Genomic DNA, 56,522 nt, shown 5'->3' with positions numbered 1-56,522 from the left:
GACGTCGCCGTCGCGCGGGTCCGCGCCGTCCTGCCCGACGGCGTCGTCCGCACGGTCGTCAAGCGCGGGTACGCGCTCCGGACGGGCTGAGCGGCAGGGCGTCCCGGGCGCCCGACGTCGGTGCTCAAGCACTGGAACACCGACGGCCCGTGCGTGGTTGGTCTCGACGCAGCGGGCGCCCGACGGCGCCCCGACCGACGTCGGAAGGTGCACCACCGTGAGCCAGACCACCCAGGACCGCCCCGTCGAGCGCGAGGCCGGCACGCCCGACGGCGGACCGTCGCTCTTCGACCCCGTGGTCCTCGGCGACCTCTCCCTGCGCAACCGCGTCGTCATGGCGCCGCTGACGCGCACGCGCGCCGGCGCCTCGGGCGTGCCGAACGACCTCCTCGTCGAGCACTACGGCCAGCGCGCCGGCCTCGGCCTCATCATCACCGAGGGCACGTACCCGACCGCGGAGAGCCGCTCGTACCCGGGCCAGCCCGGCATCGTCACCGACGAGCAGGCCGCCGGCTGGCGCCGCGTCGCCGACGCCGTCCACGCGCGGGGCGGCCTCCTCGTCATGCAGGTCATGCACGGTGGCCGGGTGTCCCACACCGACATCACGGGGACCGACCGGATCGTGGCGCCGAGCGCCGTCCGGCTCGAGGGCGAGGCGCACACGGCCGACGGCAAGAAGCCGTACCCGACCCCGCACGCCCTCACCACCGAGGAGGTGCAGCAGGTCGTCGCCGACCACGTCGCCGCGGCCCGCCGCGCCGTCGACGCCGGGCTCGACGGCGTCGAGCTGCACAGCGCCAACGGCTACCTGCTCCACGAGTTCCTCGCGCCGACGACGAACCAGCGCACCGACGCCTACGGCGGCAGCCCGCAGGCGCGTGCGCGCCTCGGGGTCGAGGTCGCCACCGCGGTGGCCGCGGAGATCGGCGCCGGCCGCGTCGGCATCCGCATCTCCCCGGCGCACGGCGTGCAGGGCGTCGCCGAGGACGACCCCGAGGACGTCGCGGCGACCTACCGCGCCCTCGTCGAGGGCCTCGCGCCGCTCGGTCTCGCCTACCTCAGCGTCCTGCGCGCGGACCTCGCCGACCCGCTCGTGGCCGAGCTGCGCGAGCGCTTCGGCGGGCCGCTCGTCGCCAACAGCGGCTTCGCCGCGCCGACGACGCGCGAGGACGCCGAGCAGCTGGTGGCCTCCGGCGCGGCCGACGCCGTCGCCGTCGGGCGCGCCGCCATCGCCAACCCCGACCTCGTCGAGCGCTGGCGCCTCGGCGCCCCGGAGAACGAGCCCGACGGCTCGACCTTCTACGGGACGGACGCGCGCGGCTACACGGACTACCCGGCGCTCTCCGCCTGACGTCGTGGCGCCCGACGACGGCCCCCGCACCGAGCCCGGTGCGGGGGCCGTCGTCGTGGGGGAGGCCTCGCGGTGCTCGACCCTCGTCGTCGGCCCGGTCAGGAGCCGGGCTGGAAGAGGCAGAAGAGGTGCCCGTGGGGGTCCCGCATGACCCGGACGCCCGGGGCCGGCTGGTGTGCCTCGACCACCGCGCCGAGCGCCGTCGCGCGGGCCTCCTCGGCGTCGAGGTCGTCCACGAGGACGTCGAGGTGCGCCTGCATCTGCACCCCGCCCTCGTGCGCCGGCCAGGTCGGGGCGACGTCATCGGGCTCGCGCTGGAAGCTCAGCCCCGGCCGCTCCCGCTCCGGGTCGGCCAGCCGGACCCAGTCCGGGTCGGCGCTGACGACCCGCCAGCCGAGGAGCCCGGCGTAGAAGGCGGCCAGCCCTCGCGGGTCGGGGGTGCCGAGGACGACGGCGCCGAGCGAAGCGGTCACGGGGCATGGTCGCCCGCCGGTACGGCTGACGACCAGCGGTCGCGGCCGGTGACGGACGTCCGTGCACGGTAGGCGCGGGACCACGAGGATGCGGGCATGACGGCTCCGTCCCCCCACCGCCACCGGTGAAGCGCCGCCGGCAGCGCGAGCTCGACGAGCTGCGCGCGGTGGTCGACCGTTACGGGCACGCGGTGCGCTGCGTCATGGACGACGACGAGGGCGAGGACCGGGTCGTCGCGTACACCGTCGGGCTCTCCGCCCGCGACCACCCGGAGCTGATGCTCACGGGACTGCCGTCCTCGTCGGCGATCTGGCTGCTCAACCAGCTGGGCGGCCGGGTGCACGCCGGCGAGGTCCTCCGGGCGGGCAGCGTCCTCGACGCCGGCGAGGCCGACGACGAGCCGCACCCGGTCGTGCTCGTCGAGGCCGAGGACGACCACGAGCTCGGCGTCGTGGAGATGCTCTACGGCGACCGGCCGACGCTCCAGGTGATCTGGACCGACTCGACCGGCCGCTTCCCCTGGCACCCCGGGTACGCCAACCCGCCCGACGTGCAGGGCCTGCGCGGCGAGGTCCCGGTCGCCCTGCTCGCCCTGCCGTGCCCCGAGGTGCCGCCCTCCCCGCTCGCGGCCGACCGTGAGCACGACCTCGTGCTCACGACGCGGTCGGTCCTCGACGGCGCGGCCGTCACGAAGGTGTGGCACGAGGCCGACGGGGGCTGGCAGCTCCTCGACGGCGACGTGACGGACGACTCGGTCCCGGTCCTGGCCCACCGCGAGCACCTGGTGGAGGCCGACCACACGCTCCGCGGGGTCCTCGACATCCCCGCCGGCAGCTGTGTCACGCGTGAGGCCCACACGTCTCCCTGGGTGCGGTGGCCGCTCGGCTCGGCCTAGGGCGCTGCCGGTCGGGCGCCCGACCGGCGCCCGACCGGCGCCCGACCGGCGCCGTGCACCGTGCGGCCCGACCGCTCAGGCGACGGGCACGACGCCCAGCGCGCGGCCGGCCTCGCGCGCGGCCGACAGGGCCTCGGCGTGCATGACGCCGGCCTGCTCCGTGAAGGCGTCGAGTGCCGGGTTGACGCCGACGAGGGTGAGCTCGCGCTCCACGACGGTGAGGTCCGCCCCCCACACGTCGGCGAGGACCCGCCGCAGGTAGGCGGTGGAGTGGTCCCACCCCTCGCGCGGGGTGCCGGCGCCGTAGCTGCCGCCGCGGACCGTGGCCAGGACGGCGGGCGTCCCCTCGAGAAGACGCGCGCCAGGGCTGCTGCCGGCGACGACCAGGTCCACCCAGGCCTTGAGGTGCTGGGAGACGCCGTAGTTGTACAGCGGCACGGCGAGCAGAACGGCGTCGGCGGCGCGCAGCTCGTCCACCAGGTCGGCGGCCAGCGCGAGCGCCCCGCGCTGCTCGGGCGTGCGCGCGTCCTCCGGCGTCATGGTGCCGGCGACGGCCTCGCCCCACGCCGTGGCCGGGAGGGGCTCGGTCCCCACGTGACGGCGCACGACGGCGTCCCCGGGGTGGGTCGTCACCCACTCGGACTCGACGGCGTCGGCCAGCTCGCGGCTGGCGGAGCCGTCGACACGGATGCTGGCGTCCAGGCGGAACAGGCTCACGGGAGGTCTCCTCGCTCGATGACTTCAGGGTTGTAGTGATAGTAACACTCACTACACGCGTGAAGTCATCGTCGGCCGACCGCGGACTACCGTCGGGCCGTGGACCACGACACCGGCAGGCAGGGCGGGGACGTCGGCACCCCGGCCCCCGCGACGCCGCAGCGAGCCGGGAGCGCGGCCGGCGCGGCGGCTCCGACGGGGGGCTGGCTCACCGAGGAGCAGCAGGAGGCGTGGAAGGCCGTCTTCGGCCTGGCCTCCCTGCTCCCGGGACCGCTGGACGCCCAGCTGCAGCGCGACTCCGGCCTGAGCCTCTTCGAGTACTCCGTCCTCAGCTCCCTGTCGATGACGCCCGGCCGGAGCGCCCGGATGAGCGCGCTGGCGCGCCGGTCCAGCGGCTCGCTGACGCGGCTGTCCAACGTCGTGCGGAAGCTCGAGGGCCGCGGCCTGGTCCGCCGCTCGCCCGACCCCTCCGACGGACGCTTCACCGTGGCGGAGCTGACGCAGGACGGCTGGGACGTCGTCGAGTCCGCGGCCCCCGGGCACGTCGACGCGGTCCGCACCCACGTCCTCGCGCCGTTGCCCCCCGAGCACCTCGCCGCGCTGGTCGACGTCGCCGAGCGGCTCGGCGTGATGCCGCAGCAGGTCGACGACTGCTAGGGCCTCGAGCGCTCGTCGGGCCGGACGACGGCGCCGCCTCAGCGCGGCGTCGTCCCGTGCCCGCCCGAGCAGCCGGCGCCGGCGCGCGCGACGTGGAACCACACCGTCTTCCCCTCGGGGTGCCCGGCGCCCGTCCCGGCGACGACGCCCCAGGCGCTGGCGAGGTCGTCGACGAGGGCCATGCCGCGGCCGTGGGCGCGGGCCTCGTCGGGCGCGCGGACCACCGGGACGCCGGGCGCGGCGTCGGCGACCTCGACGTGGACGTGGCGGTGGGTCGCGCGGACGGCCATGCGGGCCGGCGGGCCGCCGTGCACGACGGCGTTGGTCACCACCTCGCTGGTGAGGAGGACGACGACGTCGCGCGCCTCCTCGTCGAGCCCCGCGAGCACCGCGCACCCGTCGACGATGCGCCGCAGGGACCGCACGTCCTCGCGGCGGCAGTCCTCGACGACCTGCGCGTCGACGTCCTCGGAGACCTCCGTCGCCCGGCAGGGGCGGCCGCTGATCGCCATGGGTCCTCCTCGCACGCCCGCCGCACCCCCGCGGAGAGCCACCGTGTGGACCGCTTCGCAGCCGCCGCGCCGGTGGATGGGGCGGGACCCGCACGAGGCCGCGGCCGGCTCAGCCGAGCCGCAGCAGGCACCACGCCCGGCCGAGCTCGCCACGGCGGATGTCCGAGGCGCGCGCCCACACCTCGACGACGCCCCCGTCGCCGAACCAGCCGGCCAGGGCCGTCCACCCCTCGACCTCGAGGACGAGGACGTGGGCGTCGCCGGGCTCCTCCAGCGGGAGCACCCGCGGGAGGACGCGGTCGGCGGCGCCGCGCCCCTCCTGCGGGTGCCCGTACAGCCGGCTCACGGGGACGTCGGTGCCCTCGAGCGAGCCGGTCCGGTGGTAGGCCCACACCTCGCGGTACTGACGCTCCGCCTCCTCCGCGCCCTCGAAGGGGCCGAGCCGGCCGAGGCCGTCGACGGCCGCGGGGAGCGAGAAGGTCGGCAGCGGGTGGACGACGGCGAGGACGTCCGTCGGGGTGCCCACGTCCTCGGGCGGCTCGACGAGGCCGGGCACCGGCTCCGGCACCCACCGGACGAGCCACGCGCCCGCCGGGCCCTCGGCCGCGTCGTCGCCGCGGCTCTCGAGGTCGTGGAAGACCTCCAGGACGCCGGTCGTGGGCAGCCGGACGGGGTCGTCGCCGTCGCCGGGGAAGCGCCAGCCGTCCTCGCGCCACCCCTCGACGTCCTCCAGGTCCACGGTGACGAGGTGGGCGAGCGGCCGTCCGTCGGCCCGGCGCGGCCAGCGGTCGAGCGGCGAGCGCGCGGGCCCGCCGAGCCACGACAGGCCGGTCAGCCCCGCGGCGTCGTGCTCCCGCAGGACCGCGGGCCAGTCCTGGCCGAACCGGTCCTGCGACGACAGCGCGAGGGCCCACCGCACCTCGTCGATCGCCGGTGCTCCCGGTGGCAGGTCCGCGAGCCACCGCCGCACCAGCTCGGGCGCGCCCTGCACGGGGATCGGGGGGTCGAAGCGCGCCTCCTCGCCGCGGCCGTCGCGGTACCAGGACGCCATGGCCCGCCACGTGCGCTCGCCGTGCCCGCCGAGCTGGGCGAGGTGCAGCTCGACCGCCGCGCCGGGGACGAGGCGGCCCGCCGTCTGCTCCGCCTCGACGAGGCCGGCGAGGCGGCGCAGGAAGTCCGGCAGGTCCTCCCCGCCGTCCCCGTCCACCTCGAGGCCGAGCTGGTCGTCCGGTCGCTCGTCAGGGTCGGGGGCCACGGCGGGCATCCTCCCGGACGTCGTCCCGCCGGGTCAGACGCCCTGACGGGCGGACGCGACGTGCCGCAGCCCCCGCGCCCACGCCGGCTGGACGAGGACGCCGAGCACCACGGCGGCGTAGACGGCCACGGCCCCGGCGCCCAGCGCGAGGGGCGGGCCGCCGACGTCGACGAGCAGCCCGGCCACGGCGGTGCCGCCGGCGCCGCCCGCGGTCGTCGCCGTCGACAGCCACGCCTGGCTCTCGCCGCGGCGGCCCTCCGGCGCCAGCCCGTCGACGAGCCCCTGCTGGAGGATGAGCCCGGGCGCGATGAAGAGCCCGGTGACGAAGAGCACCACGAGGACGAGGGGGAGCGGCACGCCGCCGTCCCGTCCGAGCAGCAGCGCGAGCACGAGCAGGCCGGTGCCGAAGCCCGTCAGCAGGACGGGCACCCGCCGCCGCTCCGTCGGCGAGCCGGGCAGCGCCCCGTAGGTGAGGCCGCCGACGACGCTGCCGCCGGCGATGGCGGCGAAGAGGACGGCGAGGCGCCCCTCGTCGCCGAGGAGCTCCCGGGCCGTGGCGACGAGCGAGGTGTCGACGAAGCCGAACGACAGCGCCATGACGAGACCGACGAGCAGGACGGCGACCACCGGGCCGGTGAGGACGCGGCCGGCCGTCGCGACCGCCGGCCGGGCCTCGACGGCCTCGGCGCGGTCGTCGTCGGCCAGCGCGTCGGCGAGGACGGCCTCCGGGCCGTCGAGCGGCGGGGCGTCCTGCGGCCGCAGGCGGGCGGGCCCCGACGCCGCGTAGGCCAGCCCGCCGGTGAGGTGCAGCGCGGCCGTCAGCAGGAGCGGGCCGCCGAGCGGCATCCGGGTCTCGGCGAGCGCGAGGACGACGGGCCCGCCGACGAAGACGAACTCGACCGCGGACGCGTCGAGCGCGTAGCCCGTGCGCCACCGGTGCCGGGGCAGGACCGCACGCCACGACATGCGCATCGCCGAGCTGATGGGCGGCGCGGTCGCGCCGGCGAGGAGGGCCAGCACGACGACGAGGGGGAAGGGGGCGTCCCGGGCGGCGGACAGGGCGAGCACCACGAGCGTCGTCGCGCTGACGACGACGGTCGGGGCGATGACCCGGCTCTGGCCGAGCCGGTCGTACCCGCGCCCCCACACCGGCGAGCCGACGCCGACGCCGACGGCGTACGCGCCGGCGACGAGACCGGCGAGCGCGTAGCGGCCGTAGACCTCCTCGACGAGCAGGATCATCCCCAGCGGCGCCATGGCGATCGGCAGCCGCGCGACGACCGCGGCGAGGAAGGGGCGGGACGCCGCCCCGGTGCCGAGGACCTCGGCGTACGCGCGCAGCCCTCCGGTCCCCGACGTGCTCACCGCGCGACCCTACGGTCCGCCGGCGACCACCCGTGCCCCTGGCGCGGCGGCCCCCGCGCGGGGCACGATCACCGGGTGAGCCGCGACGACGCGCCTCCCGCCGCGGCGGGCGGCCCCTCGGTCCCGCCCCCCGCCGACCGAGGCCCCGGACGGCTGCGCGTGGCCGTCGTCGGCAGCGGCCCGGCGGGCGTCCACACGGCAGGTGCGCTCGTGGCGGCGGGCGAGGACGTCCGCGTCGACGTCCTCGAGCGCCTGCCGGTGCCCTTCGGCCTCGTCCGCTACGGGGTCTCGCCCGACCACGCCGACATGAAGGCCGTGACGTCGACCCTCGTCGAGGTCCTCGACCACCCCCGCGTGCGCCTCGTCGCGGGCGTCGAGGTGGGCCGCGACGTCTCGCTCGACGAGCTGCGCGCCGCCTACGACGCCGTCGTGCTCGCCACCGGCGCCAGCACGGACGCGCCGCTCGACCTGCCGGGGGCGGACCTGCCCGGCTCGTGGGGCGCGAGCGAGGTCGTCGCCTGGTACCAGGGGCACCCCGACGCCCCGCGCACGTGGGACCTGTCGGCCCGCGAGGTCGCGGTGCTCGGCGTCGGCAACGTGGCCCTCGACGTCGCCCGGGTCCTCGCGCGGCCCGCCGAGGACCTCCTCGCCACCGAGGTGCCCGTCGCCGTCCACGCGGGGCTCGCGGCGTCGGCGCTGACCGACGTCCACGTCGTCGGCCGCCGCGGCCCCGAGCACGCGCGCTTCTCGCCGCTCGAGCTGCGCGAGCTCGGCTCCGTGCCGGGCGTGGACGTCGTCGTCGACCCGGCGGACCTCGTGCTGACGCCGGACGGCGTGGAGCACCTCGAGCACGACCGGCGGGCCCGCCAGGTCGTCGCCACCCTCGAGGAGCTGGCCGCCCGCGGCGTCACCGGGGCGCCCCGGCGGGTGCACCTGCACTTCTCGCGCGTGCCCGTGGAGGTGCTCGGCCGCGACGTCGGCCGCGTCACCGGCCTGCGGACGCGCCGCGCGCACGTCGGGGCGGCGGGCGTCACCGAGGACCTCCCCGTCCAGGCCGTCTACCGCGCCGTCGGGTACCGCAGCCGGCCCGTGCCGGGCGCGCCGTTCGACGAGGCGCGCGGCGTCGTCCCCGACGACGGCGGGCGCGTCCTCACCGCCGACGGCGAGCGGGTGCCGGGCCTCTACGTCACCGGGTGGCTGCGCACGGGACCCGTCGGCCTCATCGGGCACACCCGGAAGGAGGCGCGCGCGACGGTCGCGAGCCTCCTCGCCGACCTGGCGGCCGAGCCGGCCGCGGCCGCCCCGTCCGGCGACCCGCTCGACCTCGTCGCACGGCTGCGCGAGGGCGGGCTGCACGTCGTCGACCTCGACGGCTGGCGCGCGGTCGACGCCGCCGAGCTCGCGGCCGGGGCGGCGGCGGGGCGGCCCCGGGTGAAGATCGTCGAGGTGGCCGAGATGCTCGCCGCCGCCGGCGGTCCCGGCCGGGGCGCGCCGGCGGGAAGCAGCGGGGGCCCCGGGGCGCTCACGCAGGGGTGACCGTCTACGCGCTGCACGAGAACCCGGAGTGGTGGCCCCCCTTCGAGGCCGCGTTCGCGGCGGAGGGCGTCCCCGTCGAGCAGTGGCTGCTCACGGGCGACACCGGCGACGCGGGCCTCGACCTCGACGCCGAGCCGCCCGAGGGCGTCTTCTGGTCGCGGATGAGCGCGTCGGCGCACACCCGGGGCCACGTCCTCGCGAAGGAGCAGACCCGCGCCGTGCTGTCGTGGCTCGAGGGGCACGGGCGCACCGTCGTCAACGGCCGCTCCGTGCTGGAGCTGGAGATGAGCAAGGTCGCCCAGCACGCCGCGCTGCGGGCCGCCGGGGTCGACGTCCCCCGCACCACCGCCGTCGTCGGCGAGCACCGCCTCGTCGCGGCCGCCGAGCGCTTCGTCGCCGCGGCGGGCGGCGGGCCCTTCATCACCAAGCACGACCAGGGCGGCAAGGGCCTCGGCGTCCGCCGCTTCGACGACGTCGAGGAGCTGCGCGCGGCGGTCGACGGCGGCGAGCTCGACGCGCCGGCCAACGGCATCTGGCTGCTGCAGGAGCTGCTCGTGGCCGCCGAGCCCGTCGTGACGCGCACGGAGCTCGTCGACGGCGAGCACGTCTACTCGGTCCGCGTCTCGACGGCGCAGGGCTTCGAGCTCTGCCCGGCGGACGCCTGCGCGCTGCCCGGCCAGGCGCCCCTGTTCAGCCTCCGCGAGGGCTACGAGCCGCCCCAGCTCGACGCCTACCGCCGCTTCCTCGCCGCGACGGGCACGACCGTCGCGGGCATCGAGTCGATCGAGACCGTCGACGGGCGCGTCGTCACCTACGACGTCAACACGAACACGAACTACAACCCCGACGTCGAGGCCGTCGCCCCGCGCTCGGGGCCCCGTGCCATCGCGGCCTACCTCGGCCGGCTGGCCGCCGCGGAGGCGGGACGGGGGAGCGCCGCGGCCTGACGGCGGCCCGGTGGCCCCGGCTCACCCCGCCGGGGGCCGGGCGTACGGCCGACCGGGTCACGGGCGGCGGCGGGGGCTCAGTCCCTCGCCGCGACGGCCGACCCGAGGGAGGTCTGCGGCGCGGTGCCGCAGCCGACCGGAGGAGCGCGATCCCGTGACGCAGCCCAGCCCCCAGACCACCCCGACGCGGGAGGGCGGGGCCACCGGCGGCCTCCGCCTCGTCACCCGCAGCGACTTCGACGGCCTCGTGTGCGCGGTGCTCCTGCGTCATCTGGACCTCGTCGAGGAGATCACCTTCGTCCACCCCAAGGACGTCCAGGACGGCACGGTGGAGATCACCGACCGCGACGTCCTCACGAACCTCCCGTACGACCCCCGCGCGCGCCTCGTCTTCGACCACCACGCGTCGGAGCTGGTCCGCGGCGGCGGCGAGGAGCGGGCCAACCACGTCATCGACGCCTCGGCGCCCTCGGCCGCCCGCGTCGTCTTCGACCACTTCGGCGGGGCCGAGCGCTTCCCGCTCGTGTCCGCGGACCTCATGGACGCCGTCGACCGCGCCGACTCGGCCGCGTACGACGTCGAGGAGGTCCTCGACCCGCAGGGCTGGACGCTGCTCAACGTCCTCATGGACAGCCGCACCGGCCTCGGCCGCTTCCGCGAGTTCCGCGTCTCGAACTACCGGCTGATGATGCAGCTCGTCGACGCCTGCGCCGTGCACGCCGACGTCGAGGAGATCCTCCGCCTCCCGGACGTCGCCGAGCGGGTCGAGCTCTACCGCGCCCAGTCCGCCCTCTTCGTCGAGCAGCTCCGCCGCTGCTCCACCGTCGTCGGCGACGTCGTCGTCGTCGACCTGCGCGACGAGGAGGTCATCCACGCCGGCAACCGCTTCGTCGTCTACGCGCTCTTCCCGCAGGCGCGGGTCTCGGTCCACGTCATCTGGGGCCGTGCGCGCCTCAACACCGTGCTCGCGGTGGGCAAGTCGATCGTCGACCGCACGTCGCCGGCCGACGTCGGCGCCGTCTGCCTCGCCCACGGCGGCGGGGGCCACCGCGCCGCCGGCACCTGCCAGGTCCCGCACGAGGACAGCGAGCGCGTCCTCGCCGAGGTCGTCGACGCCGTCCGCGGCGACCGCGTCCCCGCGGGCGTCTGACCCGTCCCCGGGCACGTCTCCGGGCCCGCTCCCGCGCGGGCGGGCCCGGAGACGTGCGCCGGGCCCGCGCGCTCGCCAGGATCGGCCCATGACGTCCGCCGAGACCGAGCAGACCCCGCCGCCCACCGGCCCCGCGCCCCGCGTCGTCACCCCGCCGGACGGCGCCGGGCCCGGCGGCCCCGGCGAGCCGGTGCCGTGGTGGGCCGACGCCGTCGTCTACCAGGTGTACCCGCGCTCCTTCGCCGACTCCGACGGCGACGGGATCGGCGACATCCCCGGGATCACCGCACGCCTGGACCACCTCGCCGACCTCGGCGTCGACGTCGTCTGGCTGTCGCCCGTCTACGCCTCCCCGCAGGACGACAACGGCTACGACATCAGCGACTACCAGGCCGTCCACCCGGCCTTCGGCACGCTCGAGGACCTCGACGCCCTCACCGATGGCCTCCACGCCCGCGGCATGCGGCTCGTCATGGACCTCGTCGTCAACCACACGAGCGACGAGCACGCGTGGTTCGTCGACGCGAAGAGCTCGCCGACGAGCGACAGGCGCGACTGGTACTGGTGGCGCGGTCCGCGCGAGGGCATGGCCGCCGGGGCACCGGGCGCCGAGCCGACCAACTGGCGCTCGCACTTCTCCGGGCCGGCCTGGACGCTCGACGAGGCGAGCGGCGAGTACTACCTGCACCTCTTCTCGCGGAAGCAGCCCGACCTCAACTGGGAGAACCCCGAGGTCCGTGCGGCCGTCCACCAGATGATGCGGTGGTGGCTCGACCGGGGGGTCGACGGCTTCCGCATGGACGTCATCAACATGGTCAGCAAGCACGTCGGCCCCGACGGGCAGCTGGCCGACGGCCGCGACACCGACCCGCGCACGGGGCTGGCCGGCGGCGGCGAGCAGTACCTCTGCGGCCCGCGCATCCACGAGTACCTCGCGGAGATGCACGCCGAGGTCTTCGCCGGGCGGCCCGAGAAGACCCTCACGGTGGGCGAGATGCCGGGCGTCACCGTGGCCGACGCCCAGCGGTTCACCGACCCGGCGAGCCGCGAGGTCGACATGGTCTTCCAGTTCGAGCACGTCGACCTCGACCACGACGGCAGCAAGTGGCACCCCGTGCCGCTGGACCTGCGCGGGCTCAAGGCGTCCTTCGGCCGCTGGCAGGCCGGCCTTGCCGAGCGCGGCTGGAACAGCCTGTACTGGAACAACCACGACCAGCCGCGCATCGTGTCGCGCTGGGGCGACGACTCCCCGGAGCACCGTGCGGCGTCGGCCCGGTGCCTCGCGACGTTGCTGCACCTGCACCGGGGGACGCCGTACGTCTACCAGGGCGAGGAGATCGGGATGGCGAACTTCCCGTGGTCCTCCGCCGACGAGTTCCGCGACATCGAGAGCGTCAACCACCTCGCCGAGGAGGTCGCCCACGGCGGGGACCCGGCGGAGGTCCTGCCCCGGGTCGCCGTCTCCAGCCGGGACAACGCGCGGACCCCGGTCCAGTGGGACGCGTCGCCGTCGGCGGGCTTCACGACGGGGGAGCCGTGGCTCGCCGTCAACCCCGACCACGCCGACGGCTGGAACGTCGCGGCGCAGGCGGACGACCCGACGTCGGTCCTCGCCCACCACCGCCGCCTCATCGCGCTGCGGCACACGTGGCCCGTCGTCGCGCTCGGCGACTTCACGATGCTGCTGCCCGAGCACGAGCGGGTGTACGCCTTCGCGCGGCGGCTGGAGGGGACGGACGCCGAGGGGGCGCCGGCCGTCGACGAGCTGCTCGTCGTCTGCAACGTCGGGGGCTCGGCCGTGGACCTCACCGACCTCCTGCCGGAGGCCGTCGCCGACCCCGACGGCTGGGCCGTCGAGCTGGTGCTCGGCTCGACGCCGGAGCGGGACCCGGCCGACGTCGTCGCCGACCCCGTCCTCGCGCCGTGGGAGGCGCGGGTGCTGCGCCGCGCGGAGGGCGCGGAGCCGCTCGGGGGCTGACCCGTCTCCGGGCCGCCGGGTCAGCCGGCGGCCCGGCGCACGAGCTCGCGCAGCCGCGCCTCGACCTCGTCGGTCACCTCGAGGACGGCGAAGGACGTCGCCCACATCGGCCCGTCGTCCAGCCGGGCCGACTGCTGGAAGCCGACCGTCCCGTAGCGCGTGCCGAACTTCGAGGCCGGCTGGTAGAAGACGACGACCTCGCCGTCGCGCGCGTACGACGGGAAGCCGTACCAGGTCTTGGGGTCGAGCTGGGGGGCCTCCTCGGCGACGAGGACGTGCAGCCGGGCGGCGACCTCGCGGTCGACGCCCTCGAGCGCCTCCACCGCCGCGGCGCAGGCCTCGAGCTCCTTCGCCAGGCGCGCCGCCCCCTTGAGGCCCTTGGTGGAGCGCAGCTCCGCGGCGCGCTGCGCCACCGCCGCCCGCTCGTCGTCGCTGAAGCCGCCCTGCTGCTCGCCCACCGGTGGTCCTCCTCGTGCCGTCGTCGTCGCGCCGATCGTGGCCCGGCCCGGGGCGGGCGTCCAGGGACGGCCCGGCACCGTCCGCCGGGCGGCTCACCGGGGGGCCGTGGCCTCCAGCGCCTCGACGACGCGGACGGCCATCCGGTCCGCGCCGGCGTGGTCGTCGGCGGTCACGGTGACGACGGCGTCGTCGAGGAGCAGCAGCATCTGCCCGTACGCGCCGTGCAGCCGCCACGCGCGGCCGGGGCCGCCCCACCCGGCGAGCGCGTACCGCGTGTAGCCCGGCCCGGCGTCGCGCTCCGTCCAGCCCGTGTGCATCGCCCGGACCCACCGCGGGTCGACGAGCTGCCGGCCCTCCCACGCGCCCTCGTCGCGGACGAGGTGACCGAGCCTCGCGAGCTCGCCCAGCGACAGGTGCAGGCCCTCGCCCGCCGCGACGAAGCCGAGCGGGCAGCGGTCCCACACCGCGTCCTCAGCGCCCAGCGGCGCGAGGAGGCGTGGCCCCAGCCACGCGGGGACGTCGCCGACGACGGCCGCGAGCACCCGCGCCGCCGTGTAGGTGCCGGCGTTGGAGTACTGGAAGACCCGTCCGCGCGAGGGGCGGCCCAGGTACTCGGCGGCGAGGTCGGGCCAGTCCGTGAGGAGCGTCGGGGACCACGGCAGGTCGATCCCGCTCGTCATCGCGAGCAGGTGCCGCGTCGTCACGCCGGCGACGCCGTCGCCCGGCCGGGGGTGGGGGAGGTGCTCGAGGACGGGGGCGTCGACGTCGAGGAGGCCTTCGTCCGCGGCGATCCCGACGGCGAGGACGCACACGGCCTTGGCGACGGAGTGGACGTCGCGGCGGACGTCCTCGGCCCAGAGGTGCTGCGCCGTCGCGTCGCCCGTGCGGACGTGGAGGCCGAGGGCGCCGAAGCCGTCCTCCGCGACGGCGTCGACGAGGCGGTCGAGGACGGCCTGCGCACGGTGCACGGCGCCAGTGTGGTGCTTCGCGGCGGCCCGCCCGCCCGTCCTCGCGCCCCGTCCCGCCCTCCTCCGTTGCGCCCCCTCACCGCGACGTGTGGCCATGACGGCGTCCGCAGGCGGCCCGCCGGCGCCTCATGGCCACACGTCGCGAGAGGTGGACGGGACGCGGGTCCGAGGGGCGAGGCGGAGACGGACCTCGGCGGAGTCGGTGCGCACGGGCGCGCGAGGGGCGACAGTGGTGCCCTGCCGCCGGCGCCGACGCCGGCGGCCCCCGCCCGAGGAGGTGCGGAGTGGCCGGAGCGTCCGACGGCGCGCACCTGCCGTCCGACGACGACGAGGTGGACGACCCCTGGGGCGTCGCCTCGGTCGTCCACCTGCGCGCCGGCGGCACGAGCCTGCTCCTCGACGCCGCGGGGACCGGTCTGCCCGGCGTCCTGCACTGGGGCGGGGACCTCGGCGAGCTGTCCGTCGACGAGGTCGACGCGCTCGCGGCGGCCCTGGCCCCCGCCCGACGCGCGGGCGGCCGTCCCGGGGCGCGGCGGGCGCCGGCGGCGGTGCCGCTGGGGACGCCGCTGCTCGCCCCGGCACCGTTCGGGACGCCGGGACCGGGCCTCGTGGCCGTGACGGCCGTCCCCGGGGCACCGACGACCACGTCGCCCGCCCCGACCGCGACCGTCCGGGGCGACGGCCGGGACGGCGACGTCGCGGCGGCCGACGTCCCGGGGGACGCCCCGCCGAGGGCCGTCCCGGCGTCGCGGCCGCCGGCCCGGCCGGCGCCGCCCGCCACGCTCCGGCGGACCCGCCTGACCCTCGGCGTCACCCGCGGCGACCACCAGCGGCTGACGGCGCGGGCCGCGGACCCGGCGTGCGGGCTCGAGGTGGAGGTGGTCCTCGACCTGTCGCCGACCGGCGTCCTGCGGCTCCGCGCGCTCGCCGCGACGGCGGCCGACGCGCCCGTGCTCGTCGGCGGCCTGCACCTCGCGCTGCCCGTGCCGCCCGCCGGCGAGCAGGAGCTCCTCGACGTCGGTGGTCGCCTCCGGCACGCCTCGACCCGGCGGACGCCACCGCTGCCCCCGCCGGACGGGGTGGTGCGCCCCAGCGAGATGCTCGGCGCGGTCGTCCTCGCCACGGCCCGCCGCGAGCCCGAGGAGCTGTGGGCGCTGACGGCGTCGACGGCCTCCCGCCGCTCCTCCGCGCGCCGGGCGGACGACCCCCTCGTCCGCGCCGTCGCCCTGCCGGGCGGGGCGCACCTGCTCGTCGGCGGCGAGGACGTCCCGCCCCCCGACGGCGCCGCGACCTGGACGACGCCGGTCCTCCTCGCCGCCCACGGCCCCTCGTGGGAGGACGTGCGCGCCCGGCTCTCCCGCGCCTCGCGCGAGGACGGCTGACGGCCCGGACCGCGAGCAGGCGCCTGCTCGTCGCCGGGGGCTTCTCCCGGGCGCGAGTAGGCGCCTGTTCGCCGCCCAGACACCCCGTGAACCCGAGCAGGCGCCTGTTCGTCATCGGGGAGGCCTCGTAGGCGCGAACAGGCGCCTGTTCGTCACCGGCGTCGCCCGGTGGGCGCGACCGGGCCCCCGTCGCGCGCCGGACGGCAGCGACGGGCGGGGGCCCCGCGACGTGCCTACCGTGGCGGGCATGGACGTCGCGACGCTGCTCCAGGAGGTCCTCGGCCGGGCGCGGGAGCTCGCGCCCGGGGTGGTCGAGGGCCTGTCCGTCGAGGAGCTGGCGACGCCGCCGGCCGAGGGGGCCAACACGATCGCCTGGCTCGTCTGGCACCAGGCCCGGGTCATGGACGACCACCTCGCCGACGCGGCGGGACGGCGCCAGGTCTGGCACGAGGCGGGCGAGGGACCCGCGGGCTCCTGGCGCGAGGCCTTCGCGCTCGACCTCCCCGCCGGCGACACGGGCTACGGCCACGACGCGGACGACGTCGCGCGGGTGCGGGCGTCCGCGGACCTGCTGGCGGGCTACGCCGACGCCGTCGGGGCGCGCGCCCACGAGGTCGTCGGCGCCCTCGACGCCGAGGCGCTGGACCGGGTCGTCGACGAGGGTTGGGACCCGCCCGTCACGTACGGCGTCCGCCTCGCCAGCGTGGCCTCGGACTGCCTGCAGCACCTCGGCCAGGCCGCCTACGTCCGCGGCCTCCTGGACCGCCGCGACGGCTGAGGGCCCGGCGCCCGCGGCTCAGGCGTCGGGCGCCCCGCCCGTCCTCGCGCGCCCCGGGACCGGCAGGCGCCACCGCAGGCGCAGCGCCCCGAGCCGGAGGACGACGACGAGCAGCGTCGCGGCGACGGCGGTAACGGGCCCGAAGACCTCGAGCCGGTAGGTGACCGTCACGAGCAGGCAGCCCACCAGCGCGGCGACGGCGTAGAACTGCCCGTCGGACAGCACGAGCGGGACCTGCACGAGCAGCACGTCCCGGATGACGCCGCCCCCCACGCCGGTGAGCACGCCCAGCAGGCACGACGACGGCGCGGACAGGCCGGCGGCCAGCGCCGTCGCCGTGCCGGACACGGCGAAGAGGCCCAGGCCGAAGGCGTCGGCGACGACGACGGACCGGCGCAGCCGCTGGAGCCGCTGGTGCAGGGCCCACACCAGCGCCGCCGCGGCGAGGGGGACGGCGAGGTAGCGCCAGTCCTGCAGGGCCGACGGCGGCTGGACGCCGATGAGGGTGTCGCGCACGAGCCCGCCGCCCACCGACGAGACCGTGGCGACGACGACGAGGCCGAGGACGTCGAGGTGGCGCCGTACCGCCGCGAGCGCCCCCGCCAGGGCGAAGACGAAGACGCCCGAGAGGTCGAGCGCCAGCGCGAGGGTGGCTGCGGTCACCGGGCGACGGTAGGGGAGCGCCCGCCCGTGCCGCGGTGCGGGCGCCGGGGCCCCGTGGCACTGTCGCGGCATGCGTACCGCCGCCCGAGCCCCGCTCGCCACCGCCCTCGTCGCGCCCCTCCTCCTCCTCGCCGCGTGCAGCGGGTCGCAGGAGACGGGCACCGAGATCGACCCCTCGGTGCAGAGCGAGGCGCCGACGTACGAGGTGGTCTCCGAGGAGCCGGGCGACGACGGCGAGACGGACGTGACCGTCTCCGTCGGGGAGGTCCCGACCGAGGAGGCGCTGCGCGGCATCGCGACCGAGCTCCGCGAGGAGCGCGGCGACGGCGTCTACGACCTCGAGGTCGTCTGCGACGAGGGCGGCGAGGACATCGCCGAGCTCCGTTGGGCCACCGGCGACGCGGCGCTCGCCGAGAGCGGGCTCGAGGAGGGGCAGGTCGAGGCGGACGTCGACACCGACGCCACCTGCGGCGCCGACGGCTGACCACCCGGCCCCCGGGCCGACGCACGACGAGGGGCGCCCGCCGACCGGCGGGCGCCCCTCGTCGTGCCTGCGTCCGGGAGTCCCGGACGGCGGGGTCAGTCGAGCGCGTCCTTCACCTTGTCGACGAGCCCCTGGCCGGCCTTCTTGAGGCCGCCGCCGGGCGTGCCCGGTGCGCCGGGGCCCTGCGACCCGTCGTAGGTGGCGTGGAGGAGAGGGTCGGGCGCCGGCAGGACGCCCGTGTCGTCGGTGAGCGGCGGCGCGTCGGGGACGAACTCGATCTGCCCGTCGCCGACGAGCGTGGGCCCCTGGGCCCAGCGCCCCTCGCCCGCGGTGCTGCCGGGGTTGGGGGAGTAGAACGCCTTGTTCCAGCGCTGGTCCTCCTCCTCCGCGTTCGAGGTCTCGATGACGTCCGAGTAGCCGTCCGCGACGAGCTGCTCGATGCCGAGCAACCACTGCTGCTGGTGCCACGTGTCGCGGGCCAGGTTGAACTTGAGCATCGCCCTGACGCCCGGGTCGTCCGTCATGCCGTAGAGGCGGGAGGTCTGCAGGCGGCCCTGCGCCTCGGCGGTGACGTTGGCGCGGAAGTCGGCGAGGAGGTTCCCGCTGGCGACGATGTAGCTCGCGTTCCACGGCACGCCCATGCTGTTGGTCGGCATGGCGCCGCCGCCGGCGACGATGGCGTGCTGGGGGTTCTGGCCGCCGAGGACGGCGGCGAGGACGGGGTTGGCGGCCGCGGCCGACGCGGTGGTCTCCGCGGGCGCGCCCTCGAGGAGACGGGCGAGCATCGTCGTCAGCATCTCGACGTGCGCGATCTCCTCCGTGCCGATGTCCATGATCATGTCCTTGTACTTCCCCGGCATACGGCAGCTGAAGCCCTGCCAGAGGTACTGCATCATCACGGTCATCTCGCCGTACTGACCGCCCAGGATCTCCTGGAACTTGGCGGCGTAGAGGGCGTCCGGCTTCTCCGGCTTGGCCTCGAACTGCAGCTCCCTGACATGGCGGAACATCGCGACTCCTGCGTGGCGTCCGTGGGCCCCCCGCTGCTGGATGCCCGTCCCCACCCTCGCCCGCCCCGCGCGGGCGCGCACCCGGGACGCGGACCGTGCGCCGGCACCCGTCCGGCCGCCGGCGGCGTCCACGTGGCGGGTCGGTGCCCCGCGCGGGCGCCCCGTCTGGTGCGATGCGGCCGTGACCGCTTTCGACGACCTGCTGGCCGCCAACGAGGTGCACGCGCGGACGTACGCCGACGGAGGGCTCACCGGGCGCGCCGCCCGGGGCCTCGGCCTCGTCATGTGCATGGACTCGCGCATCGAGCCGCTGCGGATGCTGGGGCTCGAGCCCGGCGACGCGAAGATCCTCCGCAACGCCGGCGCCCGCGTCACCGGCGACGTCCTGCGCACGCTCGTCCTCGCCGTGCATCTGCTGGAGGTGACGCGCGTCCTCGTCGTCGCGCACACCGACTGCCGGATGGCGAAGAACACCGACGAGGACGTGCACCGCGTCATGGCCGGGCGGGGCCTGGACACGCGCAGCCTCCACTTCCGCACCGTGCCCGACCAGCGCGAGGGCCTGCGGCACGACGTCCAGCGCGTCCGCAGCTCGCCCTACCTGCCGGACGACCTCCCCGTCGCGGGGGCGCTCTACGACCTGGCCACCGGCCGGCTCGAGGTCGTCGTCGGCGAGGACGAGCCCACCGCCTGACCACGGACGCCGTCCGCCCGCACGCGGGCGGGCGGGCGGTGGGCGGGCGCGGGAGGAGCGGGTCGGGGACGATGCGGGGAGCGAGAGCCGAGGAGGTCGAGGTGGCCGTGCCGGGGGCCGAAGCAGCGCCGGGAGCCCCGGGCGAGGGCACCTGGGGCCTCCTCGACACGTCCGCGGCCCTGGCGACCGCGCGCTCGCGGCCCGACGTCGTCCGCCTGCTCCTCGTCGCCGGCCGCCGGCTCGCCGGGGCGTCCGCCGCCGGAGTCGTCCTGCTCCCCGAGCCACGCCCCGACAGCACCGCGGCGCCCGGTGCGGGAGCGCTGCGCTGGACGGACGCGGCACCGGCCGGCCCCGGGACGCCGGTCGACGACGCCGACCGCCTGCCCGAGGTCGTGGCCGCCCGCACGGGGCGGGTCGTCGCGGCCGTCTCGCCGCACGGCGTGGCCCGCCGCTTCCCCGGGCTGGCCGCGGAGGGGGTCGCCGCCGCGGCCGCCATGCCCCTGCGGTGCCACGGCACCGTCGTCGGCGCCCTCGGGCTCCGGTGGGCCGGCGCGGCCGGGCCGGAGGCGGGCCCGCTCCTCGAGGCGCTGGCCAGCATGGCGGGCCAGGCGCTCGACCGGCTCGCCGCCGAGGCCGAGCGCGCCGCCGTCCTCGCCGAGGTGCGGGGGGCCCGCGACCGCCTGGCCGTCCTCGCCGAGGTGGGCCGCGTGCTCGCGCCCACCGCGCCGGCGCGCCCCACCGCGGACGTCACCGAGGAGGAGGGCGCCGAGTGGGCCGAGCGGGCCGTCGGCGCGCTCGCCGGCGCCGTCGTCCCCACGCTGGCGGACTGGTCGGTCCTCCTGCTCGTCGACGAGGCGGGCCGCTGGCGCCCCAGCGGCGCGGCCCACCGCGACGCCGGGCGGACGGCCGAGGTCGTCGCCCTGGCGCGCCTGCTCGGCTCGGGGCCGGCCCCGGGACCCCGGGTCGGGGAGTCGCTCGCCGCGCTGCGGGCCAACGTCACCGACCAGGTGACCGACGCCGAGATCGACGCGACGCTGCCCGACCCGCGCACGGCCGCGGCCTTCCGCGCGCTGCACCCCGGGGCGGGGATGGTGCTGCCGCTCGTCGTCCGCGGTCGGGCGGTCGGCACGCTGACGCTCGTCCGCGAGCCCGCGTCGGGCCCGTTCTCGGCGGCAGAGGTCGAGGCCGCCACGGAGGTCGCCCGCCGCGCCGGCATCGCCGTCGACGCCGCCGTGCTGTTCCGCGCGCAGAAGCGCCTCGCCGAGGGCCTCCAGCGCAGCCTCCTCACGCCGCCCCCGCGCCTGCCCGGCCTCGACGTCGCGGTGCGCTACGAGCCGGCCTCGCGCCGCGCCGAGGTGGGGGGCGACTGGTACGACGTCCTCGTCCAGCCCAGCGGCTCGCCGCTCGTCGTCATCGGCGACGTCATGGGCCACGACGTCGAGGCGGCCGCGGGGATGGGCCAGCTGCGCGGGCTCCTGCGCGGCATCGCCTACACGACGGACGAGCCGCCGGACGAGGTGCTGCGCCGCACCGACGAGGCGATGCACGGCCTCGGGCTCGGGACGACGGCCACCGCCGTCGTCGCCCGGCTCGACGAGCTGCCGGGCGGCGGCCGGCGCCTCGTCTGGTCGAACGCCGGCCACCCGCCGCCCGTGGTCCTCGGGGCCGACGGGACCGCGCGCATCGCCTCCGGCGACCACGACCTGCTGCTGGGCGTCGACCACGGCAGCGAGCGGACCCCGCAGAGCCTCCGGCTCGTCCGCGGCGACGTCCTCGTCCTCGCCACGGACGGGCTCGTCGAGCGGCGGGACCAGGACGTCGACACCGGCATGGCCCGTCTCGTGCAGGTGCTCTCGGAGCAGCCGCCGGAGGTCCGGCGCTCCGCGCAGCGGCTGTGCGACGCCGTGCTCGAGGGCTGCGCCCCCGCCGTGCGGGAGGACGACGTCGCGCTCGTCGCGGTGCGCGTGCGCTGAGCCGGGGGCGCGCGGCGTCGGGTCAGCCGGGCGGGAGCTCGGCCAGGACGGCGACGTCCTCGCGACCGCGCCCGGCCGGCCCGGCCTGCCGCAGCCGCGCGCGGACGGCCTCGAGCGAGCCGGGCAGCGTGCCGTCGCCCGCGGCGAGGTCGAGGTCCTTGAGCGCCAGCTCGGCGGGGAAGCCCGCCGGGTAGCGCCCCTCGGCCATCATCGCGGCCTTGCCGAGGGCGTAGGGCATGCCGAGCGGTCCGCCGTCGAGGACCTCGCGCAGGGCGCCGGGCTCGACGCCGAGCTGCTCGGCCAGGGCCAGGGAGTCGGCCATCGCCGCGGTGGCGGCCGTCATCCACGCGTTGACGACGACCTTGAGGGCGCTGCCCTCCACCCGCTCGCCGACGTGCAGCACGCGGGAGCCCAGGTCGTCGAGCACCGGCCGGGCGCGGTCCAGCACGGCGGCGTCCCCGGCGACGAGCCACGTCAGCGCCCCCTGCCGGGCCGGCGCGGTGCTGCCGGACACCGGCGCGTCGAGGTCGGCGACCCCCGCCTCCGCCGCCAGGGCCCGCAGGTGCCCCGCCGCGACGGGACCGACGGTGCTCGCCTGCACCCACACGGCGTCGCCGAGGGAGGGGAGGACCGCGCGGGCCACCTCGAGGACGGCGTCGCCGTCGCGCAGGACGGTGAGGACGACCTCGGCCCCCGCCACGGCGTCCTCGGCCCGCTCGACGGCGGTGACGCCGTCCGCACCGTCGGCGGCCTCCTGCGCGCGGGTGGCCGTGCGGTTCCACAGCCGGACGTCCGCGCCCTGCTCGCCGAGCCGTGCGGCCATCGCCGCGCCGAGGAGGCCGGCGCCGAGGACGGCGACCCGGCGGCCCGCGGACGAGCCCGCCACGTCAGACCGCCCGCAGCAGCGGCTGCTCGACGGTGGCGTCCACCCCGCCGTCGCCGGGGACGGTCCGGCGCAGGGCCGCGTAGACGGCGTCGGGCGTGAGGACGCCGAGGTAGCGCTCGCCGTCGACGACGGGGAGCCACCCGGCGTCGTGGCGGACGAGCTCGGACAGCGCGCGGCGCAGGAACTCCCCGAGCGTGATCGTCTCGCCGAAGCGGCGGGCGACCTCCTCGACGAGCGCGTCGGGCGGGCACTGCTCGAGCGTGCGGGCGGCGACCCAGCCGCGCAGCGACCCCGCGTCGTCGACGACGACGGCGTACGGCTCGGGAGCGCCGGCGATGGTGCGCCGGGCGTCGGCCGCGCGGTCGGTGAGGCGCACGACGGGCGGGTGGACGAGGTCGGCCTCCTCGACCGGCTGCACGGCGAGCCGCCGCAGGCCGCGGTCGCTGCCGACGAAGTCGGCGACGAACTCGTTGGCCGGCGCGCCGAGCACGGCGGCCGGCTCGGCGTACTGCTCGAGCCTCCCGCCCTCGCTGAAGACGGCGATGCGGTCGGCGAGCCGCACGGCCTCGTCGATGTCGTGGGTGACGAGGAGGACGGTCTTGTGGAGCTCGGACTGGATGCGGCGGAACTCGCCCTGGAGCCGGTCGCGGGCGATGGGGTCGACGGCCCCGAAGGGCTCGTCCATGAGGAGGACGTCCGGGTCGGCCGCGAGCCCCCGGGCGACGCCGATGCGCTGCTGCTGGCCGCCGGACAGCTCGTGCGGGTAGCGGTCGGCGTACGTGCCGGCCGGCAGCCCCACGAGGTCGAGCATCTCGGCGACGCGCTCGCGACGGCGCTTCTTGTCCCACCCGAGGAGGCGGGGGACCGTCGCGACGTTGTCGCCGACGGTGAGGTGGGGGAAGAGGCCGACCTGCTGGATGACGTAGCCCACGCGGCGGCGCAGCTCGACCGCGCTGACCTGCGTGACGTCGTCGCCGTCGAGGACGATCCGGCCGCTCGTCGGCTCGACGAGGCGGTTGACCATGCGCAGCGTCGTCGACTTGCCGCAGCCCGAGGGGCCGACGAGGGCGACGAGCTCGCCGCGGCGGACCTCCATGTCGAGGGAGCCGACGGCGACCGTCCCGTCCGGGTACCTCTTGCCGAGCCCGTCGAGCCGGATCATCGGCGCGCCGCTAGCGTCCCCGGCGTGCCCGTCGCTGCGTCCGTCCCTCTGCTGCACTCGGGGAGCGTCGCGGACAACTGCCTGGTCCGCAACGACTGGGTCTGCCCGCTCTACCTCGAGACACGCTCCGACATCATCCTCGCGGCGCTCGGCGAGCACGTCCTGATCCTCGTGCTGAGCCTCGCCGTCGCCCTCCTCGTCGGCTTCCCGCTGGCCCTGCTGGCCCGCCGCACCGCCTGGCTCAAGACGCTCGTCCTCGGCGCCGCGACCGTCGTCTACACGATCCCGTCGCTGGCGCTGTTCGTGCTCGTCCTGCCCTACACGGGCCTGACGCTGACCACCGTGGTGCTCGCGCTGTCGCTCTACGCGCTGACGATCGTCGTGCGCGGCGTCGTCGCCGGGCTCGAGGGCGTGCCCTCGCACGTCGAGGACGCCGCCCGCGGCATGGGCTTCGGGCCGGGCCGGCTGCTGTGGCAGGTCCAGGTGCCGCTGGCGCTGCCGTCCCTCATGGCCGCGCTCCGGGTCGCGGGCGTCTCCACGGTCGCGCTGACGACGGTCGGGGCCCTCGTCGCGCACGGCGGGCTCGGCAACCTCCTCTTCCGCGGCCTCGACACCCGCTTCTTCGCCCAGGTGCTCACGGCGTCGGTGCTCACGGTGCTCCTGGCCTTCGCGGTCGACCTCCTCCTCCTGGGCGTGCAGAAGGCGCTCACCCCGTGGCGACGGGGGGCGGCGGCATGAGCTGGCTCACCGACGCCCTGTCGTTCCTCCTCGACGGCGAGAACTGGCGCGGCTCCTTCGGGCTCGGCCGCCAGGCCGTCGACCACCTCGGGCTCGCCTCCCTGTCGCTCCTGCTCGCCGTCGTCGTCGCCGTCCCGCTCGGCCTGTGGCTCGGGCACACCGGCCGCGGCGGGGCGCTCGCCATCAACATCGCCAACATCGGTCGGGCGGTCCCGACCTTCGCCGTGCTCGTGATCTTCGTGCTGGTCGGTCCGCCCCTGGGGGACAGCACGACGAGCTTCGTGCTCGCCCTGGCCCTGTTCTCGATCCCGCCCCTGCTGACGAACACCTACACGGGCATGCGGGAGGTGGACCGGGCTGCCGTCGACGCCGCCCGCGGCCTCGGCATGAGCCCGCTGCAGCAGGTCCTGCGGGTCGAGCTCCCGCTCGCGACGCCGCTGCTCATGGTCGGCGTCCGCATCGCCGCGGTGCAGGTGGTCGCCACGGCCACGGTCGTCGGCCTCGTCAGCACGACGGCCCTCGGCGCCGGCATCCGGGCCGGGGTCGCCACGCGCGACCAGCCGCAGGTCGTCGCCGGGGCCGTGCTGGTCGCGGCCGTGGCCCTCCTCGTGGAGCTGCTGCTGGGCCTCCTCCAGCGCCGGCTGGCGCGCCGCCCGTCCTCCCGCCGGGCGGTGCCGGAGGACGCGGCGCCGCAGGCCGCGGCCACGCCGGCGGGCTGACGACGGACCGGGGCGGCCCGCCCGTCACCGGACCGTGACGCGCGGGCGGCCACCCCTGCGTGCGCCGCGCGGCGCGCAGGGGGTGTACTTCCTCCCGACGCGGGCCGACCGGCCCACCGGACACGCGCGGCGCACGGCGCCGCGGGACACAGAAGGCGGGCCTGCCATGGGCGCTCCCACCACCCCCACCTCCACCACCCGTCGGCCGGCGCGCCGCCGCAGCGCGCTGCTCGGGCTGCCGCTCGCGGGCGTCCTGGCCCTCACCGCCTGCGGCGGCGGCGACGCCCTGTCCGGGGGCGGCTCGGGCGGCGACGCCTCCGAGGGCTCCGGCGGCGGCGGCGCCGTCACCGTCGGCGGCGCGACCTTCACGGAGATGGCCGTCATGGAGGCCATGTACGCGGCGCTCCTCGAGGACGCCGGCTACGACGTGACCGTGACCGCCACGGACGAGCGGGCCACCTACGCCGACGCCCTCCTGCGCGGCGAGGTCGACGTGCTCCCCGAGTACGCGGCCTCCATGGCCGACTTCCTCGCGGGCGAGCCGATCTCCACCGCGGACATCGAGGGCACGATGGCCGCCTTCGAGCCGGTCGCCGAGGAGCAGGGCCTCGTCCTCGGGGAGCCCGCCGAGGCGTCGAGCGACAACGCCTTCTACGTCACGCAGGAGTACTCCGACGCCGAGGGCGTCACGACGCTGACGCAGTTCGGCGAGGCGCAGTCCGGCCCCGTCGAGATGGCCGCCGGGCAGGAGTGCCTCGACGCCACGCAGCAGCCCTTCTGCGCCGCGATCCTCGAGAGCGCCTACGGCATCACCGTCGGCGGCGTGACGGGCGACGGCTTCGGCAGCATCACCGGCAAGCAGAAGGTCGCCGACGGCCAGGTGCCCATCGGCATCAGCGGGACGACCGACGCGACCCTCGCCGACCTCGGCCTCGTCCTCCTGGAGGACGACCAGGAGGTCCAGCCGGCCAACAACCTCGTGCCGGTCGTCAACGCGGAGTCCGCCGAGGCGGACCCGCAGCTGCTCGAGACGCTCAACCAGCTGGCGCCGGTCCTCACCACCGAGGACCTCGCCGACCTCAACGCCCAGGTCGACCAGGAGCGCCTGCTCCCCGAGGACGTCGCCCGCGACTACCTCGTGGAGAAGGGCCTGGTCGAGGGGTGACCCCGGCGCGGGGCCGGGCGGTGCGGGCGCTCCTGGGCGTGCCGCTGCTCGCCCTCGCGCTCGCGGGCTGCACCGACGAGCCGGCGCCGGAGGTCGTCGTCCCCAGCGGGACGACGACGCCGGCGCCGTCGGCGTCCGCGCCGCCCACGACGGGCGGCTCCCCGGAGCCGTCCGGGCCCGTGACGTCGGCGTCGACCACGGCGCCGCCCGCGGACGACGCCGGGGTCGAGGTCGTCGCCGAGCCGCCGGAGGACCCGGCCGCCCGGGCCGTCTTCGACGCCTACGTCGCCTTCTGGACCGAGGACGTCGCGGTGCTGGCCGACCCCGCCCGGCCCCTCGGCACGCTCGAGGCGCTGACGGCGGAGCCGCAGCGGCAGCGCACGCTCGCCTTCGTCGCGGCGCAGCGGGCGGAGGGCCTCGCCTACCGCGGCACCGTGGTGCTCGACCCGCAGGTCGCCGGCACGCCGACGGACGTCGTCGTCCTCACCGACTGCCTCGACGACTCGGGCCTCGTGGCGGTCGACGCGGACGGCGCCGCGGCCGAGGGCACGGGCGGCGCCCGCGTCGCCTACGACGCCGTGCTCACCGCCGAGGACGGGCGGTGGCAGGTGTCCGACCTCCGCGCGTCCGAAGGCGACGCCGGGTGCGGCTGACGGGCGGAGCACCCGTCCGAGGGGTCCCGCTGCCGCGGGCCCGCCGGTAGATTGCCCCACCGCGTCCCTCTCGCCCGGCCGTCACGCCCCGGCCCAGACCTCGCGGAGCCCCCTCGTGCGACGACGTCCCACCGCCTCCCGACGACGCCCGGCCGCCCTGCTGGTGGCGGCGGTCGTCACGGCGACGGCCGTCGCCTCGCCCGTGGCGGCCGCGCCGGGCGACGGCGGCGTCGCGGCGGGCCAGGCGCGGGGCGACTCCGACGGCTCCACGCTCGGCGCCGTCGCCATCTCGGTCACCCTCACCGGCAACGGCGTCGGGTCGGGGGGCCCGTCGGGCGGCGGGGGCGGCAGCGCCACGCGCACGATCTCCAAGCCCCCGGCCTGCTACTGGGACGGCCCGCTCTACGACGGCGAGTCCTTCCTCGGCTCCTACGGGCCCGGCACGCGCGGCTCGCTCAACAACGAGGTCGTCCCCACGGACATCGTCGAGCAGCTCTCGACCGAGGCCGGCGGCTGGTACGTCCTGGTCGGCCAGACCGCGCAGGGGCAGGACCTGTCGGGCGCCTCGAGCGGCTCCTTCGACTACACGGCCGCCACGCGGGCGTGCAAGGACACGCTGCGGGCCGGGGCGACCGGCGGCCCCTCCTCGGAGTGGTTGTGGGTGCCGGAGGGCCAGGCGCCGCCCCCGCCGCCGCCCCCCGTCGTGACGGCCGAGGAGCTCCTCCAGATCGCGCAGGAGGCCATCACGGTCCCCGAGCCCGACGTCGAGACGAACCCCACCGCCCGCGGCTACGTCTCGCTGCCCAGCTGGCTGTGGGTCACCGACGGCGCCGACGCGGCGGACGGCTTCGTGCCGGTCGAGATCACCGCGACCGCCGGTGCCAGCTCGGCGACCGTCCGTGCCGAGCCGGACCTCTTCACCGCCCGCTCCGCGACCGGCAGCGCCTCGTGCGCCGCCGAGGCGGCCCGGACGGCGTGGGCCCCCGGGGCCGCCGACGCGGCGGGCTGCACGCTGACCCCGCAGCGCTCCAGCGCCGGGCAGCCGGGCGGCTTCGACGTCCGGACGACGACGTCGTACACGGTCTCGTGGGACGGCGTCACGGACGGGACGCCGGTGGCCGGCGGCGCCCTCACGCCGATCACCCGGACGAGCGCCCTCGCCCTCGACGTCGCCGAGGTGCAGTCGCTCGTCACCCGGGGCCGCTGACCGTCCCGCCGCCGGGCGCGCGGGCGGTGGGAGCGGGCCCGGCGGTGCTGCGGGCGCCGCACCGCCGGACCTGAGAGGGTCGACCGACGACCGCGGGGAGGGCCCCGCGGGCACCCGACGGAGGCGAGGGACCGGTGGCCGGCAGCGGCAGGCGCGCGGACGACGGGGTCTTCGACCCCGAGGGCGTGGCGTGGACGCGGGTCTCGCCCCGCCTGGCGACGGTCCGCCGCATCGGCAGCGTCATCTCCCACCTCGTCCTGCTGGTCCCCGCCGTCGTGGTGGCCGTGGCCACGGACACGCCGTGGGTCGTGCTGCTCTGGCTGCCCTTCGCCGCGCACCTGGTCCTGCGGCTCGTCGTCATCGGGCGCCAGGTCGCGGCCCTGGGCTACGCCGAGCGGGAGGACGACCTCCTCGTCCGGCGCGGCCTGCTCTTCCGGTCGCTCGTCGTCGTCCCCTACGGCCGCATGCAGTACGTCGACGTCTCGGCGGGCCCGGTGGACCGCCGCTTCGGCATCGCCACCGTGCAGCTGCACACCGCCTCCGCCGGCACGGACGCGAGCATCCCGGGCCTGCCCCCGGCCGAGGCCGAGCGCCTGCGCGACCGGCTGGCCTCGCGCGGCGAGGCCCGGCTGGCGGGGCTGTGACGACGCCCGACCCCGTCCCCCGCCCCGCCCCCGACCCGGCGCCGGGGGACCCGCGCGGCGCCGGGCCCGTCGAGGAGGCCCCCGAGGCCGACGGCACGTGGAAGCGGATGCACCCCGTCACGCCCCTCGTGCGCGGCTGGGCGGTGCTCGCGGTCCTGCTCTTCTTCGTCGTCCAGCAGGGCGGCGGCGACCTGCTGCCCTTCGGCGGTGACGGGGGCGAGCCGCCGCGGGAGTACGTCGGCGTGGCGCTGCTCGTCCAGCTGGGGCTGCTCGCGGTCGGGGCGTTCCTCATCGCGGTGTGGTCCTACGTCACGTGGCGGGTCACGCGGTTCCGGGTCGGTGACGAGGTCGTCGAGCTGCGCACCGGCGTCCTCAACCGGCAGCACCGGCGCGTGCGCCTGGACCGTCTGCAGGCCGTCGACGTCGTCCAGCCGCTCGTCGCGCGGCTCACCGGGCTGTCCGAGCTCAAGCTCGAGGTGGCCGGCGGCTCCGGCTCCGACGTCTCCCTGGCCTACCTCCGCTCGGCCGAGGCCCAGCGGCTGCGGCGCACGCTGCTCGCCCGGGCCGCCGGCGTCCGGGTGGAGGAGGGGCAGGAGGCGCCCGAGGCGCCCGAGCGGGAGGTGCTGCAGGTCCCCGTCGACCGCCTCGTCGGCTCGATGCTCCGCTCGGGGTGGACGGTCGCCGTCGCGCTCGTCGTCGTGGCCGCCGTCGTCGCGGTCGTCGCCACGGGCTCGCCGGGCTTCCTCGTGGGCGGCCTGCCCGCGGCCTTCGGCGTCGCGGCCGGCCTGTGGGGCAGCTTCTCCCGCGGCTTCGGCTTCCGGATCGCCGCGTCGCCGGACGGCCTGCGGCTGCGGCACGGGCTCACCGAGACCCGCGCCCAGACGGTCCCGCCGGGCCGCGTCCAGGCCATCCGCCTCAGCCAGCCGTTCCTCTGGCGCGGGCCCGACTGGTGGACGATGCAGATGGACGTCGCCGGGTACGCGAGCGCGAGCAGCGAGGACGCCGGCAAGGCCACCGTCCTGCTGCCCGTCGGCACGCGGGAGGAGGCCGTGCGCGTGCTGTCCCTCGTCGTGCCCGACCCGGGCGTCGACGACGCGGCCGCCGTCCTGGGCGCCGGCCTCACCGGCACGGGGACGGCCGCGGGGTGGGTGGACGCGCCCCGCTCCTCGCGCTGGCTCGACCCGGTCGCCTGGCGCCGCAACGGCTTCCGCGTCACCCGCACGGCGTTGCTGTGCCGGCGCGGCCGCCTGACCCGCCAGCTCGACGTCGTCCCGCACGAGCGCACGCAGAGCCTCTCGCTCGAGCAGGGGCCCCTGCAGCGGCGCCTCGGCGTGGCGACCGTCGTCGCGCACGCGACGCCGGGGCCCGTGACGCCGCGCGTCGACCACCTCGCCGCGCCGGCCGCGGCGGCGCTCCTCGCCGAGCAGTCGCACCGCGCCGCGACCGCCCGGCGGTCCGCCGGTCCCGAGCGCTGGATGACCGCGCTCGCCGCCGAGCAGGGGGCCGGGACGCAGGACCCCTCGGTCGGCGGCGCCCCGGCGCCGGCCGCCGCGGAGGAGCCGGCGGGCCCGTCGGCCCCGGACGCGGCCGCGGCGACGACCGCCCCCGGAGGCGCCGCCCCCGGCAGCGCCCCCGCTCCCGACCTCGACGCAGGGGCGACGTCCCCCGCGGTCGACCCGTCCCTCGAGCGCCCGGGGGACCACGACGGCTGGGCCCGCCCCGACGGGCGGCCCGGCACCCCGGAGGGCCCATGACCACCGTCGCGCGCACGTTCCCCTGCCCCCCGGAGGACGTCGTCGCCGTCCTGTCCGACGGGTGGCTCTACGGCCTGTGGGTCGTCGGGGCGGCCCGCATCCGCGGGGTGGAGGCCGACTGGCCGGCGCAGGGCTCCCGCCTGCACCACTCGTCGGGCCCGTGGCCGCTGCACCTCGACGACCACACGACCGTCGTCACCTCGGACCTGCCGGGCCACCTCGAGCTGACGGCCCGCGCCTGGCCGTTCGGCCGCGCCCGCATCCACCTCACGCTGGCGGAGGTCCCGGGCGGCACCCGCGTGGCCCTGGCCGAGGAGGTGGTGTCCGGCGTCGGGCTCCTCGTCCCGCGCCCCCTCAGCGCGCTCGCCTTCCAGGTGCGCAACCGCGAGTGCCTCACCCGCCTCGAGCAGGTCGTCATGGGCCGCAGCGGCCGCCGCCCGGCGTCCGCGGAGGACGACGACCGCCCGGACCGCCCCTCGGAGTAGCCACCACCGGGAGATCCGGACGAGACGTCGTGGTCGTCCTCCCGCCGACGGTCAGCGGCGCTCCAGCACCACCGCGACGTCGGTGACCGCGAAGAGGAACTGCCCGGCCCGGGCCAGCGCCCGCAGGTCCTCGAGCCAGCCCGCGGCACGGGCGGCGAGGGCGGCGTCGTCGGCCGCGGCGGCGAGGACGGCCGTCGCGACCTTCCACGCCACCGACCCGTCGTCGAAGCGCCGGTGCGGGTCGGCCCAGACGTCGACGGCGACGAGCTCCCACGGCGCGCCCGCGGCGGCCGAGGCGTCGGCCAGGGCGGGCAGCTTGCGCCCCATGAAGCCGTCGGAGCGGGTGGAGGGGCCGGCGGCCGCGGCGGCGAACCGGTCGACGAGGGCCCGTGTCAGCGCGTCGTCGGTGCTCGTGAAGAGCGCGGTGTCCCAGTCGCTGTGCGCGAGGACGAGCCGGCCGCCCGGCCGCAGGACGCGGTGGCAGTCGACGAGGTGGTCGACGGGGGACGCGAGGTGCTCGACGACGTTGAGCGACACGGCCGCGTCGAGGACGCCGTCGTCGAGGGGGAGCCCGTCGTCGAGGTCGGCCAGGCGGCTGCGCACCCGGCGGTCGGCGAGGAGGTCGTCGTCGAGGCCGGACGCCCGGTCGAGGGCGTGCACCCGCGCCGGTCCCGCCGCGAGGAGCGCACGGACGGTGCGCCCCGGGCCGCAGCCGAGGTCGGCCACGGCCTGACCGGCGAGGTCGTCGCCGACGAGTGCCGCGACCCGCTCGTGCCTGCCCACGCGGCGACCCTACGAGGCCGTGCGGCCCGGGGGCGGCCGCCGCGCGCGTGCCAGACTCGCCGCCGTGCAGCAGGGGACGCCCCGACCGGGCGACGCAGGGGGCGACCCCGCCGCCCGGCCCGGCCGGCTCGGCGTCGGCGTCGTCAGCGGCGGCCGGGTGGGTGCCGTCCTCGGCGCGGCGCTGCGCGGGGCGGGCCACGCCGTCGTCGGCGTCTCCGGCGTCTCGGAGCGGACGCGCGAGCGCGCCGACGCCCTGCTCCCGGGCGTGCCCCTCCTCGAGGTCCCCGAGGTGGTCCGCCGCGCGGAGCTCGTCCTCCTCGCCGTCCCCGACGACGTCCTGCCCGGCCTCGTCGCGGGCGTGGCCGCCACGGGCGGCTGGCAGGCCGGGCAGCTCGTCGTCCACACCGCCGGGATCCACGGCGTCGGGGTGCTCGCCCCGGCCCGGGCCGCGGGGGCCATCCCGCTGGCCGTCCACCCCGCCATGACCTTCACCGGCACCTCGCTCGACCTCGCGCGCCTCGTCGACTGCCCGTTCGCCGTCACCGCGCCGGGCCCGGTGCTGCCGGTGGCGCAGGCCCTCGTCGTCGAGATGGGCGGGGAGCCCGTCGTCGTCGCCGAGGAGGACCGCGCGACGTACCACGCGGCGCTCTCGCACGGCGCCAACCACGTCGTGACGCTCGTGGCCCAGGCGCGCGAGCTGCTGGCCGCCGCCGGGGTGGCGGACCCCGGGCGTGCCCTCGCCCCGCTGCTGCACGCCGCCCTCGACGGGGCGCTGCGCGCGGGCGACGACGCGCTCACCGGGCCGGTGGCCCGGGGCGACGTCGGCACGCTGGCCGCCCACCGCGCCGCCCTCGCGGAGCACGCCCGCCGCACCGGCTCCGACGACGTCCCGGCGGTCCACCGCGCGCTCGCCCGGGCCACGGCCGACCGGGCGCTGGCCCGCGGCCGGCTGGGGGCCGACGCGGTGGCCCGGCTGCTCGCGGTCCTCGCCGAGCCCGCCCCCGGCGCCGGGCCCGGCGCGGGCCCGGCCGGCCCGGGGGACGACGCGGTCTAGCGTCGGTGCCCGTGCGCAGCCCCGAGGTCGACCCGCCCGCCGCCCCGTCCGCGGGCGGCCCCGCCCTCGTGCGGACGCGCGCGGACCTCGCCCGCGCCCGGGCCGGCCTGCCCGGGCCCGTCGCGGTCGTCATGACCATGGGGGCGCTGCACGAGGGGCACGCCGCCCTCGTCCGCGAGGCGCGCCGCCGTGCGGCGTCCGTCGTCGTCACCGTCTTCGTCAACCCGCTGCAGTTCGGGGCGGGGGAGGACCTGGACCGCTACCCGCGCGACCTCGAGGGCGACCTCGCGCTCCTGGGCCGCGAGGGGGCCTCGCTCGTCTTCGCCCCCGGCCCCGACGAGGTGTACCCCGGCGGCCCGCCGCAGGTGCGGGTCCAGGCGGGGCCGCTGGGCGACGTCCTCGAGGGGGCCGTCCGGCCCGGCCACTTCGACGGCGTGCTGACCGTCGTCGCCAAGCTGCTCCACCTCGTGCGCCCGGACCTCGCGCTCTTCGGCCAGAAGGACGCCCAGCAGCTCGCGCTCGTGCGGCGGATGGTCGCCGACCTCGACGAGCCCGTGGAGGTCGTCGCCGTCCCGACGTCGCGCGAGGGCGACGGGCTGGCCCGCTCCAGCCGCAACGCCTACCTCGACGCGGACGGCCGCCGCGCCGCCGTCGTGCTCTCCGCCGCTCTCGCCGCGGGTGCCGCGGCGGCGGGCCGGGGCGCCGCGGCCGTCCTCGCCGCGGCGCGGGAGCGGCTCGCCGCGGAGCCGGGCGCCGTCGTCGACTACTGCGTCCTCGTGGACCCGCGCACGCTCGCGGACGTGCCCGACGACGCGGCGGGGGACGCGCTGCTCGCCGTGGCCGCCCGCGTGGGCACGACCCGGCTCATCGACAACGCGCCGCTGGGGCTGGCGCCGCCCGCGTGACCCGCGGGGCGGGCGGTGCGGCGCCGTCGCGGTGCGGGGCGGGCGGCCCGGCGCGGATAGCCTCGCCGCCGTGACCGACGCACCGCGCCCCGCCGAGACGACCGACCCCAGCGGCCCCACGGCCGCCGCCGGCAGCACCGAGCAGGAGCAGGTCCGCCGGGAGAAGCGGGCGCGGATCCTCGCCGAGGGCGGCGACCCCTACCCCGTCGGCGTGCCGCGGACGACGACGCTCGCCGCCGTCCGGTCGCGCCACGAGGGCCTCGGCGCCCAGGAGGTCACCGAGGACGACGTCGCCGTCACGGGCCGCGTCGTCTTCCAGCGCGGCCGCGGCAAGCTCTTCTTCGCCGTCCTCCAGGAGGGGGACGGGACGCGGCTGCAGGTCATGCTCGCCCAGGACGCCCGGCCGGACCGCGGCCTGCCCGTCGGCGTGGGCGCGGACGCGCTCACCGCCTGGAAGGCCGACGTCGACATCGGCGACCACGTCTCCGTCGAGGGCCGCGTCGTGACGAGCGGCACCGGCGAGCTGAGCGTCCTCGCGTCCGGGTGGCGGATGGCGTCCAAGGCGCTGCGTCCGCTGCCCAACCTCTACGAGGGCGCCGAGATGTCCGAGGAGGCGCGCGTGCGCGCGCGCTACGTCGACCTCGTCGTCCGGCAGCGCGCGCGGGACGTCGTCCGCACCCGCTCCGCCGTCGTGCGCAGCCTCCGGCACGAGCTCGAGGGCCGCGGCTACCTCGAGGTCGAGACGCCGATGCTCCAGACGCTCCACGGCGGCGCCAGCGCGCGCCCCTTCGTCACCCGCAGCAACGCCTTCGACCTCGAGCTCTTCCTCCGCATCGCCCCCGAGCTGTTCCTCAAGCGGTGCGTCGTCGGCGGTCTCGAGCGCGTCTTCGAGATCAACCGGAACTTCCGCAACGAGGGCGCTGACTCCACCCACAGCCCCGAGTTCGCGATGCTCGAGATGTACGAGGCGTACGCGGACTACGACGTCATGGCGGACCTCACCCGGGAGCTCGTGCAGGCCGCGGCCGTCGCCGCCTGCGGCTCGACGACGGTGACGCTCGCCGACGGCAGCACGGACGACCTCGGCGGGGCCTGGACCTCCGTGACGATGTACGGCTCGCTGTCCGAGGCCGTCGGGCGGACGCTCTCCGCCGCCACACCCGTCGAGGAGCTGCTGGCGCTCGCCGACCGCCTCGGCCACCCCGTCGGCGACGACCCGGCGGAGCGCCGGCACGGCAAGGTCGTCGAGCACCTCTGGGAGGAGGTCGTCGCGCCCACGCTCACGGGCCCGACCTTCGTCCGCGACTTCCCGGTGGACACCTCGCCGCTGGTGCGCGCGCACCGCACCGAGCCGGGCGTCGTCGAGAAGTGGGACCTCTACGTCCGCGGCTTCGAGCTCGCCACGGGCTACTCCGAGCTCGTCGACCCCGTCGTCCAGCGGGAGCGGCTCGTCGAGCAGGCCCGGCTGGGGGCCGCGGGCGACGACGAGGCGATGGTCCTCGACGAGGACTTCCTCGCGGCGATGGAGACGGGCATGCCGCCCACGGGCGGCGTCGGGATGGGAGTCGACCGCCTGCTCATGGCCGTCACCGGCCTGGGCATCCGGGAGACGGTGCTCTTCCCGCTCGTGCGCCCCCGCTGACGCGGCGCGCCCGCCGGGGGACCGGCCGGCGCCGTCCGGCGCGAGGTGGTCGGGACCGCTCCGCACCGCGGCCTACCCTGGACGGGTGGACGACATCTGGCCGGTGGTCGCGGCGCTCCTGCCCTCGGCGGCCGTGTGCGCGCTCTTCGTCGTCGTCGTGCGCAAGATGATCTCCGCCGACCGCGACGAGCGGTCCGCGCAGGCACGGCTGGAGGCCGAGGAGAGGCTGGCCGCCCGGCGTCGCCACGAGGCCGCGGACGACGCCGACAAGGGCGCCGACAAGTCCTGACACCCGTTCGGGTGGTAATGCGCAACCGCTTGTTTTTGACGGCGGTGATCCTCGCTGCCATCCTTCCCGCGACATCACGGGAAATGGCGCTGCCACTCGGGGGAGATTTCCACCGGCGCACCGGCCCCGGCACCCACGAGTCAGGAGCAGGGAATGGCGCAGAAGACGAAGGTCATCCTCATCGACGACGTCGAGGGCGGTGAGGCCGACGAGACCGTCACCTTCGCCCTGGACGGCGTGAGCTACGAGATCGACCTCACGAGCGAGCGCGCGGCGCAGCTGCGCGACGCGCTGGCCCCCTGGGTCGGCCACGCCCGCAAGTCCGGCGGCAGCGCCCGCTCCTCCCGCCGCAGCACCGGCAGCAGCAGCCGCTCGTCCGGCGGCTCGTCCGCGAGCGGCGTCGACACGGCCGCCGTGCGCGAGTGGGCCCGCGAGAACGGCCACACCGTCAGCGAGCGCGGCCGCATCTCCGGCACGGTCCTCGAGGCCTACAAGGCCGCCAACGGCTGAGCCGCCCCGCACGACGACGCCCCGGACCACCGCGTGGTCCGGGGCGTCGTCGCGTCCGGGGCCGGTCGGGGCAGTGCCCGGGCCGGGCTCAGGCGGGGCGCACCGGCCTGATCGTCCAGCTCGCGGAGGCGCTCTCGCCGTCGGCCAGGCGCTGCACGCCGACGCCGCTGTTGAGCGCGTCGGGCGGGCAGGTCATCGGCTCGAGCGCCAGGCCCGCCCGGTCCAGCGCCGGCTCGGGCCGGTCGGCGGTGTGGACCTGCAGCCACGGGAGCACGCGGGGGTCCCAGACGACCTCGCTGCCGAGCCCGTCCGGGCCCACGACCCCGGCCCGGACGAGGCCGTCGTCGTCGGGGACGAGGTCGGTCAGCGCGTCGTCCAGCTCGACGCCCGCGAGGGGGCGACCGCCGCGCAGGTCCCGGGGCGTGCCGTCGACGGGCCGGACCTCGCCGGGGAGCATCCGCTCGCCGAGGGCCTCGAGGTAGGAGCCGGCGGGGGCGGTGCCCGTCCAGTCGTCCACCCGCCCGCTGCCGGTCGTGAGGTACGGGTGCGGCCCGCAGCCCCACGGCGCGGGGTCGGCCGAGCGGCCGGTGCCGGTGACGGTCGTCGTGAGCCCGTCCGCGTCGAGGCGGTAGGTGACGTCGACGTCGACGGCGAAGGGGTACCCCTGCTGCGGCACCACGCGGGCGGAGAGGACGACGACGTCCGCCGCGTCGCCCGTGCCGCCGCCGGTGCGGACGAAGGGCGACCACGCGAGCAGGCCGTGGAGCGCGTGCCCGCGCGGCGGCTCCGTGAGCGCCAGCTGGTGCTCGACGCCGGACTGCCCGCCGACCCCGTCCAGCCGCCACCGGCCGTCGACGACGCGGTTGGGCCACGGCACGAGGACGGCGCCCCGGAACACGGGGCGCACCTCCTCCTCGCCGAAGGGGACCACGAGGTCCCGGCCCTCGTCGGTGAGGGACCGGAGGGTCGCCCCCACCTCGGTGACGACGGCGCGCAGGCCGCCGTGCTGCAGTACGTGCTGCTCGCCGCTGGGGTGCACGGCGCGACCCTAGCCACGCCCGCCGGCGGACCCGTCCCGGCGGTCGCCCGGCGCGGCGGGCGGGCGAGGGAGCCCGCTCCTAGGCTGGCCGCACCGGTCGTCCGGCCGGCGACGGCGGCCCCGCCAGGGGCGGCGAGGAGGAGACCCGTGTTCGAGGCAGCCGACATCCGTGAGTGGCGCGGGCAGCGCGTGGTGGACCAGGACGGCGAGAAGATCGGCGAGCTCGAGGCCGTCTACGTCGACACGGCGACCGACCAGCCCGCCTTCGGCACGGTCCTCACCGGCTTCGTCGGCCGGCGGAAGCTGACCTTCGTGCCCTTCGCGGGCGCGACCGTCGGGCCCGACTACCTCAAGGTCGCCTGGTCCAAGGCGGTCGTCAAGGACGCCCCGTCCATCGACACCGACGGCGAGCTGCTGGCCGAGGACGAGCCCGGGGTCCTCGCCCACTACGGGCTCGACGCCGGGACCGGCGGCGGCCGTCGGCTGGCGCGCCGCTGAGCGCGCGTCGGGGCCGGCCCTCGCCGCTGGCGAGGCTCGAGGCGTCCCTCAAGAAGCTCTTCGGCCCGGCGGAGCTGGGCCGTCACGACGACCCGTCGGCCGCGCGTCGGGACGCCGCGGGGGCGTCGCGGGCGGCCCACGCGGGGGCCTGGGAGACGGTCGTCAACTCGGACGGGCGCCGCTACCTGCGGGCTCGCGCCGACGGCGACGGCGGCTCGACGACGGGTGACGGCGCGAGGGCACCGCGGGACGCCGGGCCGTCCCCGGACGGCCCGGCGTCACCGCCCGCGGCCGACCGCGGCTGAGCCCGTCACCCGGACGGCGGAGCGTCCGTCGCCGTCCGCCGCGCCGCCGGCCCGGATGGCCGTTCTCGTCCCGCTTCGCGTGCCCGGGCGCCGTCACCGTGTGGCGCACCCCTCCACCGGATGGCCCCGTGCACCTCCCCGCGTGACCTACCGTTATCGCTCACATGCCCGTCGCGGCGGCACCCTGCCGCCGTCGACGACCGGCCACGAGGGCCGGTCGGGACGGGTGTTCTCGAGGAGGAGAGCGATGAGGAGCACCACCAGCTTCGCCGTGGCGGCGGGCACCGCGCTCGTGCTGGGTCTCGCCGGCTGCGGCGGCAGCGGCGCGGGCGGCGGCGGCGGGGCGGCCGGCGGCGGCGGCGCCGCGGGCGGCGACGGCGGCGGCGACGAGCAGCTGACGGTCGGCGTCTCGATGCCGACGCAGACGTCCGAGCGCTGGATCGCCGACGGCGAGGCGGTCGAGACCGGTCTCACCGACGCCGGCTACGACGTCGACCTGCAGTTCGCGGGCGACGACATCCCCACCCAGTCGCAGCAGGTCGACCAGATGATCACGCAGGGCGCGGACGCCCTCATCATCGCGGCGATCGACGGCACGGCCCTCGCCGGCCAGCTCCAGGCGGCGGCCGACGCGGGCATCCCCGTCATCAGCTACGACCGGCTCATCCGCGACAGCGACAACGTCGACTTCTACGTGACGTTCGACAACGAGGAGGTCGGGGTCCAGCAGGCCACGGCGCTGCTCACCGGCCTCGGCTACCTCACCGAGGACGGCTCCCCGGGCGAGAACCAGGGCCCCTTCACGGTCGAGCTCTTCGCGGGCTCGCTCGACGACAACAACGCCACCTTCTTCTGGAACGGCGCGATGAGCGTCCTCCAGCCCCTCATCGACGACGGCACGCTCGTCGTCGGGTCGGGCCAGACGACCATCGAGCAGGCCGCCACGCTGCGCTGGCAGCAGGAGACGGCGCAGAGCCGCATGGAGACGCTGCTGACGGGCTCGTACAACGGCGGCGAGCAGCTGGACGGCGTGCTGTCGCCCTACGACGGCATCTCCCGCGGCATCCTCACCGCCCTGCAGAACCGCGGCTACGGCTCGGGCGACCGCCCCCTGCCCGTCGTCACGGGCCAGGACGCCGAGATCGCGTCCGTCAAGCTCATCGCCGACGGCGTGCAGAGCTCGACGATCTTCAAGGACACCCGCCTGCTCGCCGACCAGGCGGTCACCGCGGCGGGCTCGCTCGTCGAGGGCGAGGAGCCCGAGGCCAACGACACCGAGACCTACAACAACGGCGTCAAGGTCGTCCCCTCGTTCCTGCTGCCCACCGAGATCGTCTACGCGGACACCATCCAGACCGCGCTGATCGACACGGGCTACTACACGGCCGAGGAGGTCGAGGCCGGGCAGGCCGACGGCTGACCCGCCTCCCGCGGTCCCGGCCGGGCGCACCGCCCGGCCGGGACCGCGACCCCCGTGCCCCACGAGGGGCCGCACCACCGCAGCACCCACCACGGCTGACAGGACAGGACCGGCGTGGACGACATCCTCACCATGAGCTCCATCACCAAGACCTTCCCCGGCGTGAAGGCCCTCTCCGACGTCACCCTCTCGGTGCGCCGCGGCGAGGTGCACGCCATCTGCGGCGAGAACGGCGCGGGGAAGTCGACCCTCATGAAGGTGCTCTCCGGGGTGTACCCGGCCGGCAGCTACGAGGGCGAGATCACCTTCGACGGGCAGCGCGGCGACTTCCGCTCCATCAGCGACAGCGAGAGCCGCGGCATCGTCATCATCCACCAGGAGCTCGCCCTGGTGCCGTACCTCTCCATCGCCGAGAACATCTTCCTCGGCAACGAGCAGACCGGCCGGACCGGGATGATCGACTGGCACCGCACCAACGCGGAGGCGGCGCGCCTCCTCCGCCGGGTGGGGCTGGACGAGAACGTCACGACGCCCGTCGGCCAGCTCGGCGTCGGCAAGCAGCAGCTCGTCGAGATCGCCAAGGCGCTGACGAAGGACGTCAGGCTCCTCATCCTCGACGAGCCGACCGCGGCCCTCAACGACACGGACTCCGAGCACCTTCTGGGGCTCATCCGGCAGCTCGTGGCCGAGGGCATCACCGCGATCATCATCTCGCACAAGCTCGACGAGATCTCGGCCATCGCCGACTCGACGACGATCATCCGCGACGGCCGCACGGTCGAGACGCTCGACATGCACGCCGGCGACGTCGACCAGGCCCGCATCATCCGCGGGATGGTCGGGCGGGACCTCGAGAACCGCTTCCCCGACCGCGTCTCCTCCCCGGGGGAGGAGGTCCTGCGGGTCGAGGACTGGACGGTGTGGCACCCGACGCAGGACCGCAAGGTCGTCGACGGGGCCTCGATCACCGTCCGCGCCGGCGAGGTCGTCGGCATCGCCGGCCTCATGGGCGCCGGGCGGACCGAGCTCGCCATGAGCATCTTCGGGCGCTCGTACGGGCGCGACATCACCGGCCGTCTCTACAAGGACGGCCGGGAGATCAGCGCGCGGACGGTCGGCGAGGCCATCAAGCACGGCATCGCCTACGCCACCGAGGACCGCAAGCACTACGGGCTCAACCTCATCGAGGACATCCGCCGCAACGTCTCCGCCGCCGCCCTCGGCAAGCTGAGCAACCGCGGCTGGGTGGACGCCAACGAGGAGGTCAAGGTCGCCGAGGGCAGCCGGCAGAGCATGAACATCAAGGCGCCCACCGTCATGTCGGTGACCGGCAAGCTCTCCGGCGGCAACCAGCAGAAGGTCGTCCTGTCGAAGTGGATCTTCGCGGACCCCGACGTGCTGGTGCTCGACGAGCCCACCCGCGGCATCGACGTCGGCGCGAAGTACGAGATCTACACGATCATCAACAGGCTCGTCGCCGCCGGGAAGGCGGTCGTGGTCATCTCGTCCGAGCTGCCCGAGCTCCTCGGCACGTGCGACCGCATCTACACGCTCGCCGAGGGACGCATCACCGGCGAGCTCCCCGTGGCCGATGCCTCGCAGGAGAGGCTCATGACCCTCATGACGACGTCGATGGAGGACGCCCGATGACCAGCACCCAGGACCTGGCGGGCAGCGCCCCCGCCGGCGACGGCGGCGCCCGCCCGCCCGCCCCGGCGGCGCCGCGACGGACGTCCAACGTCCTCACGCTCATGCGCGACAACGTCCGCACGAGCGGCATCTACCTCGCCTTCGTGGCGATCGTCCTGCTCTTCACCTGGCGCACGGACGGGGTGCTGCTCAGCCCGAGCAACCTCACGAACCTCGTCCTGCAGTACAGCTACATCCTCGTGCTGGCCATCGGCATGGTCATGGTCATCATCGCGGGGCACATCGACCTCTCGGTCGGGTCCGTGGTGGCGCTGACCGGCGCTGTCTCCGCCGTGCTCGTCATCCAGCAGGGCATGCCCTGGTGGGTCGGCATGGTGGCCGCGCTCGTCGTCGGCCTCCTCGTCGGGGCCTGGCACGGGTTCTGGGTGGCCTACATCGGCATCCCGGCCTTCATCGTCACCCTCGCCGGCATGCTGCTGTTCCGCGGCATGACGCTGCGGGTGCTCGACAACGTCTCGCTGTCGCCCTTCCCCGAGCAGTACCAGCAGGTGGCCAGCGGCTTCCTCAACGGCTGGTTCGGCGGCTACGGCTACGACGTCTTCACGCTCGTGGTCTTCGCGGTCGCCGTCGCCGGCTACGCGGTCACGCAGCTGCGGGCCCGCCGCGCCCGCCAGGCCTACGCCCAGCAGGTCGAGTCGATGCCGCTCTTCGTGCTCAAGCTCCTCGTCGTGGCCGCCGTCGTCATGGCCTTCGCGTGGCAGCTGGCCACGAGCCGCGGCCTGCCGGTCGTCCTCATCGTCCTGGCCGTGCTGATCCTCGTGTACGCCGCGGTGACGAAGTCGACGATCTTCGGCCGCCAGATCTACGCCATCGGCGGCAACCTCAGCGCGGCGCAGCTCTCCGGCGTCAACACCCGCAAGATCAACTTCTGGGTGTTCGTCAACATGGGCTTCCTGTCCGCGGTCGCGGGGATCATCTACTCCTCGCGCTCCAACGGCGCCCAGCCCGCCGCCGGCAACATGTTCGAGCTCGACGCCATCGCGGCCGCCTTCATCGGCGGTGCGGCGGTGACGGGCGGCGTCGGCACGGTCGTCGGCGCCATCGTCGGCGGCCTGATCATGGCCGTCATGAGCAACGGCATGCAGCTGCTCGGCGTCGAGCAGTCGACGCAGTCGATCATCCGCGGCCTCGTGCTGCTGCTGGCCGTCGCCTTCGCCGTGTACGCCAAGCGTCGCGGCTCCGGGGTCCGCTGACGCCGTCCCCCACGCCCCGACGCCCCGGCCCTCCCGCGAGGGGGCCGGGGCGTCGTGCGTCGCGGACCGCCCGGCGGGAGGTCGTCGGGGACGCGGACGGCGCCCGGGGACCTACGCCCAGGGCGAACGAGGCGACCGGAACACCCCTGCGCCGGTGCCGCGTTGAGCCGTACGACCCGGTGACCCCGGGACCGTGCGGGTGGACGTGTCCTGCACGGCCCGGGCGTCGTCCCACCCCGGGGATAGCATCGAACGACGCAGCCTGGGGGAGAGCCCTCCGCTCGCTGAGGTCGTCCGCGAGGAGTGCCACATGTTCGAGAGGTTCACCGACCGAGCTCGTCGAGTCGTCGTCCTGGCCCAAGAAGAGGCCCGGATGCTCAACCACAACTACATCGGCACCGAGCACATCCTCCTCGGGCTCATCCACGAGGGCGAGGGTGTCGCCGCCAAGGCGCTCGAGTCGCTGGGCATCTCGCTGGACTCGGTGCGCGAGCAGGTGCAGGAGATCATCGGCCAGGGCCAGCAGGCCCCGTCCGGGCACATCCCCTTCACCCCCCGCGCCAAGAAGGTCCTCGAGCTGAGCCTGCGCGAGGCGCTGCAGCTGGGCCACAACTACATCGGCACCGAGCACATCCTGCTCGGGCTCATCCGCGAGGGCGAGGGCGTCGCCGCCCAGGTCCTCGTGAAGCTGGGCGCCGACCTCAACCGCGTCCGCCAGCAGGTGCTGCAGCTGCTGTCCGGCTACCAGGGCAAGGAGCCGGCCGCGGCCGGCGGCCCCGCGGAGGGCACGCCCGCCGGCTCGCTCGTCCTCGACCAGTTCGGCCGCAACCTCACGCAGGCCGCGCGCGAGGGCAAGCTCGACCCGGTCATCGGGCGCGCCAAGGAGATCGAGCGCGTCATGCAGGTGCTCTCGCGCCGCACGAAGAACAACCCCGTGCTGATCGGCGAGCCCGGCGTCGGCAAGACGGCCGTCGTGGAGGGCCTCGCGCAGGCCGTCCACAAGGGCGAGGTCCCGGAGACGCTGAAGGACAAGCAGCTCTACACCCTCGACCTCGGCGCGCTCGTCGCCGGCAGCCGCTACCGCGGTGACTTCGAGGAGCGCCTCAAGAAGGTGCTCAAGGAGATCCGCACCCGCGGCGACATCGTCCTGTTCATCGACGAGATCCACACGCTCGTCGGGGCGGGCGCGGCCGAGGGCGCCATCGACGCCGCCAGCATCCTCAAGCCGATGCTGGCCCGCGGCGAGCTGCAGACCATCGGCGCCACGACGCTCGACGAGTACCGCAAGCACATCGAGAAGGACTCGGCGCTCGAGCGCCGCTTCCAGCCGATCCAGGTGGCCGAGCCCACGCTCGCCCAGGCCATCGAGATCCTCAAGGGCCTGCGGGACCGCTACGAGGCGCACCACCGCGTCTCGATCACGGACGGCGCCCTCGTCGCGGCGGCGAACCTCGCCGACCGGTACGTCAACGACCGCTTCCTGCCGGACAAGGCGATCGACCTCATCGACGAGGCGGGCGCGCGGCTGCGCATCCGCCGGATGACGGCGCCGCCGGACCTGCGCGACTTCGACGAGAAGATCGCCGGCGTCCGCCGCGAGAAGGAGTCCGCGATCGACGCGCAGGACTTCGAGAAGGCCGCCTCGCTGCGCGACGACGAGAAGAAGCTGCTCGCCGCCCGCGGCGAGCGGGAGAAGCAGTGGAAGGCCGGTGACATGGACGTCGTCGCCGAGGTGGACGAGGAGCTCGTCGCCGAGGTGCTGGCCATCGCCACGGGCATCCCGATCGTCAAGCTCACCGAGGAGGAGTCCAGCCGTCTCCTCCACATGGAGGACGAGCTCCACAAGCGGGTCATCGGCCAGGAGGACGCCATCAAGGCGCTCTCCCAGGCGATCCGGCGCACCCGCGCCGGCCTCAAGGACCCGAAGCGCCCGGGCGGCTCGTTCATCTTCGCCGGCCCCACCGGCGTCGGGAAGACCGAGCTCGCCAAGGCCCTCGCGGAGTTCCTCTTCGGCGACGAGGACGCGCTCATCCAGCTCGACATGAGCGAGTTCTCCGAGAAGCACACCGTCTCGCGGCTGTTCGGCTCGCCCCCCGGGTACGTCGGCTACGAGGAGGGCGGCCAGCTCACCGAGAAGGTCCGCCGTCGTCCGTTCTCGGTCGTCCTCTTCGACGAGGTGGAGAAGGCCCACGCCGACATCTTCAACTCGCTGCTGCAAATCCTCGAGGACGGCCGGCTCACCGACAGCCAGGGCCGCACGGTGGACTTCAAGAACACCGTGATCATCATGACGACGAACCTCGGCACGCGGGACATCGCCAAGGGCCTGCAGATGGGCTTCCAGGCCGGCGGCGACCTGTCGACCGACTACGACCGGATGAAGCGCAAGGTCGCGGACGAGCTCAAGCAGCACTTCCGCCCCGAGTTCCTCAACCGCGTCGACGACACGGTGGTCTTCCCCCAGCTCACGCAGGAGGAGATCGTCCAGATCGTCGACCTCATGCTGGCCAAGCTCGACAGCCGGCTCCGGGACCAGGACATGGCCCTCGAGCTCACGCCGGCGGCCAAGGCCCTGCTCGCGGTCCGCGGGTACGACCCCGTGCTGGGGGCCCGGCCGCTGCGTCGGACGATCCAGCGGGACATCGAGGACGTGCTGTCGGAGAAGATCCTCTACGGCGAGATCGCCGCGGGGCAGATCATCCTCTGCGACGTCACGGGCGAGGGCCCGGCGGCGGAGCTGACGTTCACGGGCACGCCCAAGGGCGACGTCCCCGACGCGCCGATGATCGAGGCGGCCAGCACCGACTGACCGCCCGCACGACGACGAAGGCCCCTCCCGCACCGCGGGAGGGGCCTTCGTGCGTCCGGTGCCCCGACGCGAGACCGGCCGGGGGGGACGTCAGCGGGGGCGCATGTCCTCGAGGTGCCGGATCTCGGCGGCCTGGACGGCGGCGACGTCGTCGGCCATCTCCTGCACGCGCACGTCGACCCCGCCGACCTGGTGCTCGTCGACCATCGACAGGGCGCCGGTGTGGTGGCGCACCATGAGGTCGACGTAGAGGGCGTCGAACTCCTCGCCCTCCGCGGCCGCGAGCTGCTGGACCTCCGCCGCCGTCGCCATGCCGTGCATCCCGCCGTCCGCGGAGCCGCCGTGCGCCCCGTGGCCGTCGTGGCCCGAGCCCTCTGCGGTGACCTCGCCGCGTCCGCTGAGCCACGACTGCTCCGGCGGCACGTCGAGACCGCGCTCCTCCAGCCACGCCACCATGACGTCGACCTCGGGCTCCTGGCCGAGCCCGATGCGCTCGGCGATGGCGGCCACGTCCGGGTCGCCCGCCCGGTCCGCGGCGAGGGCGCTCATCTCCACCGCCTGGCGGTGGTGGGTGACCATCTGCTGGAAGAAGGCCGCGTCGGCGTCCGTCCACGGCTCCGGGCCGGTGGGCGCGGTGACGTCCTCCGGGGCCACCGTCTCCACCGGGTCGCCGGGGCCGCCCGGCACGAGGAGCGGGACGGTGGCCGACGCGGACGGCGGGGCGTACGCCGTGGTGGGCTCCGCGTCGTCGGCGGTGCAGCCCGACGCGACGAGCGCCAGGGCGGCGAGGGGGGCCAGGGCGGCGACGGCCCTCCGGCCGGGACGACGGCGGGCGGTGCGGACGGCGGGCGGGGTCATCGGGGTCCTCCTGGTCGCCGGCGGGACGGCGACGTCGGGCGCTCGCAACGGGTCGTGCACGAAGTGTCGCCGATGCTCCCACGTGTCCGGGTTTCGATGGCATGCTCGGCGACTTCCTGGGGAACGCACAGGAAACCCACGGAGTCGCCGCCGCCTCACGTCCGGCGGCGACCGGTCGCACGGCCCTGGCGGGTCGGGGAGGACGGCAGGACGAGATGACACGACCTACGGCAGGACGGCGGCCCGCACGCCGAGGGGCGCGCGCAGCGGGGGTCCTGCTCACCGCCGTCGCGGCGACGGGGCTCGTCGCGGGCTCGGCGCTGACGGCGACCGCGAGCGCACGCCCGGCACCCTCCGTCCCGGCGGGGACCGCCCCGACCGGGGTGGGGGAGACCGCGTCGAGCGCCAACATGCGGCTCGTCGACAACACGCCCAAGTCGGGGGCCTTCGCCGACGCGGGCGCCTACAACAGCGACCTCGCCTTCACCGAGGACGGCTACGCCTACGCGGGCAACTACAACGGCTTCTCGGTCTACGACCTCGACAAGCCGCAGAAGCCCGAGCTCGTGGCCCAGGTCACCTGCAACGGCCCGCAGAACGACGTCACGGTGTACGACGACATCCTGGTGCTGTCGACGGACTCGCGGCGCACGGACGACACGTGCACGTCGGCGGCCTCCTCGGACCTCACCAACTACTGGGAGGGCGTCAAGGTCTTCGACATCAGCGACCGGGAGAACCCCGAGTACGTCGCCTCCGTCGAGACCGCCTGCGGCTCGCACACGCACACCAACGTGCCCGACCCGGAGAACGGCTCGCTGCTCGTCTACGTGAGCAGCTACTCGCCGAACGCGCAGCTGGCGAAGTGCCAGCCCCCGCACGACCAGATCTCCGTGGTCGACATCCCGCTCGACGCGCCGGCCGACGCCTCGCTGCTGTCGGAGGAGGTCCTCTTCCCGGACGGCGGCTACCCGGGCGGGGTCTTCCCGGGCACCCCGCCGGCCAACCGCAGCGCCACGTCCGGCTGCCACGACATCACGGTCTTCCCCGAGCTCGACCTCGCGGCCGGCGCGTGCATGGGCGACGGCGTCCTCATGGACATCAGCGACCCGCGCAAGCCGGTCGTCACCGACTCCGTCCAGGACGTCAACTTCGCGTTCTGGCACTCGGCCACCTTCAACAACGACGGCACGAAGGTGATCTTCACCGACGAGCTCGGCGGCGGCGGCGCGGCCACCTGCACCGCGGCCATCGGCCCGACGCGCGGCGCCAACGGCATCTACGACGTCGTCGACGGCGAGCTGCAGTTCGCCAGCTACTACAAGATCCCGCGCCACAACGCGGCGACCGAGAACTGCGTCGCGCACAACGGCTCGCTCATCCCCGTCCCGGGCCGCGACGTCATGGTCCAGGCCTGGTACCAGGGCGGTGTGTCGGTCTTCGACTTCACCGACTCGGCCAACCCGCGCGAGATCGCCTGGTTCGACCGCGGCCCGCTCTCGACCTCCCAGCTCGTGCTGGGCGGCTCGTGGTCCGCGTACTGGCACGACGGCTACGTCTACTCCAACGACATCCAGCAGGGCTTCGACGTCTTCTCCCTCCGGGGGACGGCGTTCACCGAGGCGCGCAAGGTGGAGCTGGGCGAGCACAACCCGCAGACGCAGCAGACCTACCCGGTCCGCCGCGGCTGATGAGCACCCCGCCGGCCGCACGCCGGTGACCACGACCGCCCGGGCCCACGTCGGCCCGGGCGGTCGTGCGTCCGGGCCCGACCCCGGCCGGTGCGCTGGCTAGGGTCGGCCGGTGCCCCGCCCCGAGGTCGTCGTGCGCTCCGCCCGGACCCCCGACGTCCGTGCCGTCCGCGCCCTCACCGCCCCGCTCGCCGACGAGCGAGTGCTCGTGGCCAAGGAGGCCGTCGCCTACTACGAGGGCCTGCAGGAGATGGTCGTCGCCGAGGTCGACGGCCAGGTCGTCGGCTGCGGTGCTCTGCACGTGTTCTGGGAGGACCTCGCCGAGGTGCGCACCCTGGCGGTGTCGGCCGACGCCCGGGGGCTCGGCGTCGGCTCGGCCGTCCTCACCGAGCTGCTGCGCCGCGCCCGCGAGGTCGGCGTCCGGCGCGTCTTCTGCCTCACCTTCGAGACGCGGTTCTTCGGCGCCCACGGCTTCCTCGAGATCGAGGGCACGCCCGTCGCCCCCGAGGTCTTCGCCGAGCTGCTGCGCTCCCACGACGACGGCGTCGCGGAGTTCCTCGACCTCGCCCGGGTGAAGCCCAACACCCTCGGTAACAGCCGGATGATCCTGCACCTCTGAGCCGGCCGGGGCGGCGGTCAGCCGGGCAGCGCCCAGCGGTCGTCGTCGCGCTCGACGAGCCCGTCCGCGAGGAGCGAGGCGAGGCAGCGCTCGCGCTGCGCCCGGCGGGCGTCGTCGGGCGCCGGGACGGCGACCTCGAGGTCCGCGGTGGCGACGGGCGCCGTCGCCTCCCGCAGGACGGCGAGCAGCCGCCCCCGTACCTGCCGGTCGGTGCCCTCCCAGGCCTGGCCGCGCCGCGGGGGACCCTCGGCGGGCGGCGCGCCGGCCGCCTGCCAGGCGCACCGGTCCGCGACCGGGCACGCCCCGCACCGCGGCGCGCGCGCCGTGCAGACGAGGGCCCCGAGCTCCATGACGGCGACGGCCCAGCCGGCCGCCGCCCGCGGCGTCGCGGGCAGCAGCGCGACGGCGAGCGCCGTCTCCGCGGCGGTGAGCGCGGGCGCGGGCTGCGCCGCCCCGGTGACCAGGCGGGCGTGGACCCGGCGGACGTTCGTGTCGACGACGGCGTGCCGCTGCCCGTGCGCGAAGGAGGCGACGGCAGCGGCGGTGTAGGCGCCGACGCCCGGCAGCGCCCGCAGGGCGTCGGCGTCCTCGGGCACGACGCCGTCGTGCCGCTCGACGAGCGCGACGGCGGCCGCGTGCAGCCGCAGCGCCCGGCGCGGGTAGCCGAGGCGCCCCCAGGCGCGGACCGCCTCGCCGGCCGGCACGGCGGTGAGGGCGGCCGGCGTCGGCCAGCGCGCCATCCACTCCCGCCACACGGGCTCCACCCGGACGACGGGCGTCTGCTGCAGCATCACCTCGCTGACGAGGACGCCCCACGCCGAGGCGCGGGCCTCCTCGGCCGTCCGCGGCGCGGACGGGGCGTCGTCGAGCACGCTCGCCCCCGGGCGGCGCCACGGCAGGTCACGGGCGTGCTCGGCGTACCACCGCAGGACGGCGGCGTGGAGCCCGTCGAGGTCGTCGGGCAGGGCCGGGCCCGGGCGGTCGGCGGGGCGCGGCGCGCCCGCGGCGGTGACGGCGCTCAGACGTAGCGCTCGAGGATGCTCGACTCGGCGAGCCGGCTGAGGCCCTCGCGGACGGCACGGGCGCGCTGGTCGCCGACGCCCTCGACGGCGAGCAGGTCGTCGATGCCGGCGGCCAGGAGCTGCTGCAGCCCGTCGAAGTGGACGACGAGGCGCTCGACGATGGCGCCCGGCAGGCGGGGCACCTTGCTGAGGAGGCGGAACCCGCGCGGGCTGAGGGCCGTGTCGAGCGTCTCGCCGCCGCTCGTCAGCGACAGGGCGCGGGCCACGTGCATGAGGTCGACGAGCTCGGTCGACTCCAGCTGCGCGAGCCCGGCGAGGACGTCCGCCACGTCCTCGCCCACGCGGTCGGGGTCGGTGTAGTCCCGCAGCACGAGCTCTTGATCGGGGCCGATCCCGCCGATGAGCTCCTCGAGCTGCAGGGACAGCAGGCGGCCGTCGGAGCCGAGCTCGACGACGTAGCCGGCGATCTCGTCGGAGATGCGCCGCACCATCTCTTGGCGCTGGACGACCGCGGCGACGTCGCGGACGGTGACGAGGTCCTCGATCTCGAGGGCCGACAGCGTGCCGGTGACCTCGTCGAGGCGGGACTTGTAGCGCTCGAGCGTCGCGAGCGCCTGCTCGGCGCGGCCCAGGATGGCGGCGGAGCCCTCGAGGACGAAGCGGCGGTCGGCCACGTAGAGCGCGACGATCCGCATCGACGCGCTCACCGAGATGACCGGCATGCCGGTCTGCTTGGCGGTGCGCTCGGCCGTGCGGTGGCGGGTGCCGGACTCGGACGTCTCGATGGCCGGGTCGGGGACGAGCTGGACGGCCGCGCGGAGGATCTTGTTCGCGGCGGCGTCGAGGACGATGGCGCCGTCCATCTTGGCCAGCTCGCGGAGCCGGGTGGCCGAGAAGTCGACGTCCAGCGTGAAGCCGCCGCTGCAGAGCTGCTCGACGACCCGGTCGTGGCCGAGGACGACGAGCGCGCCGGTCCGGCCGCGCAGGATCCGCTCGAGGCCGTCCCGCAGCTCCGTGCCCGGGGCGACGGCGGCCAGGGTGGCGAGCAGCTGCTCCTCGGGCGAGCGCTCGACGGCCATCGTCCCCCTCGTCCCGGCTGGTGCGTCGTGGCCCGTCCCGGCGGTGCGCCGGGCGGGCGGGGCGGTCGGTCGTGGGCCGTGGGGCGGTCGTCGCCGCCCGCTCGGCCCGGGAGGAGGGTACCGGCGCGCCCGCGCCCGCCGACCGCGCCGACCGCGTCGTCGCCGAGCCGTGACCCGCCGGGCCGGGTGCCCCGGGCGTCAGGAGCGGCCGGGCTGCTCCTCGCGGGAGGGGAAGAGCCGGGCGACGCACGAGCGCAGGTCGTCCACCTCGAGCACCTGCATCGCCCCCCACGGCGGCGTGGTGCCCGGGCGGCCGCCGTCGGGGCCGTGCGCGGCGAGGGTCCCGCGGGGGACCAGCGCCCGGCGCATGCCCAGCCGCGCCGCCTCCGCGAGGCGCCGGTCGACGCCGGGCACGGGGCGGACGTCGCCGGACAGGCCGAGCTCGCCGACGGCCACGGTGCCGACCGGCAGGGCCTGGTCGGCGCACGCCCCGGCGAGGGCCACGGCGACGGCGAGGTCCACGCCCGGCTCGGTGGTGCGGACGCCGCCGACGGTGGACGTGAAGACGTCGCCGGGGGTGCGGAGGAGGCCGACGCGGGCCTGGAGGACGGCGACGACCATGCCGACCCGGCCGACGTCGAGACCCGTGGCGCGGGTGCGGGTCTGGCCGCCGGAGGCCGGGGCGACGAGCGCCTGCACCTCGACGACGAGCGGGCGGCGGCCCTCGAGGGCGACGGTGGCGCAGGTGCCGGGGACGGGCGCCGTGGCGCGGGAGAGGAAGAGCTCGCTGGGGTCGACGAGCCCGGTGATGCCGGACTCCGACAGGTCGAAGCAGCCGACCTCGTCGGTGGGCCCGTAGCGGTTCTTCACGGCGCGGACCATGCGCAGGCGCGAGTGCCGGTCGCCCTCGAAGGTGCAGACGACGTCGACGAGGTGCTCGAGGACGCGGGGACCGGCCACCGAGCCGTCCTTGGTGACGTGCCCGACGAGCAGCGTGGCCATGCCCCGCTCCTTGGCCGTCTCGATGACCGTGGCGGCCACCTCGCGGACCTGCGTGACGCCGCCCGCGGCGCCGTCGACCGCCGCGGAGGCGACGGTCTGCACCGAGTCGAGGACGAGGAGGTCGGGCGAGACGGCCTCCACGTGGGCGAGGACGGCGGCCAGGTCGTTCTCCGCGGCGAGGAACAGCCGCGGCCGCAGGGCGCCGATGCGCTCGGCGCGCAGCCGGACCTGCGCCGCCGTCTCCTCGCCCGTGACGTAGAGGACGGTGCGGCCCGTCGTCGCCGTCCGCGCGGCCACGTCGAGGAGCAGCGTCGACTTGCCGACGCCCGGCTCGCCGGCGACGAGGACGACGGCGCCCGGCACGACGCCGCCGCCGAGCACCCGGTCGAGCTCGTCGACGCCCGTGGGCCGCGCCGACGCCTCGGAGGCCTCGACCTCGGCGATGGGCCGGGCCGGGCGGCGGACGGTGCGCGCGGCGGCGGTGCGGGGCCCGCTGCCGGCGGCCACCTCCTCGACGGCGCCCCACGCCTGGCACTCGCCGCAGCGGCCGACCCACTTCGTCGTCGTCCAGCCGCACTCGCCGCAGCGGTAGGCGGGCCGGGCGGTGCGGGCGGTGCTGGGGGCGGCCATGGGGTCGACGGTAGGTGGCGCCCCCGACAACGGGCCGGGGTCGTCCCCGCCCCCGCGGGGGAGGCCGGGGCGGGGGACCCGGCTAGCGTCGGGCCTCATGCGCCTGGGGGTCCTCGACGTGGGGTCGAACACCGTCCACCTGCTCGTCGTCGACGCCCATCCCGGCGCCTCGCCGGTCCCGACGGCGTCCCACAAGCGGGTGCTGCGCCTGGCCGAGCGCCTCGACGAGGAGGGCTCGGTCCACGCCGAGGGGGTCGCGGACCTCCTCGACGTCGTCCGCTCGGCCCGGGAGGTCGCGACGTCCGAGGGCGTCGAGGAGCTCATGGGCTTCGCCACGAGCGCCCTGCGCGAGGCGCCCAACGGCGCCGGGGTCCTCGAGGACGTCCGCCGCGAGACCGGTGTCCGCCTCGAGGTGCTGAGCGGCGGCGCCGAGGCACGCCTGACCTTCTTCGCCGTCCGCCGCTGGTTCGGCTGGTCGGCCGGCCGGATGCTCGTCCTCGACATCGGGGGCGGCTCGCTCGAGCTCGCCATGGGCGCCGACGAGGACGCCGAGGTCGCCCTCAGCGTGCCGCTCGGCGCGGGCCGCACCACGCGCTCGCACCTGGCGGGCGGCGTCACCCGGCCCCGCGACGTCGCCGGGCTGCGCGAGCACGCGCGCGAGGTGCTCGAGGCGCAGGCCGGGCGGCTGCGCGACCAGGGCGCGCCCGACCTCGTCGTCGGCTCGAGCAAGACCTTCCGCACGCTGGGCCGGCTCACCGGCGCCGCGCCCGCGCGGGAGGGCATGCACGTGCCGCGCTCGCTCGAGCGCGCGGCGCTGGAGGAGCTCGTGCCGCGGCTCGCGTCGCTCGGCCCGGCCGGCCGCCGTCGGCTCGCCGGCGTCTCGGACGCGCGCGCGGGGCAGGTCGTGGCGGGCGCCGTCGTCGCGCTCGAGGCGATGCGCGTCCTCGACGTCGAGCGGATGGCGCTGTCCCCGTGGGCCCTCCGCGAGGGGGTCATCCTCCGGCGGCTCGACGCCCTGGCCCCGCTGCTCGGCCGCTGAGCCCCGGCGGCGCGCCCGCCGACGGGCGCCGCCCCGCCCGCCACCTAGGGTGAGCGGCGTGTCCGAGCCCGCGACCGACGCCGCCCGCGTGCCCGCCGTCACCCTCTCGACGAGCTCGGTCTACCCCGGCTCCTGCGCCGACGCCTTCGAGGCGGCGGCCCGGCTGGGCTACGACGGCGTCGAGGTCATGGTGTGGACGGACCCGGTCAGCCGGGACCCGGTGGCGCTGCGCCGGCTCGCCTCCCACTACGGCGTCCCCGTGCGGAGCATCCACGCCCCGACGCTCCTGCTCACCCAGCGCGTCTGGGGCCGCGACCCGTGGGAGAAGCTGACCCGCTCGGTCGAGCTGGCGCAGGAGCTCGACGCCGGGACGGTCGTCGCCCACCCCCCCTTCCGCTGGCAGCGCGACTACGCGGCCGGCTTCGTCGAGGGCGTCCGCGAGATCGCCGCCACCTCGGGCACCACGCTCGCCGTCGAGAACATGTTCCCCTGGCGCGCCGGCGGGTCGGAGATCCTCGCCTACGCCCCGGGCTGGGACGTCGTCGGCGAGGACTACGACCAGGTGACCCTCGACGTCTCCCACGCCTCGACGTCGGGGCGCGACTCCCGCGAGCTGGCCCGCCGCCTGGCCGGCCGCCTGCGCCACGTGCACCTCACCGACGGCACCGGCTCCGCCAAGGACGAGCACCTCGTCCCGGGCCGCGGCACCCAGCCCGTGCAGGGGCTGCTCGAGGACCTCGCCGCGGGCGGCTTCGCGGGCGACGTCGTCGTCGAGATCAACACTCGCCGCTCCCGCGCCCCCGGCGAGCGCGAGCGGGACCTGCGCGAGTCGCTCGAGTTCACCCGCCGCCACCTCGGCCAGGCCTGACGCCCCGCCCCGGTCGGACCGGGGAGCGCGGTGGCCGGGCGGACGGCGTCCGGGGAGCGTGCGGTCCGGCCGGGAGCCCTCCTGCCGGTACGGGCGTTCCCCGGTCGGGCCGGTGCCGGTGCGGAGGTCCCCGATCGGGCCGGTGCGGGTGCTGGTGCTCCCGGGTCGGCACTCCGCCGTGGGGAGCGTCCCCGGTCGACGTCGAGCCGTGCCGGACGGCGTCCGACGCGCGCCCTAGGGTCCGGCGCATGACCGAGCCCGACGGTGCCGCCGCGTCCGCCCGCCCCTCCGTCGCCGTGCTGGGCGCCGGGACGATGGGGGAGGCCGTGCTCGCCGGCGTCCTGCGCGGCGGGTGGGCGGCGGAGGACGTCGTCGCCGTCGTCCGGCGGCCCGAGCGGGCGGCCGAGCTCGAGGAGCGGCACGGCGTCCGCTGCGTGCCGCTGGCCGAGGGGGCGGCGCGGGACGTCCTCGTCGTCGCGGTGAAGCCGCAGCAGCTCGACGCGCTGCTCGCCGACGCCGCGGCGCACGTGCGGCCCGGCTCCCTCGTCGTGTCCGTCGCCGCCGGCGTGACGACGGCGCGCCTGGCCGCGGCCCTGCCGGACGGCGTCGCCGTCGTGCGCGCCATGCCCAACACCCCCGCCCTCGTGGGGGAGGGCGTCACGGCGCTGTCGCCCGCGCCCGGCACGGACCCGGCGCGGGTCGACCTGGCCCGGCGGCTGCTCGCGGGGGCGGGCGACGTCGTCGACGTCCCCGAGGCGTCCCAGGACGCGGCCACCGCCGTCTCGGGGAGCGGTCCCGCCTACGTCCTCCTCGTGCTCGAGGCGCTCGTCGAGGCCGGCGTGCACGCGGGCCTGCCCCGGGCGACGGCGAGCCGTCTCGCCACCGGCACCCTCGCCGGCACCGCGGCGCTCGTGCAGCGCACCGGCGAGCACCCGTCCCTCCTGCGGGAGAAGGTGACGTCGCCGGGCGGGACGACGGCCGCCGGGCTCCGCAAGCTCGACGACGCGGGCGTCCGCGCCGCCGTCCTCGCCGCCGTCGAGGCGGCCCGCGACCGCTCCCGGGCGCTCGGGGGCTGAGCGCCCCCGCGGCTCAGCCGAGCTCGTCGCGGCGGGCCTCGAGCCGCTCGCGCTCGGCGCGCAGCCGCTCCCGCTCGCTGCCCGCGAGCCGGCCCACCTTGAGCTCAAGGACCGCGCGGGCCTGCGCGTCGTCGAGGCCCCACGCCGTGCTCAGCGCGGCGGCGGCGGCGTGCACGTCGTCCGCGTCGCCGACGACCTGCGCCAGCTCGGCCCGCCGCGCGACCGCCGTCTCCAGCGCGGCCAGCACGTGCAGCCGCATGGCGACGTAGCCGCGCTCGCGCCCGTCCGCCGCGTCGCCGCTCACGGCCGCCCCGCGAACTTCTCGATGAGGCTCGTGCGCCCCGAGACGATGAGGACGTCGCGCTCGCGCACGCGCGTGTCGGGCTGGGCGTAGGTGAAGTCCTCGCCCGGGGGCTTGAGGCCGACCACCGTCACGCCGTACTTCTCGCGCACCTTCGACTGCGCCAGCGTGAAGCCCTGGCACTCGCGCGGCGGCCGCATCTTGACGATGGCGAAGCCGTCGTCGAACTCGATGAAGTCGAGCAGCCGCCCGCCGACGAGGTGCGCGACGCGCTCGCCGGCGTCGGCCTCGGGGTAGACGACGTGGTGGGCGCCGAGCCGGTCGAGGATCCGGCCGTGCGAGGGCGTGATGGCCTTCGCCCAGATCTGCTGGACGCCCATGTCCACGAGCGTGGACGTCGTCAGCACGCTGGCCTCGATGGACGTGCCGATGCCGACGACGGCGACGCGGAAGTCCGCGGCGCCGAGCTGCTCCAGCGCGTCCGCGCTCGTCGCGTCGGCCTCGACGACGTGCGTCAGCCGCCCCGACCACGCCTGGACGATCTCGGGGTCGCGCTCGACCGCGAGCACGTCGTGCCCCATGCGGTCGAGGGCGGCCGCCATCGCGCTGCCGAACCTGCCGAGTCCGACGACGAGCACCGCGTCGTCGTGCGCCTTGTCACCCAACGATGGGCCTCTCCTCCGGGAGCCGGTACAGGCGGCTGCTCTCGCGCAGGGCGAGGGCCGCCGCCAGGGTCATGGTGCCCGTCCGCCCGACGAGCATCAGCACGGACAGCACCCACTTCGCCCCGTCGCCGAGCGCACCGGTGTCGGTGACGCTGAGCCCGACGGTCGCGAAGGCCGAGATCACCTCGAAGAGCACGACGTCGAGGGTCTCGTCGGTGAGCGCCAGCAGGGACGCCGTGCCGACGAGGACGGTCGTCGTCCCGACGAGGCCGACGGCGACGGCCAGGCGCAGCGAGCTCTGCGGGAGCCGGCGGCCGAAGACCTCGGCGTCCCGGTTGCCGCGGGCCTCGGCGACGACGGCGAGCAGGAGCACGAAGAGCGTCGTCACGCGGATGCCGCCGGCCGTCGAGGCGCTGCCGCCGCCGACGAACATCAGGGCGTCCTGGACGAGCCAGGTGGCGGTGGACATCTCGGAGACGTCGACCGTGGAGAAGCCGCCGGAGCGCGTCATCGCCGAGGCGAAGAGCGCCGCCTGGAGCCGGTCGACGCCGTCGAGAGCCCCCAGGGTGGCCGGGTTGCGCCACTCCATCGCCGCGACGAGGACCGCGCCGACGACGAAGAGGGCGACGACGCCCGTGACCGTCATCTGGGCGTGCAGGCCCCAGCGGCGCGGCGAGCGCCACCGGTCGCGCAGCACGAGGACGACGGGGAAGCCGAGGCTGCCGAGCAGCACGCCGACGACGAGCGGCCCGCACAGCCACCAGTCGCCGGCCACGGGTCCGTCCCCGAGCTGGGGCAGCCCGCCCTCGTGCGAGACGAAGCCCGCGTTGTTGAAGGACGAGACGCCGTAGAAG

General features: G+C 76.5%; 56 protein-coding genes (2 of these 56 only partly in view). 36 read left to right on the top strand and 20 right to left on the bottom strand.

Annotated elements, in window-relative coordinates:
- Positions 1-90, top strand: partial view of a uroporphyrinogen-III synthase gene (locus tag EDC03_RS09760; protein ID WP_123380008.1) — the final stretch only. 1,104 nt of this gene lie to the left of the window's left edge; only the last 90 of its 1,194 coding nucleotides appear in the window; its start codon lies beyond the left edge, outside the window; its stop codon occupies positions 88-90.
- A gap of 127 nt (positions 91-217) precedes the next feature.
- Positions 218-1,351 carry an alkene reductase gene (locus tag EDC03_RS09755; RefSeq protein ID WP_123380007.1) on the top strand — a complete coding sequence of 378 codons (1,134 nt, stop codon included), beginning with the start codon at positions 218-220 and terminating at the stop codon, positions 1,349-1,351.
- A gap of 98 nt (positions 1,352-1,449) precedes the next feature.
- Here EDC03_RS09755 and EDC03_RS09750 read toward each other — a convergent pair whose 3' ends face one another.
- The gene (locus tag EDC03_RS09750) at positions 1,450-1,824 is read right to left on the bottom strand and encodes a VOC family protein (RefSeq protein WP_123380006.1); all 375 of its coding nucleotides are present in this window, start codon (positions 1,822-1,824) and stop codon (positions 1,450-1,452) included.
- Between the two features lie 125 nt (positions 1,825-1,949).
- Here EDC03_RS09750 and EDC03_RS09745 point away from each other — a divergent pair, with 125 nt between their 5' ends.
- A complete protein-coding gene (locus tag EDC03_RS09745) occupies positions 1,950-2,720 on the top strand; it encodes a DUF4262 domain-containing protein (RefSeq protein ID WP_123380005.1) in 771 nt (256 codons plus the stop codon).
- Between the two features lie 75 nt (positions 2,721-2,795).
- Here EDC03_RS09745 and EDC03_RS09740 read toward each other — a convergent pair whose 3' ends face one another.
- The gene (locus EDC03_RS09740; RefSeq protein ID WP_123380004.1) at positions 2,796-3,437 is read right to left on the bottom strand and encodes an FMN-dependent NADH-azoreductase; all 642 of its coding nucleotides are present in this window, start codon (positions 3,435-3,437) and stop codon (positions 2,796-2,798) included.
- 99 nt (positions 3,438-3,536) lie between these two features.
- On the opposite strand from EDC03_RS09740, the gene EDC03_RS09735 reads away from it, so the two are divergent.
- Entirely contained in the window at positions 3,537-4,094 is a 558-nt protein-coding gene (locus tag EDC03_RS09735; RefSeq protein WP_123380003.1) for a MarR family winged helix-turn-helix transcriptional regulator, read from the top strand.
- A gap of 38 nt (positions 4,095-4,132) precedes the next feature.
- Here the strand turns inward: EDC03_RS09735 and EDC03_RS09730 are convergent, their stop codons facing one another.
- The 3 genes from EDC03_RS09730 to EDC03_RS09720 all read right to left on the bottom strand — a co-directional run bounded on the left by EDC03_RS09730 (position 4,133) and on the right by EDC03_RS09720 (position 7,226).
- A complete protein-coding gene (locus EDC03_RS09730) occupies positions 4,133-4,606 on the bottom strand; it encodes an ATP-binding protein (RefSeq protein WP_123380002.1) in 474 nt (157 codons plus the stop codon).
- Positions 4,607-4,715: 109 nt separating this feature from the next.
- A complete protein-coding gene (locus EDC03_RS09725; protein WP_158674258.1) occupies positions 4,716-5,861 on the bottom strand; it encodes a DUF1963 domain-containing protein in 1,146 nt (381 codons plus the stop codon).
- A gap of 33 nt (positions 5,862-5,894) precedes the next feature.
- Positions 5,895-7,226 carry an MFS transporter gene (locus tag EDC03_RS09720; RefSeq protein WP_123380000.1) on the bottom strand — a complete coding sequence of 444 codons (1,332 nt, stop codon included), beginning with the start codon at positions 7,224-7,226 and terminating at the stop codon, positions 5,895-5,897.
- A gap of 75 nt (positions 7,227-7,301) precedes the next feature.
- Here EDC03_RS09720 and EDC03_RS09715 point away from each other — a divergent pair, with 75 nt between their 5' ends.
- The 4 genes from EDC03_RS09715 to EDC03_RS09700 all read left to right on the top strand — a co-directional run bounded on the left by EDC03_RS09715 (position 7,302) and on the right by EDC03_RS09700 (position 12,837).
- Positions 7,302-8,762: an FAD-dependent oxidoreductase gene (locus EDC03_RS09715; RefSeq protein ID WP_241967127.1), complete on the top strand. Its 1,461-nt coding sequence runs from the start codon at positions 7,302-7,304 to the stop codon at positions 8,760-8,762.
- On the top strand, positions 8,759-9,709 hold the full coding sequence (locus EDC03_RS09710) for an ATP-grasp domain-containing protein (protein WP_123379999.1): 951 nt from the start codon (positions 8,759-8,761) through the stop codon (positions 9,707-9,709). The genes EDC03_RS09715 and EDC03_RS09710 overlap by 4 nt, the downstream gene beginning before the upstream one ends.
- A 154-nt stretch (positions 9,710-9,863) precedes the next feature.
- On the top strand, positions 9,864-10,859 hold the full coding sequence (locus tag EDC03_RS09705) for an exopolyphosphatase (RefSeq protein WP_241967126.1): 996 nt from the start codon (positions 9,864-9,866) through the stop codon (positions 10,857-10,859).
- Positions 10,860-10,947: 88 nt separating this feature from the next.
- The gene (locus EDC03_RS09700) at positions 10,948-12,837 is read left to right on the top strand and encodes a glycoside hydrolase family 13 protein (protein WP_123379998.1); all 1,890 of its coding nucleotides are present in this window, start codon (positions 10,948-10,950) and stop codon (positions 12,835-12,837) included.
- A 20-nt stretch (positions 12,838-12,857) separates the two neighbouring features.
- Here the strand turns inward: EDC03_RS09700 and EDC03_RS09695 are convergent, their stop codons facing one another.
- Together EDC03_RS09695 and EDC03_RS09690 are read right to left on the bottom strand one after the other, a co-directional pair.
- The gene (locus EDC03_RS09695; protein ID WP_123379997.1) at positions 12,858-13,295 is read right to left on the bottom strand and encodes a hypothetical protein; all 438 of its coding nucleotides are present in this window, start codon (positions 13,293-13,295) and stop codon (positions 12,858-12,860) included.
- Positions 13,296-13,388: 93 nt separating this feature from the next.
- Positions 13,389-14,264, bottom strand: coding sequence for a serine hydrolase domain-containing protein (locus tag EDC03_RS09690; protein WP_123379996.1), 876 nt, complete (start codon positions 14,262-14,264; stop codon positions 13,389-13,391).
- Between the two features lie 284 nt (positions 14,265-14,548).
- On the opposite strand from EDC03_RS09690, the gene EDC03_RS09685 reads away from it, so the two are divergent.
- Both EDC03_RS09685 and EDC03_RS09680 read left to right on the top strand, forming a co-directional pair.
- Positions 14,549-15,646 carry a hypothetical protein gene (locus EDC03_RS09685; RefSeq protein WP_123379995.1) on the top strand — a complete coding sequence of 366 codons (1,098 nt, stop codon included), beginning with the start codon at positions 14,549-14,551 and terminating at the stop codon, positions 15,644-15,646.
- 247 nt (positions 15,647-15,893) lie between these two features.
- The gene (locus EDC03_RS09680; protein WP_123380118.1) at positions 15,894-16,424 is read left to right on the top strand and encodes a mycothiol transferase; all 531 of its coding nucleotides are present in this window, start codon (positions 15,894-15,896) and stop codon (positions 16,422-16,424) included.
- A gap of 18 nt (positions 16,425-16,442) precedes the next feature.
- Here EDC03_RS09680 and EDC03_RS09675 read toward each other — a convergent pair whose 3' ends face one another.
- Positions 16,443-17,087, bottom strand: a complete 645-nt coding sequence (locus EDC03_RS09675; RefSeq protein ID WP_199720103.1) for a trimeric intracellular cation channel family protein — start codon at positions 17,085-17,087, stop codon at positions 16,443-16,445.
- Between the two features lie 70 nt (positions 17,088-17,157).
- Here EDC03_RS09675 and EDC03_RS09670 point away from each other — a divergent pair, with 70 nt between their 5' ends.
- Positions 17,158-17,571 carry a hypothetical protein gene (locus tag EDC03_RS09670; protein ID WP_123379993.1) on the top strand — a complete coding sequence of 138 codons (414 nt, stop codon included), beginning with the start codon at positions 17,158-17,160 and terminating at the stop codon, positions 17,569-17,571.
- 95 nt (positions 17,572-17,666) lie between these two features.
- Here the strand turns inward: EDC03_RS09670 and EDC03_RS09665 are convergent, their stop codons facing one another.
- Positions 17,667-18,581 carry a manganese catalase gene (locus EDC03_RS09665; RefSeq protein ID WP_123379992.1) on the bottom strand — a complete coding sequence of 305 codons (915 nt, stop codon included), beginning with the start codon at positions 18,579-18,581 and terminating at the stop codon, positions 17,667-17,669.
- A 181-nt stretch (positions 18,582-18,762) separates the two neighbouring features.
- On the opposite strand from EDC03_RS09665, the gene EDC03_RS09660 reads away from it, so the two are divergent.
- Both EDC03_RS09660 and EDC03_RS09655 read left to right on the top strand, forming a co-directional pair.
- Positions 18,763-19,275, top strand: a complete 513-nt coding sequence (locus EDC03_RS09660) for a beta-class carbonic anhydrase (protein ID WP_241967125.1) — start codon at positions 18,763-18,765, stop codon at positions 19,273-19,275.
- Positions 19,276-19,346: 71 nt separating this feature from the next.
- Complete coding sequence (locus EDC03_RS09655; RefSeq protein WP_123379990.1) at positions 19,347-21,248, top strand: PP2C family protein-serine/threonine phosphatase; 1,902 nt, start codon at positions 19,347-19,349, stop codon at positions 21,246-21,248.
- 22 nt (positions 21,249-21,270) lie between these two features.
- Here the strand turns inward: EDC03_RS09655 and EDC03_RS09650 are convergent, their stop codons facing one another.
- Together EDC03_RS09650 and EDC03_RS09645 are read right to left on the bottom strand one after the other, a co-directional pair.
- Positions 21,271-22,134: an NAD(P)-dependent oxidoreductase gene (locus tag EDC03_RS09650; protein WP_123379989.1), complete on the bottom strand. Its 864-nt coding sequence runs from the start codon at positions 22,132-22,134 to the stop codon at positions 21,271-21,273.
- Between the two features lies 1 nt (position 22,135).
- Positions 22,136-23,296, bottom strand: coding sequence for an ABC transporter ATP-binding protein (locus EDC03_RS09645; protein WP_123379988.1), 1,161 nt, complete (start codon positions 23,294-23,296; stop codon positions 22,136-22,138).
- Between the two features lie 24 nt (positions 23,297-23,320).
- Here EDC03_RS09645 and EDC03_RS09640 point away from each other — a divergent pair, with 24 nt between their 5' ends.
- The 8 genes from EDC03_RS09640 (at position 23,321) to EDC03_RS09605 (ending at position 30,661) form a co-directional block, all read left to right on the top strand.
- Positions 23,321-24,034, top strand: coding sequence for an ABC transporter permease (locus EDC03_RS09640; protein ID WP_199720102.1), 714 nt, complete (start codon positions 23,321-23,323; stop codon positions 24,032-24,034).
- Positions 24,031-24,753: an ABC transporter permease gene (locus EDC03_RS09635; RefSeq protein WP_123380117.1), complete on the top strand. Its 723-nt coding sequence runs from the start codon at positions 24,031-24,033 to the stop codon at positions 24,751-24,753. Before EDC03_RS09640 ends, EDC03_RS09635 begins: the two co-directional genes overlap by 4 nt.
- A 166-nt stretch (positions 24,754-24,919) precedes the next feature.
- Positions 24,920-25,918 (top strand): ABC transporter substrate-binding protein, encoded by a 999-nt coding sequence (locus EDC03_RS09630; RefSeq protein WP_123379987.1) that lies wholly within the window; start codon positions 24,920-24,922, stop codon positions 25,916-25,918.
- Complete coding sequence (locus tag EDC03_RS17610; protein ID WP_158674257.1) at positions 25,915-26,571, top strand: hypothetical protein; 657 nt, start codon at positions 25,915-25,917, stop codon at positions 26,569-26,571. Before EDC03_RS09630 ends, EDC03_RS17610 begins: the two co-directional genes overlap by 4 nt.
- A 115-nt stretch (positions 26,572-26,686) precedes the next feature.
- Complete coding sequence (locus EDC03_RS09620) at positions 26,687-27,778, top strand: hypothetical protein (protein WP_148058050.1); 1,092 nt, start codon at positions 26,687-26,689, stop codon at positions 27,776-27,778.
- Positions 27,779-27,912: 134 nt separating this feature from the next.
- Positions 27,913-28,422 carry a PH domain-containing protein gene (locus EDC03_RS09615; RefSeq protein ID WP_123379984.1) on the top strand — a complete coding sequence of 170 codons (510 nt, stop codon included), beginning with the start codon at positions 27,913-27,915 and terminating at the stop codon, positions 28,420-28,422.
- The gene (locus EDC03_RS09610; protein WP_199720101.1) at positions 28,419-30,176 is read left to right on the top strand and encodes a PH domain-containing protein; all 1,758 of its coding nucleotides are present in this window, start codon (positions 28,419-28,421) and stop codon (positions 30,174-30,176) included. Before EDC03_RS09615 ends, EDC03_RS09610 begins: the two co-directional genes overlap by 4 nt.
- Entirely contained in the window at positions 30,173-30,661 is a 489-nt protein-coding gene (locus tag EDC03_RS09605; protein ID WP_123379983.1) for an SRPBCC family protein, read from the top strand. The genes EDC03_RS09610 and EDC03_RS09605 overlap by 4 nt, the downstream gene beginning before the upstream one ends.
- Before the next feature lie 51 nt (positions 30,662-30,712).
- Here EDC03_RS09605 and EDC03_RS09600 read toward each other — a convergent pair whose 3' ends face one another.
- Entirely contained in the window at positions 30,713-31,444 is a 732-nt protein-coding gene (locus EDC03_RS09600) for a methyltransferase domain-containing protein (RefSeq protein ID WP_123379982.1), read from the bottom strand.
- Positions 31,445-31,508: 64 nt separating this feature from the next.
- On the opposite strand from EDC03_RS09600, the gene EDC03_RS09595 reads away from it, so the two are divergent.
- From EDC03_RS09595 to EDC03_RS09575, 5 genes are all read left to right on the top strand, one after another.
- Complete coding sequence (locus EDC03_RS09595) at positions 31,509-32,498, top strand: Rossmann-like and DUF2520 domain-containing protein (protein WP_123380115.1); 990 nt, start codon at positions 31,509-31,511, stop codon at positions 32,496-32,498.
- Between the two features lie 5 nt (positions 32,499-32,503).
- A complete protein-coding gene (gene panC / locus EDC03_RS09590; RefSeq protein WP_422393811.1) occupies positions 32,504-33,403 on the top strand; it encodes a pantoate--beta-alanine ligase in 900 nt (299 codons plus the stop codon).
- A 70-nt stretch (positions 33,404-33,473) separates the two neighbouring features.
- Positions 33,474-35,045: a lysine--tRNA ligase gene (lysS, locus tag EDC03_RS09585; protein WP_123379981.1), complete on the top strand. Its 1,572-nt coding sequence runs from the start codon at positions 33,474-33,476 to the stop codon at positions 35,043-35,045.
- Between the two features lie 85 nt (positions 35,046-35,130).
- Complete coding sequence (locus EDC03_RS09580; protein ID WP_123379980.1) at positions 35,131-35,334, top strand: hypothetical protein; 204 nt, start codon at positions 35,131-35,133, stop codon at positions 35,332-35,334.
- Positions 35,335-35,487: 153 nt separating this feature from the next.
- A complete protein-coding gene (locus EDC03_RS09575; RefSeq protein ID WP_123379979.1) occupies positions 35,488-35,844 on the top strand; it encodes a histone-like nucleoid-structuring protein Lsr2 in 357 nt (118 codons plus the stop codon).
- Between the two features lie 88 nt (positions 35,845-35,932).
- Here the strand turns inward: EDC03_RS09575 and EDC03_RS09570 are convergent, their stop codons facing one another.
- On the bottom strand, positions 35,933-36,883 hold the full coding sequence (locus EDC03_RS09570) for an aldose 1-epimerase family protein (protein WP_123379978.1): 951 nt from the start codon (positions 36,881-36,883) through the stop codon (positions 35,933-35,935).
- A 147-nt stretch (positions 36,884-37,030) separates the two neighbouring features.
- Between EDC03_RS09570 and EDC03_RS09565 the strand changes: the two genes are divergently transcribed.
- The 5 genes from EDC03_RS09565 (at position 37,031) to EDC03_RS09545 (ending at position 44,818) form a co-directional block, all read left to right on the top strand.
- Complete coding sequence (locus EDC03_RS09565) at positions 37,031-37,381, top strand: PRC-barrel domain-containing protein (protein ID WP_123379977.1); 351 nt, start codon at positions 37,031-37,033, stop codon at positions 37,379-37,381.
- Between the two features lie 552 nt (positions 37,382-37,933).
- Positions 37,934-39,106 (top strand): multiple monosaccharide ABC transporter substrate-binding protein, encoded by a 1,173-nt coding sequence (chvE, locus tag EDC03_RS09560; RefSeq protein WP_123379976.1) that lies wholly within the window; start codon positions 37,934-37,936, stop codon positions 39,104-39,106.
- A gap of 132 nt (positions 39,107-39,238) precedes the next feature.
- The gene (gene mmsA, locus EDC03_RS09555; protein WP_123380113.1) at positions 39,239-40,756 is read left to right on the top strand and encodes a multiple monosaccharide ABC transporter ATP-binding protein; all 1,518 of its coding nucleotides are present in this window, start codon (positions 39,239-39,241) and stop codon (positions 40,754-40,756) included.
- Positions 40,753-42,009 carry a multiple monosaccharide ABC transporter permease gene (mmsB, locus tag EDC03_RS09550; protein WP_123379975.1) on the top strand — a complete coding sequence of 419 codons (1,257 nt, stop codon included), beginning with the start codon at positions 40,753-40,755 and terminating at the stop codon, positions 42,007-42,009. Before mmsA ends, mmsB begins: the two co-directional genes overlap by 4 nt.
- A 310-nt stretch (positions 42,010-42,319) precedes the next feature.
- Complete coding sequence (locus tag EDC03_RS09545; protein ID WP_123379974.1) at positions 42,320-44,818, top strand: ATP-dependent Clp protease ATP-binding subunit; 2,499 nt, start codon at positions 42,320-42,322, stop codon at positions 44,816-44,818.
- 90 nt (positions 44,819-44,908) lie between these two features.
- Here EDC03_RS09545 and EDC03_RS09540 read toward each other — a convergent pair whose 3' ends face one another.
- Positions 44,909-45,676, bottom strand: a complete 768-nt coding sequence (locus EDC03_RS09540) for a DUF305 domain-containing protein (protein WP_123379973.1) — start codon at positions 45,674-45,676, stop codon at positions 44,909-44,911.
- 215 nt (positions 45,677-45,891) lie between these two features.
- On the opposite strand from EDC03_RS09540, the gene EDC03_RS09535 reads away from it, so the two are divergent.
- Complete coding sequence (locus EDC03_RS09535; RefSeq protein ID WP_123379972.1) at positions 45,892-47,367, top strand: LVIVD repeat-containing protein; 1,476 nt, start codon at positions 45,892-45,894, stop codon at positions 47,365-47,367.
- Between the two features lie 112 nt (positions 47,368-47,479).
- The gene (locus EDC03_RS09530; RefSeq protein ID WP_123379971.1) at positions 47,480-47,986 is read left to right on the top strand and encodes an amino-acid N-acetyltransferase; all 507 of its coding nucleotides are present in this window, start codon (positions 47,480-47,482) and stop codon (positions 47,984-47,986) included.
- 17 nt (positions 47,987-48,003) lie between these two features.
- Here the strand turns inward: EDC03_RS09530 and EDC03_RS09525 are convergent, their stop codons facing one another.
- From EDC03_RS09525 to radA, 3 genes are all read right to left on the bottom strand, one after another.
- Positions 48,004-48,951 carry an HhH-GPD family protein gene (locus EDC03_RS09525; RefSeq protein WP_199720132.1) on the bottom strand — a complete coding sequence of 316 codons (948 nt, stop codon included), beginning with the start codon at positions 48,949-48,951 and terminating at the stop codon, positions 48,004-48,006.
- A gap of 53 nt (positions 48,952-49,004) precedes the next feature.
- Complete coding sequence (gene disA, locus EDC03_RS09520; protein ID WP_123379970.1) at positions 49,005-50,087, bottom strand: DNA integrity scanning diadenylate cyclase DisA; 1,083 nt, start codon at positions 50,085-50,087, stop codon at positions 49,005-49,007.
- A 198-nt stretch (positions 50,088-50,285) separates the two neighbouring features.
- Positions 50,286-51,719 (bottom strand): DNA repair protein RadA, encoded by a 1,434-nt coding sequence (gene radA, locus EDC03_RS09515; protein WP_123379969.1) that lies wholly within the window; start codon positions 51,717-51,719, stop codon positions 50,286-50,288.
- A 97-nt stretch (positions 51,720-51,816) separates the two neighbouring features.
- Here radA and EDC03_RS09510 point away from each other — a divergent pair, with 97 nt between their 5' ends.
- From EDC03_RS09510 to proC, 3 genes are all read left to right on the top strand, one after another.
- Complete coding sequence (locus tag EDC03_RS09510; protein ID WP_123379968.1) at positions 51,817-52,758, top strand: Ppx/GppA phosphatase family protein; 942 nt, start codon at positions 51,817-51,819, stop codon at positions 52,756-52,758.
- Positions 52,759-52,816: 58 nt separating this feature from the next.
- On the top strand, positions 52,817-53,626 hold the full coding sequence (locus EDC03_RS09505; protein WP_123380111.1) for a sugar phosphate isomerase/epimerase family protein: 810 nt from the start codon (positions 52,817-52,819) through the stop codon (positions 53,624-53,626).
- Between the two features lie 248 nt (positions 53,627-53,874).
- Positions 53,875-54,702: a pyrroline-5-carboxylate reductase gene (proC, locus tag EDC03_RS09500; protein WP_123379967.1), complete on the top strand. Its 828-nt coding sequence runs from the start codon at positions 53,875-53,877 to the stop codon at positions 54,700-54,702.
- A 13-nt stretch (positions 54,703-54,715) separates the two neighbouring features.
- On the opposite strand, the gene EDC03_RS09495 is transcribed toward proC, so the two are convergent.
- The 3 genes in view from EDC03_RS09495 to EDC03_RS09485 are tightly spaced (each overlapping or abutting the next) and all read right to left on the bottom strand, a layout consistent with a single transcriptional unit that may run on beyond the window.
- Positions 54,716-55,006 carry a hypothetical protein gene (locus tag EDC03_RS09495; protein WP_123379966.1) on the bottom strand — a complete coding sequence of 97 codons (291 nt, stop codon included), beginning with the start codon at positions 55,004-55,006 and terminating at the stop codon, positions 54,716-54,718.
- Positions 55,003-55,668, bottom strand: a complete 666-nt coding sequence (locus EDC03_RS09490; protein ID WP_123379965.1) for a potassium channel family protein — start codon at positions 55,666-55,668, stop codon at positions 55,003-55,005. Before EDC03_RS09490 ends, EDC03_RS09495 begins: the two co-directional genes overlap by 4 nt.
- On the bottom strand, positions 55,661-56,522 hold the 3' portion of the coding sequence (locus tag EDC03_RS09485) for a TrkH family potassium uptake protein (RefSeq protein WP_199720099.1). The gene runs 518 nt beyond the window's last position; only the last 862 of its 1,380 coding nucleotides appear in the window; its start codon lies beyond the right edge, outside the window; its stop codon occupies positions 55,661-55,663. Before EDC03_RS09485 ends, EDC03_RS09490 begins: the two co-directional genes overlap by 8 nt.

It is taken from the genome of Pseudokineococcus lusitanus, from assembly GCF_003751265.1.
GTDB lineage: Bacteria > Actinomycetota > Actinomycetes > Actinomycetales > Quadrisphaeraceae > Pseudokineococcus > Pseudokineococcus lusitanus.
Note: the sequence above shows the minus strand (reverse complement) of the source record. Positions and strands in the feature narration are given on the sequence as shown.

Excerpts from the sequence above, each read along its gene's own strand:
- EDC03_RS09680 (WP_123380118.1), top strand. The coding sequence starts at position 15,894 with ATGGACGTCGCGACGCTGCTCCAGGAGGTCCTCGGCCGGGCGCGGGAG.
- proC (WP_123379967.1), top strand. The coding sequence starts at position 53,875 with ATGACCGAGCCCGACGGTGCCGCCGCGTCCGCCCGCCCCTCCGTCGCC.
- EDC03_RS09535 (WP_123379972.1), top strand. The coding sequence starts at position 45,892 with ATGACACGACCTACGGCAGGACGGCGGCCCGCACGCCGAGGGGCGCGC.
- disA (WP_123379970.1), bottom strand. The coding sequence starts at position 50,087 with ATGGCCGTCGAGCGCTCGCCCGAGGAGCAGCTGCTCGCCACCCTGGCC.
- EDC03_RS09630 (WP_123379987.1), top strand. The coding sequence starts at position 24,920 with ATGGGCGCTCCCACCACCCCCACCTCCACCACCCGTCGGCCGGCGCGC.
- EDC03_RS09635 (WP_123380117.1), top strand. The coding sequence starts at position 24,031 with ATGAGCTGGCTCACCGACGCCCTGTCGTTCCTCCTCGACGGCGAGAAC.
- chvE (WP_123379976.1), top strand. The coding sequence starts at position 37,934 with ATGAGGAGCACCACCAGCTTCGCCGTGGCGGCGGGCACCGCGCTCGTG.
- mmsB (WP_123379975.1), top strand. The coding sequence starts at position 40,753 with ATGACCAGCACCCAGGACCTGGCGGGCAGCGCCCCCGCCGGCGACGGC.
- EDC03_RS09700 (WP_123379998.1), top strand. The coding sequence starts at position 10,948 with ATGACGTCCGCCGAGACCGAGCAGACCCCGCCGCCCACCGGCCCCGCG.
- EDC03_RS09540 (WP_123379973.1), bottom strand. The coding sequence starts at position 45,676 with ATGACCCCGCCCGCCGTCCGCACCGCCCGCCGTCGTCCCGGCCGGAGG.
- EDC03_RS09605 (WP_123379983.1), top strand. The coding sequence starts at position 30,173 with ATGACCACCGTCGCGCGCACGTTCCCCTGCCCCCCGGAGGACGTCGTC.
- radA (WP_123379969.1), bottom strand. The coding sequence starts at position 51,719 with ATGGCCGCCCCCAGCACCGCCCGCACCGCCCGGCCCGCCTACCGCTGC.
- EDC03_RS09575 (WP_123379979.1), top strand. The coding sequence starts at position 35,488 with ATGGCGCAGAAGACGAAGGTCATCCTCATCGACGACGTCGAGGGCGGT.
- EDC03_RS09655 (WP_123379990.1), top strand. The coding sequence starts at position 19,347 with ATGCGGGGAGCGAGAGCCGAGGAGGTCGAGGTGGCCGTGCCGGGGGCC.
- EDC03_RS09510 (WP_123379968.1), top strand. The coding sequence starts at position 51,817 with ATGCGCCTGGGGGTCCTCGACGTGGGGTCGAACACCGTCCACCTGCTC.
- mmsA (WP_123380113.1), top strand. The coding sequence starts at position 39,239 with ATGAGCTCCATCACCAAGACCTTCCCCGGCGTGAAGGCCCTCTCCGAC.
- EDC03_RS09645 (WP_123379988.1), bottom strand. The coding sequence starts at position 23,296 with ATGATCCGGCTCGACGGGCTCGGCAAGAGGTACCCGGACGGGACGGTC.
- EDC03_RS09665 (WP_123379992.1), bottom strand. The coding sequence starts at position 18,581 with ATGTTCCGCCATGTCAGGGAGCTGCAGTTCGAGGCCAAGCCGGAGAAG.
- EDC03_RS09545 (WP_123379974.1), top strand. The coding sequence starts at position 42,320 with ATGTTCGAGAGGTTCACCGACCGAGCTCGTCGAGTCGTCGTCCTGGCC.
- EDC03_RS09730 (WP_123380002.1), bottom strand. The coding sequence starts at position 4,606 with ATGGCGATCAGCGGCCGCCCCTGCCGGGCGACGGAGGTCTCCGAGGAC.
- EDC03_RS09670 (WP_123379993.1), top strand. The coding sequence starts at position 17,158 with ATGCGTACCGCCGCCCGAGCCCCGCTCGCCACCGCCCTCGTCGCGCCC.